Genomic DNA, 57,306 nt, shown 5'->3' on the forward strand with positions numbered 1-57,306 from the left:
CTGGGCAATGGCCTCCAGCACCGCAGTGATGGCGTTGTGCTGGTAATAGCGTGGCTGCCACTTGCCGCCGCCGGTTTCGAACGGCACCGCGCCAAACCGCTCACGCCAGTCGTTGCCTTCGGGAAAACAGCGCAACCACAGTTCTTCCGGTGTCGGGAACGGCAGCGCCATGTCGCCTTCAGCGCCGGTATGCATGTCGATGGCGTACCAGCCGATGCCATTGCTGGAATAGCCGAAACGCGCCTTCAGCAGGCCGGCATATTGCTTGGCCTGGCCCACCCCGGCAGTGTGGCCCAGGCCGGCGCGCTTGGCTTCCAGCACCGCCAGCTGGCGGCCACGGTAGGACAGCACATAGTCGGCCGACAGCGCAGCCATGCGCTGGCCGGCGCCCAGAATTCTGCCGGGGGCGATGGTCAGTTCCCGCGCGATATGCGAACCGGGCACCACGCCCCAGCCCGCTTCACGCAGCACCGGGTCAATACGATTGGCGCGGGTGTCGGCTTCCGTTTCCGTCATATGTGTGAACGCAGTCGCAGATGAACCGATGGTCGCCGGTTGCCGGGGCTTATGCAATGCAACCGGCAAGGGAGCTCTAGAATCACGGCCAACATGACCCCCGCCTCTTGGTTCCTCGGAACTTACGCGGGGGTTCTTATTGTCTGTCTGGCATCACCAAGGCAGACTTGCCCACAAGTGGGTTGGGAGATCCCGGCCGGCGTCAGGGCTTCGGTGCGTTCACCGGGGCCTTTCGCTTTTCTGACCGCCTGATGCCGGTTCACCGCGCTTCCCCGCATTGCGCCTGGCGCAATAGAGTTGCATCAAGCGCGATTCCACCTGTAGAATCGCGGCCAACATGGCCCCTGCCTCTTGGTTCCTCGGAACTTACGCGGGGGTTCTTATTGTCCGCGTTCCGGCAGCCACCATGTTTCCCAACCATCCGGGACGCCCATGGCCGCGATGGATTGCTTGCGCTGGGAGGCCTGGACCGGAAAGGCCTGCAAGTGGTCGGCCAGGCGGTTGCGCCACTGACTACCGGGGCAAATCACATCCACCATGTGCCGCACGATGGCCAGATAGACGAATGGCTTGGCCAACAAGTCCGGTTTGCCTGCAAACGCGGCACACCATACTGGTGCCCCTGAAGCCGGCATCTTCGGCTCGGACACCATGTTGCGGTTCCACACCCGGCTGAGGTGCGCCACCAGGTTGCGCAGGTAGCTGAGCGCACGCACCCAGCTGGTAAACGCCTTCCAGTCAGCAACGCCGTAACGGGCAGCAATGGCCTGCTGGTCGGGCACTTTCATCATCGACAGCAGCTGAGACACCGCGCCGAAATCCCAGACTTCGATGGCTACCCAGATCGGCATGTCCGGACCATGCTTTTCCCGGTAATGCTTGACGAAATCCTCTTTCGAGCGCTGCACCAGCCCCTGATGCTTCTGCTGCCAAGCCGCAAACACGCTCGTGCCGGAACGGGCATCACGCCGCTCGCGGAACGTCGGGTGGAAGCTGTCCTCGTGCAGGTGGGCAAACGTGTCGATCCTGCCCAGCCGGTAGGCCACTTCCACCCGCAGCGAGACTTCGATGCGTTCCAAGGCATCGGCCAGCAGCACGCGCAACTTGCGGTCGAACAGATACAGATCGACCGCATCGGAAAACGTGGTGCCCGCCACGAAATCATCGGTACGCACCGAATGCAATGCGCCGGTGGCCGCATCCTGTTCAAGGCGGAACACCCGGAACGGGTACCAGTAGGCACTGAGCCGGTAATAGCCCACGCGCTGCAACCAGGCCTCTGCCCAAACCTCATCGGGCACGCTCATGCCACGTGCCTTCAGCAGCTCCAACTGCTCCTCAAATGCCTTCCACGGCCGTCCATAGCGGTTGGTGTCATTCATTGCGCGGTGATAGTCAGGTCAATTGGCCGGAGAAGGCTTTCTGCAGCAGGGATTGGCGGAGGTTGGCGAGGTCGGTGAGTTTGCTCTTGTAGAGTGACTCCAGGCAACCAACTTTCCTCTCCAAAGCAATCAAATCTTCGACAATTCGCTCCTGATCTTTCTCGGGAAAGTTGGGTATCAGTAATCCTTGGAGCTTTCCGATCGTGAGGGTATCCACTGTCGCTCCATTTCCTCGCTCAAGCTGGTCGTAGAATGATGACGACCTTATCCACAACTTCACATAGGCGCTCAAAACTTCTGAAGTTCGCCGCATCCACAGGACACTGGCATCCTTGAAGTAGAAACGATCACCTTCTTGGACGATATAGGCATTCCCGATAGTACCAATGGCCGTAATGAGGATATCGCCCGGACTGGGAACACCTGTTTTGGCAGCCAGTTCGTCATAGTGCGATTCCGAAATAAACAGCTCATTGTCTACACGACCTTCCTGTGCCAATCGCGTGACCTCGCGTCCACGATAGAAAGGAACTCCGGAATCTTTCCACTCAGACTTCAGAACCCGCTTGCTCGAACCCACCTCGAATAATTCGTCAATGCGGCACTCTTTGCTGGCAAAGCTCTTGAAAGTCGAGTCGAGCTTAATTTTGAACAAAGCTCGCGCATCCGCCAGATTGGCCTCGGCAAGGGCGCGGGCGCGATCGAGGGCGGCGAAGGCCTGATCGAGGATCGCGACGATGCGTTTTTGCTCGTCCAGTGGGGGGAGTGGCACCGGGACGTTGCCTAGATTTTTTCTGCTGATCCGTCGCCTTGTCGTTCCTGAGCAAAGATCATCAACGGCGCGCAGATATTCTTGAGTCTGTGAGTAATAGACAAAGAACTTTGGATCGATTGAGGCCTGTTGAACGCGCACGATTGAACAATCGACGGCGGTGATCATTTTCTGCGCCGTATCGGGGACGATGCAGGCTCGCCCGACTGGATCAGGAAGGCGGGATATAAGAAGGTCACCAGGAATGACTTCAAAGCACTTAAGTCGCGAAAAAGTTGCTTCGTCAATGAAACGTGCCTTTTCGGATCGATCCTTGAATTGACCGATGCCCACGTTTCCGGTTTGGATCAGGCGGACGCCTGAGTCAGCCTGATCCTTCGATTCGATCCAATCTCCGTCAGTAAAAACCTCTGCAATCTTCGCAAGCGGCTGCGCTTTCCATGCGCCCAGGGGGAATTGGGAGGCGAACGCTTCGTTCTTCACAACATCCCCCGAATCTCTTCCAAAATTTCCGCCGTTTCCACATCCCGCGCCAGCATGTCGGCAATGATCTGCTCGGGGCTGCGCAGGGCTTCGGCTTCTGGCGCATTCGGGTTCTTGACCGACAGATCCCAGGTGGCCGGGTCGATGTTCTCCACGCCCAGCGTCCAGCTGTTGCCGGTATCGGGCTTGTCCGCCTGCAGGGCGATGAACTCGGCCAGGTCGGCATCATTGAGTGGGTTGGTCTTGCCGAGGTTGCGGCCGGGGTCGAGCTGGTAGTACCAGACCTTGCGGGTGGGCGCGCCTTTGTCGAAGAACAGCACCACGGTTTTCACCCCGGCGCCCTGGAAGGTGCCGGACGGGCAATCAAGCACGGTGTGCAGGTTGCAGCTGGTGAGCAGCTCCTTGCGCAGTTCGACGCTGGCATTGTCGGTGTTGGACAGGAAGGTGTTCTTGATGACCACCGCGCCGCGGCCGCCGGCCTTGAGCTTGCGGATGAAGTGCTGCAGGAACAGGTAGGCAGTTTCGCCGGATTTGATTGGGAAGTTCTGCTGCACTTCCTTGCGCTCGCCGCCACCGAACGGCGGGTTGGCCAGCACGATGTCGTGGCGGTCGGCCTGCTGGATGTCCATCAGGTTTTCGGCCAGCGTATTGGTGTGGCGGATGTTGGGCGCATCCACGCCGTGCAGGATCAGGTTCATCACGCCCAGCACATAGGCCAGCGACTTCTTCTCCTGGCCGTAGAAGGTGCGGGTCTGCAGTGTGTCCCACTGGGTGGCGGAAAGATCATCACGGCGCAGGTAGTCGAAGGCTTCGCAGAGGAAGCCGGCCGAGCCACAGGCACCGTCGTAAATGGTTTCGCCGATGACCGGCTGGACCACCTGGATCATGGCGCGGATCAACGGGCGCGGGGTGTAGTACTCGCCACCGTTGCGGCCGGCGTTGCCCATGCGCTTGATGCGGGTTTCATACAGGTCCGACAGCTCGTGCTTGGCCTGGGTGCTACCGAAGTTGAGGGTGTCGACGATCTCCAGCACATCGCGCAGGGTGTAACCGGAGCGGAAGCGGTTGCTGATTTCGGTAAAGATCTGGCCGATCTTGTATTCCAGCGAATCGGCGTTGTCACTGCTGTCGCGGAACGAGGTGAGGTAGGGGAACAGCTCGCCGTTGACGAACTCGATCAGGTCCTTGCCGGTGCGGGCGTTGGGGTCAAACTGGCCGTCGGCGGTTTTCGGTGCGGCCCAGGTTCCCCAGCGGTACGGTTCATCGAGCAGTGGAGTGTAGTCATCGCCCCGGAGCACGGCTTCGTCGGCCCACTCCTGCTCCATGTCGTCCAGGTACTTGAGGAACAGCAGCCATGAAGTCTGCTCGGCATAGTCCAGCTCGGAGGCCAGCCCTTCGTCGTTGCGCATGGCGCGGTCGATGTTGTTGAAGGCGTTTTCAAACATTCCTTTCATTCCTTTCCGGACTGGCCCAGCGATGCTTGGAGCCGTTCAAATGGCGCTCGCCGGCGACCCAGCAAGCCTGATTTCTTTGGGGAGACGTTGACCGATACAACAGCCATGTCCCGAACCGGATCATCTTAGGCGCCACCTTTAGATTGAGCCATGGCACTACTGGGCTGATGCAGGCTTTGCTCTTCTGGCAATGCTTGGCATTCCCCCACTCCCGTAATACTGCCCCCCCGCTGCATAGGCGCCTCGATTCAAGTACTCAATTCTTAGCGCAAGCCGCGATGGCAACGCACCGAAACAGGCGGCACCGAAGTGTCGTCCCCGGGCTTACAGGAGCTCATGTCCCGCCGAACTGCAGGCGTCGAGCCAAGCCGCTCCAGCGCGCGGCTTGGCGGGCCAGCGCCAGTTCCAGGACCTGGGCACTCGCAGCCAGATGCAGGCTGCGGCGGGCGCGGGTGAGGCCGGTGTAGATCAGTTCGCGGCTGAGCACGCGGGCGTCGCGGGTGGGCAGCTGCAGCCACACCTCGTCGAACTCGCTGCCCTGGGCCTTGTGCACGGTCATGGCGAAGGCGCTTTCGTGCGCGGGCAGTGCGGCCGGGTGGAAGCCACGCACCTGGCCATCGCCGTCGCCCTCGAACCACGCCACCAGCGCGCCCTGCGCATCACGAAGGCAGATACCGACATCGCCGTTGAACAGGCCGTGGCGGTAGCTGTTCTCGGTGATCAGCAGCAGGCGCCCGTGGAACCACGGTGATGCGGTGCCGAGGCGGCGTGCGCCGGCGCCGGTGTCGGCCAGCAGTTGTTCGATACGCGCGTTGAGCCCGCGCGCGCCCTGCGGGCCGGCACGCACCGCGGTGAGCAGGCGCAGGCGGCCGGCATCGCGCAGTGCGTTGGCCGGGTCGTCGGCGGCGGCCAGAGCGCGCCAGTGCGCGAGCAGCGCGTCGCGGCGGGCCTGCAGTGGATCGTCGATGCCCTCGTGGAAATGCACGCCGGGCAGTTCGCCGCCGCGCAGCAGCGCCAGCGTGTGTTCGACATCGCCGGTGCGTACCGCATCGGCCAGCGGCGCGAGCGCGAAGCCTTCGGCCTGGCGGTAGCCGCGCAGCAGGTGCACGCGATGACCGACCAGGCCACCGGCGGCAGCATCGGCACGCGGCGCCTGGCCCAGCAGCGGCTGCAGTGCCTGTGCGTCGGCCGGCTGCAGGGCAGCGCCGTCGCCGGCGGCCTGCAGGATCGCGGCAAGCACGTCGCCGGCCTCGACCGAAGGCAGCTGGTCGGCATCGCCCAGCAGGATCAGCTGGGTGCCGTCGGCGACGGCCTCGACCAGCTTGCACATCAGCGGCAGGTCGACCATCGAGGCTTCGTCGACCACGATCAGGTCGTGCGCGAGCGGGTTATCGGCGTCGTGGCGGAAGCGTGGCTGGTCGGGGATGACCCCGAGCAGGCGATGCAGGGTGCTGGCACCGGCCGGCAGGGCTTCGGCCAGCACCGGATCGATGCCGTCTGCGACAGCCCGGGCCACGGCCGCGCGCAGGCTTTCGGCCATGCGTTCGGCGGCGCGGCCGGTGGGCGCGGCCAGCGCGATGCGGGGCGTTGGGCGGTCCGCCAGCCGGGCCTGGGAGATGCGCAGCAGCAGCAGGCGGGCAATGGTGGTGGTCTTGCCGGTGCCGGGGCCGCCGGTGACCAGCAGCAGCGCGCGGCGCAGTGCCAGCGCGGCGGCCTGGGCCTGGCGGTCCTCACCACTGGCGGCGTTGGGGAACAGCCGGGCGAACAGCGGCGCCAGCGCGGTGACGTCGAGCTCGGGCAGCGGCTGGCCGGCAATGCGGCGCAGGCCCAGCGCCAGCCGGCGTTCGTATTCGCGGTAGCGGCGCAGGTAGAGCAGGCCATTCTCCAGCACCAGCGGACGGTCGCCGGCCGAGGGCTGTTCCGGCGTGGGCTGATCGACCCATTGCGAGGCGGCCAGCGCGCGTTGCCAGTCCCCGGCATCGGGCAGCGGCGGCAGCGGGCCGTCGCGGTTTTCCAGCAGCACGCCGGCACGCGCGGGATCGAGCGCGGCATGGCCGCTGCTCACCGCCAGCGAGGCCAGCGCGGCGCCGGCCAGGGTCTGCGCGTCCGTGTCCGGCGCCAGCCGTTGCAGGGTCTGCGCAAGCGCGGCGTCGAGCGTACGCAGGGCGCCGGAGCGTTGCAGGGCGTCGAACAGATTCATGCGGCCACCTCCGGCAGCGCGCGGCCAGCGAACAGTGCATCCACGCCGTCCACCAGCGCCGGATCGAAGCGCCACGCATGCACGCCGGGCGAGGGATCGCGCGTGGCATCCAGGCCACGGCAGAACAGGTAGCGCACGCCGCCGAAGTCGCGTGCGTAGTCGTAGGCCTCGCCGAGGCGGAAGCGCAGCCAGCGGTGCAGGGCGACGGTGTAGATCAGCGCCTGCAGTTCGTACTCGCTGTGCGCCATCGCCCGCGCCAGCGCGTCGGCGTCGTAGCTGGGCAGGCGGTTGGACTTGTAGTCGAGCACGTACCAGCGGCCATCGTGGAGGTAGGTGAGATCGATCAGGCCGGTCATCAGGCCTTCCAGACGCTGGCGTGCACCGAAGGCCTGGCGTTCGCTGACCACGCCATGGCGATGCAGCAGGTCCAGCAGCGCCTCGACCCGGGTCGGGCGCATGGCGAAGTGGAATTCCATTTCGTTGCGGCGGTCATGGCCGGGCACGGCGGCCAGGCAGGTCTGCTCGGGCAGGCGCACGGTCAGGGTGTGGCCGACCAGCGCGGTGAGCATGCTGATGCCGTCGGCCAGTTCGTCCTCGGCATAACCCCCGCGCTGCAGCGCCTCGAGGATCGCGGCGCCCTGCCCTTCCGGCGCCGGCTGGCCGGGTTGCCAGTGGCGCCATGCGTTGAAGTCGCAGCGCTCGAACACGTCGTGCATCACCACGCCGAAACGGTTGCCGGCAAAACGCGGATCGAACGGCTGCGTCTCGCCGACGACGGTGGCGACCTCGCTGCTGGCCGGTTCATCGCTGCCGCCGCCACTTTCGACGGTGGCGCTGGCCAGGGTGTCGTGGGCCACGCGGGCATCGGCATTGGCCAGCTGGGTGAAGCTGTACACCCACCATTCCGGCACCACGCGGCGCTGCGGTGTCCGTGCGGGCGGCACCGTGCCCTCGTCGACCAGCGGCAGGCGCGCGATATGCGCCGGCGGCGGCGTGTCGTCGATGACGATCTGGCCCGACGCGCGTGCCTGCAGTTCGCCGGGTTTGCCGACCATCGCTGCCAGCGCGGTGCGCTCGTGCTGGTGGAAGGCGCCGGTGGCGATCCACAGCGCGTGTTCGGCGCGGGTCAGGCCGACGTAGAGCAGGCGCGCATCCTCGGCGCGCTGCTCCTGTTTCCATGCCGCTTCGGCCTGGCGCCAGCCCGCGTCTTCCTTGTCCACGCGCCACTGCAGGCAGCGCCCGCTGTCCGGGTCGTGGGCGACGCAATGACGGCCGGCACCGTTGTCGTTGCGGCCGATGCCGACGTAGGGCAGGAACACCAGCGGGTATTCCAGGCCCTTGGACTTGTGCAGGGTGACGATCTGCACGCGGCGTGCGTCCGATTCCAGCCGCAGCAGCTGCGCCTCGTCGCTGCTGTCGGCGGCGGCGATGCGCCGCGCCAGCCAGTCGACCAGGCCATGCGGGCCAAGCGCGCGGGCGTCGGCTTCCTGCAGCAGCTCGGCCAGCTGCAGGTAGTTGCTGAGCCGGCGTTCGCCATCGACCAGGGCAAGCAGGCGCTGGCCGTTGGCCGCGGCCAGTTCGCCGACCAGGGCAAGCGGGCCACCGCGCTGCCAGCGCTCGCGCCAGTCCAGCGCATGCTGCTGCCACTGCCGGTGGCGCTCGCCTTCAGTGGCCAACGCGGCGATGGCGGCGGCGTCCTGGCCGATCAGCACCGTGGCCAGCGCGGCGCGCAGGCGGCTGTCATCGCCCGGATCGAGCAGGGCCTGCAGCAATGCGAGCAGTTCCTGCGCCTCGGCGGTGGCGAACAGGCTCTGCTTGCCTGCGGCCACAGCCGGGATGCCGACCGCCGCCAGCGCCTGCTGCATGCGCGTGGCCTCGCCGTGGCTGCGCACCAGCACGGCGATGTCGCCGGCCTGCAGCGGACGGCCGCATACGCTGGCGGTGCCGGCGCGGCCGGCGGCCAGCCAGTCGCGGATCGCGGCGACACAGGCAGCGGTGCACATCTCGCGCGCACGGCCGGCGCTCCACGGCTTGTGCTTGCCCTTGTCCGACGGCGGCGCAGGCGGCGCCTGCCAAAGCGTCAGGGCCGGCGCGGGCGCGCCGTCGCGCTGCAGGTCGTCATCGCTGCGCTGGGTGCCCGGCTGCACCGGATGGAAGGCGATGCCATCGGTGAGGAAGGCGCTGTCGTAGCCGGCCTGGGCGTACAGCGCATCGATCGCGCCGAGCACGCCCGGCCGCGAACGGAAGTTGTGCGCCAGCGGTGGCGCGCCCTCGGCGGTACCGGCCGCGGCCAGGTAGGTGCGCACGTCGCCGCCGCGGAAGCCGTAGATCGCCTGCTTGGGATCACCGATCAGGAACAGCGCCGGTTGCAGTCCGTTGTCGCGCGCCAGTTCGCCCTGGCCGAACACGCTGGAGAAGATCGCCCACTGGCGGTCGTCGGTGTCCTGGAACTCGTCGACCAGGGCAATGGCGTACTGCTGGCGCAGCCGTTTCGCCAGCACGCCGGCCTGCGGGCCGCGCAACGCGCGGGCGACGCCATCGACCAGGTCGTCGTAGGTCTGCACGCGGCGCTGGCGCTTGAGCAGGGCCAGCCGCGCGATGGCGTCATCGCGCAGGTCGTGCAGCAGCTGCATGCGCAGTTCGCTGCGCCACTGCGCGACGTTGGCAAAGGCGGCGAGATAGCCATCGACCTCGTGGCTCATCGGCGAGGCCGGCGTGCGCCCGGAAAAATCCTTCTTGGTGCCGGCGGCCAGGTCGGCGCTGGTGAGCTTGACCAGCTTGGGATGCGGCACCGGCAGGCGCGAAGGATTGGCGGCGAACTGCTGCAGCCAATCCCACAACGCCACCACCCAGTCGGGCTTGTAGCTGTTGCGGTTCATCACCCCGGCCTCGATGGCCGCCAGCAGGTCGCTGCGGAACTGGTTGCCGTGCGTGTTGACGGCGTCGGCCAGCGCATAGGCAGCCTTGCGCAGTGCCTGCAGCAGGTCCTCGCCATCATCGCGGTCGACCGGCCGGGGCGGGTGCAGCACCTCGTGGCGCACCAGCTCTCGCAGGTCGTCGGCCAGCGCCTCGGGGCCGGCCGACCACAGCGTGACCAGGTCCTGGGCGATGGCTGGATCGGCGGCGCGCACGCGCCACAGGTCGGCGGCGACTTCGGCCAGCAGCTCGCGGTCGTTGGCCAGCAGCTCGGGCGCGGCGAAGGCCTGGCCGCTTTCCAGCGCGTGCTCGCGCAGCACCCGCGCGCAGAAGCCGTGGATGGTGAAGATCGCCGACAGGTCGATTTCCTCCACTGCCTGCTGCAGGCGGCGGCGCAGGCTGGCGACGGATTCGCCACTGGCCTGCAGGTGCTCGCGCAGCACGGTGGCGGTGAGGCGTGCATCGGGCGCCTCGGAGGCGGCGGCGACGTTGCCGTCGGCATCGGGCAGCAGGGTTACTGCCAGGGCCAGGCGCTCGCGGATGCGGCGGCGCAGTTCCTGGGTGGCCGCTTCGGTAAAGGTCACCGCCAGGATCTGGCCGATGCGCAGGCCGCGCTCGACCACCAGCCGGGTGAACAGCGTGGCCAGGGTGAAGGTCTTGCCGGTGCCGGCGCTGGCCTCGATCAGGCGCACGCCTTCCAGCGGCAGGACGAGATAGGGATCGGTCGGCGCCGTGTCGGTCATGTCGTTCATTCGGCGTCCTCCTGCTCGCCGCGTAGATGGCGCCAGCTGTCGGCCAGCATCTGCTGGTCGAGTTCGGCTTCGCTGCCGGTTTCCAGCAGGCTGTAGAGGCGATGGCTGGTGGTGGCGAACTCGATGAAGCGCGCCTCGCTGGCGAACGGATCGGCGCCGCGATGCACCAGCTGCAGCTCCGGTGCGTTGGACTCGCCCCAGCCAAAGCCGCCCTGCCACTGCCCCGCGGCGTCCTTGATCGCCTTGTCCAGTTCGCCACCATTCGCGGCGGCGTGGAACTTCCAGCTGCTGTAGGGCGCAAACACCAGTGGGGCCTGCAGGCCCTGGCGATACAGCTGCAGCAGCGACGACAGTGCCGCGCACGCCTGCTGCTGCGACAGCCGCGTCGCGTCCATCGGATGCGGACCAATGCCGTCCTCGTGGTCGAAGAAACGCACGTAGGGCACCTCGCTGCCGGAGGCACGCAGCAGCAGCCACTCCAGGCCGTGGCGGATCGCGGCACGACCGCCGATCGCGCCGACCTGCACGCGACCGACACCGGCCGCATACCACTCGTGCAGGCGGCCATGCACCGGCACGCCGTCGATCTCGACCTGCAGGCGCTCTGAGGTCGGCGTCGAGTCACCGCGCCAGCGCCGGAATGCCTGCGCGTACGGCTGCACCGCCGCGTACAGCTCCTCGAGCTGGGCGCGGCCCAGCGGCCCGGACGGCAGCAGCGCGCGTGCGCGCAGCCGCTCGTACAGGCGCACGGTGTCGTCGGCCAGCGCGGCCTCGAACACCTGCTGCTGCAGGGCGTGCTTGTCCAGCCCGTGGCCCGGGCTGAGCAGCGGCTCCAGGTCGCTGTCCTGGCCGGCAGGCTCGGGCAGGCGCATGCCCAGGCGATGGCGCAGGAACTGCCCCGCCGGATCGGTGAACAGCCGGCGCAGGTCGTCGATCGAGACCGCTTCCGGCACCCGTGCATCGTCGTCCGGCAGCTCACCGGCGATCCACGGAGCCAGCGTCTGCCGTTGTCCGGCCAGGCTGTCCACCGCCGGCCGCCACTGGCGGCGATAGCTGAAGCGGCGAGGATCCGGCCCGCCCTCGCCTACCGCGCCGAACGCGGCGGCGGCGAAGGGCTGCAGCGGATGGCGCACCACCAGCTTGCCGGCGGCCTTGGGATCGGCGTGGTAGGCCGCGGCGGTGGCCAGCAGCTCGCTGACCAGTACCGAGGGCTCGCGCACGCTGCCATCGCGCGCATCGGCGCCGAGCCAGCTCAGGTAGAGCACTTCCTGGGCGGAGGCGAACAGCTGCAGGAACAGGAAACGGTCGTCCTCGCGGGTGGAGCGGTCGCCGTGGCGGCGGCGCTCGGTGCCGAGTTCGGCGGTCAGCCGGTTCAGGCCGGCGGCCGGATCGCGACGCGGGAAGTCGCCATCGTTCATGCCCAGCAGGCAGATCACCCGGAACGGCAGCAGGCGCATCGGCACCATGCGGCCGAAGCTGATGCCACCGGTGAGCAGCGGCGCGCGGGTGTCGGCCTCGCCCAGCACCGCGGCAAAGTGCGCGCGCACCACCTCGGCCGGTACCGGCTGCTGGAATTCGGCGCGTTCGGCATCGCGGGCGAACTGGTCGATCAGGCTGCGCAGCCGGTCCAGCGCGCGTTGCGAGCGTGGCGCGGACGGCGCCGTGGGAATCAGTGCCTCGAGCAGGGCGAGCAGGCGCTCGCGCCACGCGGCTGGCGGCAGTGCCTCGGACAGCGCGGCCTGGCTGCGCTGCAGGGCGCGCAGCAGGCGCAGCAGTGTGTCGAGCGCGGCCAGCGCGCTGCCTTCCAGCTGCGGCCACGGCGCGACGCCGGCGATGTCCTCGTCGCTGCCGCTGGCATGGCCGAGCAGCAGGCGGTCGATCGCAAAGCGCCAGGTATAGGCGTCATCCAGTGGCGCCTGGTGCTGGCCGCGATGCTGCGCATCCAGGCCCCAGCGCGCGCCGGCGGCATGCAGCCAGCTGCGCAGGCGTTCCAGTGCGGCCTCGTCCAGGCCGGCGGCCTCGGCGATCGGTGCGCTGGCCAGCAGGTCCAGCACCTCGTGCAGGCCGAAGCGCGAGACCGGCAGCTCCAGCAGTTTCAGGAAAACCTCGGCCAGCGGCTCGCTGGCCAGCGGGCTGGTATCGGCCAGCGCGTACGGCAGGCCGTCCTCGCCGCCATGGCTGCCGAACACCGCGTCCAGGTAGGGCACGTAGGGATCGATGTCCGGCGACAGCACCGCAATCTCGCGCGGCTGCAGCGGCGGATCGAAGCGCGGGTCTTCCAGCAGCGCGCGCAGCTGGTCGTGCAGTACCTGCAGCTCGCGCAGGCGGGTGTGGCAGGCGTGCAGCTGCAGGCTGGGATCGTGCAGGTCCGGCACGGCCAGCACGGCTATGGGCGCGCGGCGGTTGAACAGGTCGCCCTGCATGCGCCGCAGCAGGCTGTCGCCCAGCCCGCACTCGGCCAGCGGCTTGCGCCCGGCGTCCAGCGGGTCGGCGTAGACGTTGATCTCCGCGGCCGGGTGCACCACCTCGTGGTCGCCGAGCAGGGCCATGAAATCGCGGCCGGCCGCGCCCCAGGCCTGCAGCAAAGGGTTTTCCTGCACCTCGTCGGCAAACAGCCCCACCGCCTCGCCCTGCTGGCGGCGCTGCCACAGCGTCTGCAGGTCGCCCCAGTAACCGCGCGTCGGCGTGGGCAGGTAGAAGTGCAGCGTGCCGACCCGCGCCTGGGTGGCGAGCACGCGCAGCACGTCCGGGGAGATGTTGAGGATGGCGAAGGCGAACAGGCGCCTGGGCAGGCCCTGCGGCAGCGGGCCATCGGCACGCGCGAAGCGGTCCAGGTACTGGCCGATGCGACGGGCGCGGTATTGTCGGCCCTCGCCAATGCGGCGCCACAGCCGCGCCTGTGGATCGTTCTCGTCGGCGCCGGCTTCCCAGCGCAGCAGCCAGTCGCGGCGCCAGGCCTGGTACTTCTCGAACACGTTGCCCAGCTCGCCAGCCAGCGCCCACGGCTTGAGCGCATCGCCATCGGCCAGGTAACCGGCCAGCGATGCCAGCGCCGGGTCGTCGCCCAGTTCCTCGCGCAGGGCCGCGTACAGCCGCCACTGGGTGGTGGCCATGTCCAGGTCGTCCTTCGCCGGACCCAGGTTGGCGAGCAGCGCGCGGGCGACGAACTCGCCGGGCGTGAGGAATTCCAGGTTCGCGGCCACGCCGTGTTCGGCGGCCAGGGTGGACTGCAGCCAGCGCCGCATCGCCACCTGCGGGATCAGCACCACTTCCGGTTCGAGCAGGGGTTGTCCGGGGACCGGTTTGCGCAGTTCCTCGGCCAGCAGGGCGGCGAGGACATCCAGCGCGTTGGAGGGGTACAGGCGGAAGTCGGGGGTGGCGTGGTCTGGCATCGCCCGCATTGTGCCGGAGCGCCGGGCAATCACCGAGTCCCCGAAGGACGGACCGTTGCGGTGTGCATGTTCCCGCCGCGGGAAGCGAATGCGACCATCTGCACGCGCCGGGTTCGGCTTTATTCAGCCGCCCCCTACAATGCTAGCCCGTTGGTTTTCCGTTAAAGGTCGCCATGCCCGCTTCCCAGTCCCATCTGGTACAGTTGTCGGACGTCCGCATCGAACGTGGCGGCCGGACGATCCTGCGCGACGTTTCGCTGAACGTTCCGCGCGGCAGCATCACCGCGGTGCTGGGCCCCTCGGGCAGCGGCAAGTCGACGCTGCTGGCGGCGCTGACCGGTGAACTGCGGCCGGTGGCCGGCAGCGTGCGCCTGTTCGGCAACGACATCCCGCACGGCAGCCGCGCGCTGCTGGAGATGCGCAAGAGCGTGGGCGTGCTGCTGCAGGGCAATGGCCTGCTCACCGACCTCACCGTGGCCGAGAACGTCGGCCTGCCGCTGCGCACCCACACCCGCCTCCCGGCCCCGCTGCTGCGGCGGCTGGTGGAGATGAAGCTCAATGCGGTCGGCCTGCTGGCCGCGGCCGATGCCTGGCCACGCGAGCTGTCCGGCGGCATGGCACGGCGCGTGGCGCTGGCCCGTGCGCTGGCCCTCGATCCGCCGCTGATGATCTACGACGAGCCGCTGACCGGGCTGGACCCGATCGCCTCGGGCGTGATCATGAGCCTGATCCAGCGCCTGAACCACAGCCTGGGACTGACCAGCATCATCGTCAGCCACCACGTCCACGAGACCCTGCCGATCTGCGACCAGGCGATCGTCATTGCAAATGGCGGCATCGTCTTCGCCGGCACCCCGGCGCAGCTGCAGGCCAGCGCCGATCCGCTGGTTCGCCAGTTCCTCGAAGGCCAGCCCGATGGCCCGATCCCGTTCGATGCCGCGCCGCGCGCGAGGGTTGCCTGATGCCGTTCGTCCAAGCTACCCGATCGCTGGGCCGCGCCGGCCTGTTCTCGCTGACCGTGCTGCGTGGCTCGGTGCCCACGCGTGATTTCCTCACCGAGCTGGTCCGCGAGATCTACAAGGTCGGCGCGCGCTCGCTGCCGATCATTGCCGTGGGCGGTGCCTTCGTCGGCCTGGTGCTGACCCTGCAGGGCTACCGCACGCTCACCACCTATGGTGCGGCCGATGCGCTGTCCACCCTGCTCGGCCTGTCGCTGTACCGCGAGCTGGCGCCGGTGCTGACCGCGCTGCTGTTCATCGGCCGCGCCGGCAGTTCGATCGCCGCCGAGCTGGGCCTGATGCGCGCCACCGACCAGATCAAGGCGCTGGAGCTGATGGCCATCGACCCGGTAGCCAAGGCGGTCGCGCCGCGCTTCTGGGCGGCGGTGCTGACCGTGCCGCTGCTGACCGGCATCTTCTGCTCGCTGGCCATCACCGGTGGCTACTTCGAAGCCGTGCACATCCTCGGCCAGGACAACGGCACGTTCTGGTCCGGGCTGCGCAGCAGCGTCGACTTCTGGGACGACTTCGGCGTCGCCCTGCTCAAGTCGGCGGTGTTCGGCGGTACCGCGGCACTGGTCGCCGCCCATGTCGGCTTCCACGCCGAACCCACCATCGAGGGCACCTCGGTGGCCACCACGCGCGCGGTGGTCAATGCCTCGCTGCTGGTGCTGATGTTCAACTTCGTGCTGTCGGCACTGATGTTCCAGTGACCCACGGTTTGCTTTTCCTCCAGCCGCGCCTGCGCGGCTTCCATGAATCGATCAGGTAGACACACCATGGCCATCCGCGGACCACGACTCGAATTTGCCGTAGGCGCCTTCCTCCTGCTGGCCCTGGCCTCGCTGCTGGTGCTGGCGGTGGCCTCGACCAACCAGCGCTTCGGCATGGGCGGCGGCGACTACGTGCTCAAGGCACGTTTCTCCCAGATCGGGCAGCTGCGCCCGCAGGCACCGGTGAAGATCGGTGGCGTGGTGATCGGGCAAGTGGCTGATATTCAGCTGGACCCGGTTAAATACGACTCGGTCGTGACGCTCACGCTGGATGGCAAATTCAAGGACCTGCCGGCCGACACTTCCGCCGGCATCTTCACCAGCGGCCTGCTGGGCGAAAGCTACATCGGCCTGCAGCCGGGCGGTGATCCGGACGTACTGAATTCCGGCGACGAGATCGTCTTCACCCAGCCCGCCGTGGACCTGATCCAGCTGGTTGGCAAATACATGTTCAGCGGTGGCGGCAACGCCGGCGCTGGCAACGACGCACCGGGCGCGGAAGTGCCCTCTACGGAACCGCAACCATGAAAATGAAACTGCTTCCCGCCGTACTGGCCTCGCTGCTGCTGGCCACCGCCCCGTCGATGGCCCTGGCCCAGACCCCGGCCCGCCCGGCTGCCGCCACCTCGCAGAGCGCCGCCGGCAAGACCGTGCTGGATTCCAGCAGCCGCGTGCTGACCACGCTGGAACAGCGTCGCGCCGAGTTCCGCCGCAATCCGGCTGCGCTGCGCGCGTTCATCGACAGCGAGCTCAACAAGGGCTTCGACCGCGACTACGCCGCGCGCCTGGTGCTGGGCGTGCATGGCCGCGGCGCCAGCGATGCCGACATCAAGCTGTTTGCCGATGCGATGGCCGACAACCTGATGCAGCGTTACGGTTCGGCCCTGCTTGAGATCGAAGGCAAGCCCAGCTTCCGCCTGCGCGGCGAGTCGCCGCTGCCGGGCAACCGCGGCGTCAAGGTGTCCACCGAGCTGGTGCGCGCCGGCAACGAGCCGACCCCGGTGGAGTACCTGATGCGCCAGGTCGACGGCCAGTGGAAGATCTTCGACGTGATGATCGAGGGCATCTCCTACGTGCAGACCTTCAAGAACCAGTTCGACGCGCCGCTGCGGCAGAAGTCCATTGCCCAGGTTGCCGCCGACCTGCGCAACGGCACCATGCAGGCTGGCCAGGCGCCTCGTGGCAAGTAATGCCGCCACGCTGCGCCGCGAGGGCGACACGCTGGTGATTGCCGGCGTGATCGACCGCGCCGCGGCGATCGCGCTGTGGCCCCCGGCACGTCAACAGCTCGCTGGCGCGCGCTCGCTGGACCTGTCCGCCGTCACCGGCCTGGACAGTGCCGGCCTGGCGCTGCTGGCCGAGCTTGCCGCCCAGCTGCCCGAAGCGACGCCCAGCGGCTCACCGCCGGGGCTGGCTGAGCTCTGCGCCGCCTATCGTCTCTCCCCTGCCCTGCGCTTTTCCGCGTCTCCTGCCCGCGAGCTGACATGAACGTCGTACGCATCCTCCCACTGCTGGCCCTGGCCTCTGCGCTTTCCGCCTGTGCCGGCCAGCCCGCGCGCGACTCCTCGCAGGCCAGCCTGCCGGTTGAACCTGCGCAGGGCGAGGCCACGCCCGCAGTAGACATGGCGGCGCCGGCCGCCGTGGCCGAAGTCCCGGCCGTCAGCGATGCCGGCGACAGCGCGCTTGAAGGCGAGCTTCCGGTCCTCGGCACCCCCGCACCGACCGAGGCCGAAGACGACTTCGCCGCGCTCTACGGTGGCCCGGCTCCGGCAGAGACCGGCAACGGCGGCGAGGCGGCCCCCAGGGCCTACGATCCGTGGGAGCCGTACAACCGCAAGGTGCACCGCTTCAACGACGTCGTCGACCGGGCGGTGGCACGTCCACTGGCACGCGCGTACGTGAACGTGGTGCCGCGCGTGGCGCGCACCGGCGTGAGCAATTTCTTCGCCAACCTGCGTTCGCCGCTGACCCTGACCAACCAGCTGCTGCAGGGCCGCCCCGGCGATGCCTGGGACACGCTGGGCCGGTTCCTGATGAACTCGACGCTGGGTATTGGTGGCCTGTTCGATCCGGCCAGCAAGGCGATGGTGCCCAAGCGCAGCGAGGATTTCGGCCAGACCCTCGGTGCCTGGGGCTGGCGTCGCTCGCGCTACGTCGAGCTGCCATTCTTCGGCCCGCGCACCGTGCGTGACGTATTCGGCCTGGCTGGCGACGCGCCGCTGTCGCCGATCCGCAGCATCGAGTCGGACAAGGTGCGCATCGGCCTGCAGGGCCTGCAGCTGGTCGACACACGCATGCAGCTGATGGCGCTGGACGACATCCGCGACAACGCCGTGGACGAGTACGCACTGACCCGCGACGCGTGGCTGCAGCGCCGCAGCTACCAGATCGAACGCGACCTGCGCGGCGGTCGCCATCGCGACCAGGAAGAACAGCCGACCGTCCCGGTCGACGCAATGCCGATGCCTGACTGGGGCAACTGACCGCTGGTTCCAGCGCTAGAAATAAGAAAGCCCGGGCATTGCCCGGGCTTTCCGTTTCAACCACCTGGTTGCTATCAGGCTGCCAGTGCAGCGTCGATCGCAGCCAGCAGCGCTTCGTTGTCGGCGGCGGTATCCGGCGAGAAGCGGCCGATCACGCTGCCGTCCTTGCCGACCAGGAACTTCTCGAAGTTCCACAGCACGGCGGGCGGCTCGTTGGGGGCGATGCCGAAGCCCACGAGCTTTTCGCGCATCGGACCTTCGCCGGTGGCCTGCGGCTGGGCCGCGGTCAGCGCCTGGTACAGCGGATGGATGTCCTCGCCGGCGACGCTGATCTTGGAGAACATCGGGAAGCTGACGTCGAAGTTCAGGCTGCAGAACTGCTTGATCTCGTCCTCGCTGCCCGGCTCCTGGCCGTTGAAGTTGTTGGCCGGGAAGCCCAGCACCACCAGGCCGGCGTCCTTCCTGTCGCGGTAGAGCTTCTCCAGCCCTTCGTACTGCGGGGTCAGGCCGCACTTGGAGGCGACGTTGACCACCAGCAGCACCTTGCCGCGGTAATCGGCCAGCGAGGTGGCGGCGCCGTCGATGGTGGTCAGCGGGATGTCGTAAACGGATGCGGTCATCGGGATTCCAGGTCAAGGCGAACAGGGGTGGCCAGCATAAACCGCCGCCGGCTCAGTCCTGCGGTTCGTTGCCGTTGTCAGCGGAGTCCTCGTCCTCGCCACCGATGTCGCCCAGCAGCGCCTGGCTCTGGTCGTTGTCCAGGGTTTCCACGCCACGCAGCTTGCGCTCGATGGCGCGGGTGCGCACGCCGGCGGCCTTGATGCTGTTCTGCACCGTGCCCAGCTGCGAGGTGGCCTTCTCCAGCACGTTGGCGAACTTGCCGAACTCGCCCTTGACCGCGCCCAGCAGCTGCCAGACCTCGGATGAACGCTTCTCGATGGCCAGGGTGCGGAAGCCCATCTGCAGGCTGTTGAGCAGGGCGCTGATCGTGGTCGGTCCGGCAACGACGATGCGGTGGTCGCGCTGCAGCACGTCGGTCAGCCCGGGACGCCGGATCACCTCGGCGTACAGGCCCTCGGTGGGCAGGAACATCACCGCGAAGTCGGTGGTGTGCGGCGGCACGACGTATTTTTCGCAGATCGATCTGGCCTGGATGCGGATCGCGCGTTCCAGCTGCGCGCCGGTGCTGCGCACCAGCTCCACGTCGGCCTGTTCCTGCGCCTCGAGCAGGCGCTCGTAGTCCTCGCGCGGGAACTTGCAGTCGATCGGCAGCCACAGCGGTGCGTCATCGGCGCTTCGGCCGGGCAGGCGCACGGCAAAGTCGACCATCTCGGCGCTGTCCGGGCGCACGCGCACGCCGCGCGCGTACTGCTCGGCGGTGAGGGTCTGCTCGAGCAGGTTGTCCAGCTGCACTTCGCCCCAGGTACCGCGGGTCTTGACGTTGGTCAGCACGCGCTTGAGGTCGCCAACGCCGGTGGCCAGTTGCTGCATCTCGCCCAGCCCGCGCTGCACCTGTTCCAGTCGCTCGGAGACCAGCTTGAACGAGGAATCCAGGCGCGAGGTCAGCGTGCTCTGCAGCTTCTCGTCCACCGTCTCGCGCATCTTCTCCAGCTTGGCGGCGTTGTCCTGCTGCAGCGCGCGCAACTGCTGTTCCAGCGTGGTGCGCATCTCGCCGATGCGCTGTTCGTTGCGCTGGGTCAGTTCGGCCAGGCGCTGGTTCAGTCCCTCGGCAAAACGCTGCTGCGACTCGCCGCTTTCCTGGCGGGTCTTGCGGGTTTCCTCGGCCAGGCCTTCGCGCAGCGCGGCCATGTGCTGGTCGGTGCGCGTGACCAGTTCGGTCAGCTGCTGGCCGAAGCCGTGGATGCGCGCCTCCTGCTGCTGGCCAAACGCCTCGAGCTGGGCGCGTACCTCATGCAGGCGCTGGGCCAGCAGTTCGCCATTGCGCTGCTGGGCCAGGCCGGCTTCCTCGCGCGCCTTGCGCGCGTCCTCGCCCAGTGCGTCGCGCAGCAGGTCCAGACGCTGGTCGGTGCGGGTGGAAAGATCGGTCAGCGCACGCGCGAAGCTTTCCAGGCGCGCGTCCTGCTGGCGGCCCAGGGCCTCGAGCAGTTCGCGCAGTTCGGCGCGGCCTTCGCGCTGTTCGGCGCGCACCGCCTGCTCAAGCGCGGCCCCGGGACGGCGCAGCAGCAGCATGAGCAGAAGCACGACGGAGGCGGCGACGCCGGCAAGCAGGGCGTAGATCAGGGACAGGGAGGCGATATTCATGCCGCAAGTCTATCGACAGGCGTCCCGCGGGGTGAGACTGCAGGCGATCGCAGTTGTGCATCCGATCGCCCGGCGCATGACCATTGGCACCCACGCATGTCGTACGGCGCCGATACCCTGCAGGCGCATTCGCCCTGGAGGATTCCGCATGGCCCCAAAGCTGCTGCGCCTGATCCTGTCGGCCGGAGTGTGGCATTGCCGCCGGCGATGGCGCAGACACCCCCAAGCGAGGATTACGCCAAAGCGCGCGCCGTGGTCGAGGACCTGATGCGCATCCCCGCGCCCGAGGGCGTGCAGGAAACCTACAAGGCCCGCATCGGCGGCATCGATCAGTGGATCAGCGTGCGCGGCCAGGACCGCACCAACCCGGTCATCCTGTTCATCCATGGCGGCCCGGCCACGCCGCAGATCCCCAGCCTGTGGCAGTTCCAGCGGCCGCTGGAGGAGTACTTCACGATGGTCAACTACGACCAGCGTGGTGCCGGCAGGACCTACGGGGAAAATCCGCCGGACCAGGTGGCCGGCACGCTGCAGATCCAGACCTACGTGGACGATGCGATCGACATTGCCGAACACATCCGTGAAAAGCTCGGCAAGCGGAAGGTGGTGCTGATGGCGCACAGCTGGGGCACGATCATCGGCATGCGCGCCGCGCTGCAGCGACCGGACCTGTTCCACGCCTACGTCGGCATCGGCCAGGTGATCAACACCATGGAGAACGAGCAACTGAGCGTGGCCTATGGGCTGGAGCAGGCGCGCCGCCACGGCAACAAGGAGGCGGTGGCCGAGATCGAGTCGATATCCCCGTACCCGGGGGATACGCCGCTGACCCGCGAGCGCATCGTCATCGCGCGCAAGTGGCCGCAGCATTACGGCGGGCTCAGCGCGTTCCGTGACGGCTCCAATGTTTACCACTTTGGTGCGGCCCGTCTTTCGCCGGACTACAGCCCGGCCGAGCGCGGCTTCATCAACGATGGGAGCCTGTTCACCCTTGGCCGGGTGATCGACGAGTTCCTCGCCGTGGATTTCAACGACGTGCGCGAATTCCCGATCCCGGTGGTTATGTTCATGGGCCGCCACGACTACACCACGCCCTCGGCGCCGACCGCACGCTGGCTGGACAAGGTGCAGGCACCGTCCAAGCAGGGCGTGTGGTTCGAGCACTCGGCGCACATGATGCCGTGGGAGGAACCGGGCAAGACCCTGGTCAGCCTGCTCAGCCACGTGCGGCCCCTGGCCGACGACCGTACGCCGGCAGCGCGCTAACGTACGTAGCCGCCGGCGGTTGTGGGCGGCGCGGCCAAGGCGGATGCGGGCCATCGCCTGTGCTGGCAATGTTGCGCCGCGTTCGGCGACACTCGGCGGCTTGTCTTTTCCAGTCATCCACGAGGTCCGCATGCAGTCCTGGCTCCGGCGCAAATCCATCGACCAGCTCACCGTGCATGAGGAAGGCCGGCGACTGGTCCCGTCGCTGGGCTGGCCGCACCTGGTCGCACTGGGCATCGGCGCCATCGTCGGCACCGGCATCTACACCCTGATCGGCGTGGGCGCGGAGAAGGCCGGCCCAGCCGTGCTGCTGTCGTTCCTGATCGCCGGCGTGGTCTGCGCCTGCGCCGCGCTGGCCTACGCCGAGCTGTCGACGATGATGCCGGCCGCCGGTAGTGCCTATACCTACAGCTACAGCGCGCTGGGCGAGACGATTGCCTGGGTGGTGGGCTGGAGCCTGATCCTGGAGTACTCGCTGGTGGTCAGCACCGTGGCGGTGGGCTGGTCGGGCTACTTCGTCGGCTTCCTGGAATGGGTGCAGAACCAGACCGGCTGGGCGGTGACATTGCCGGCGACGCTGGCTGCCGGCCCGCACGTGGAAGGCGGGCTGATCAACCTGCCGGCGATCGTGATCACCTTCGCCGTGGCCGGCATGCTGATCGCCGGTACCCGCGAGAGCGCGACGATCAATGCGGTGCTGGTGGTGTTCAAGCTGATCGCGCTGGCGATCTTCATCGCGGTGGCGCTGCCGGCGTTCGATCCGGCCAACCTGCAGCCGTTCATGCCGTACGGCTTCTCCAAGAGCGTGGATGCCGCCGGCGTCGAACGCGGGGTGATGGCGGCGGCGGCGATCATCTTCTTCGCCTTTTACGGCTTCGATGCCATCTCCACCGCGGCCGAGGAAACCAAGGACCCGGGCCGCAACCTGTCGATCGGCATCGTCGGTTCGATGATCGGCTGCACCCTGATCTACGTGCTGGTGGCGCTGGCCGCGGTCGGCGCGATGAGCTACACGGTGTTCGGCAAGAGCGCCGAGCCGCTGGCGCTGATCATGCGCGAGATGGGCCATGGCACCGCGGCGCTGGCGATCGGCGTGGTCGCCATCGTCGCCCTGCCGACCGTGCTGCTGGCGTTCTTCTACGGCCAGAGCCGGATTTTCTTCGTGATGTCGCGCGATGGCCTGCTGCCGCGCAGCCTGTCGCTGGTCAGCAAGCGCACCGGCACCCCGGTCACCATCACCGTGTTCACCGCGGTGCTGGTGGCGGCGATGGCCGGCGTGGCCCGGCTGGACGAGATCGCCGCGCTGGCCAATGCCGGCACCCTGGCCGCGTTCACCGCGGTCGGCGTGTGCCTGCTGGTGCTGCGCAAGCGCGAGCCCAACCGCCCGCGCCTGTTCCGCACGCCGATGGCGTGGCTGGTCGGGCCGCTGGCCATCGGCGGCTGCCTGTACCTGTTCTTCAGCCTGCCCACCCGCACCCAGCTGTGGTTCCTGGCCTGGAACGTGTTCGGCCTGGCGGTCTACGTGCTGTACAGCCGCCGCAACGCGGTGCTGGCGCGACAGGGCTGAGCCCCACGCCTGGGCACCAAAGAGAAGGCGGGCCATTGGCCCGCTTTTTTTTAGGTGTGGCTGGCGGCCTTCTGCGATCATTGCGGCCCGTAACCCCGTCCCGGCACCCCGCCGCGACCGCCCGCGCCCTGCCCCCATGCCTTTCCTTGGAATATCCGACCTGTGGCTGTTTGCCGCCACAGTCACCGTCTTCGTGCTGCTGCCCGGCCCGGGCATGCTGAGCCTGCTCACTGCCAGCGCGCGCGGCGGCTGGCGTGCCGGCTGGGCGACCTGGCTGGGCTTGGTCAGCGGCGAGCAGCTGTTCATTGCCGCCGCGGCCGTGGGCGTGGCTGCGGTGCTGGCCGCCCATCCGCTACTGTTCTCCACCCTGCAATGGGCCGGCGTGGCCTACCTGGCGTGGATCGGCATCGGCCTGCTGCGCGCGCCGGCCGTGGCCACTACCCAAGCCCCGCGCCGTCGCCAGGGGGATTTCGCCAACGGCGTGGCGGTGACCATGCTCAATCCCAAGGCGATTGGCTTCTACGTCGCCTTCTTCCCGCTGTTCATCGACCCGGCACGGCAGCGTGGCGCGCTGACCTTCCTGGCGATGGACGGGGTGATCCTGCTGATCAGCCTGGTGTTCAGTGCACTGTTCATTGCCGCCGGGCACTGGGGCGCGCGCCGGGTGGCGACGCGGCCGCAGTTGGGTGCGTGGCTGCGCCGCGGTGCCGGGGTATGCCTGCTCGGCTTTGCCGCCCGGCTGGCGCTGACCGCGCCCTAGGTGTGATCTCTCAGTAGGTTGTTCATCCGGGGTGATCCCGGAAGACTGGAGGTGCGAATCAGCCACCCCTCCAGGAGCCCCGGATGAACCTGCATAAACATGCCCGTCTTACGCCTCGCGGTCGAGCCTTGCTTGTGGAGCGAGTGATCAACCATGGCCTGCGGGTCGAGGAGGCAGCGCATGCCGCGGGCGTGAGCGTCAGAACCGCTTACAAGTGGCTGCGCCGCTTTCGCGAGGAAGGCTGGGCAGGCCTGGATGACCGGTCATCGCGCCCGCACCGCTGTCCGCATGCCACCCCACCATCGGTGGCCGCCGAGGTGACCGCGCTGCGCCGTCAACGCCAGACCTACCGCCAGATCGCATTGGCCCTGCCGGTCGGCCTGAGCACCATTGCCCGACTGATGCGCCGTGCCGGGCTGCACCGGTTGGCCGAGCTGGATCCTGCGCCCCCGGACAATCGCTACGAGTATCACCAGGCCGGGGACCTGCTGCATCTTGATATCAAGATGCTGGGTCGCTTCTGGCGCCCTGGCCATCGGGTCACGGGCGATCGCCAGGGCGCCTCCGATGGCGCAGGCTGGGAGTTCGTCCACCTCGCCATCGACGATCACTCACGAGTCGCCTTCGGCACCATCGAAGATGATGAGCGCGGATCCAGCGCCTGCCGCGCACTGCTTCAAGCCCTGCGCTACTACCGCGGCCTGGGCGTCACCTTCACCCGGGTGATGACCGACAACGGTGCCTGCTACAAGTCCCGGCGCTTCCGCCGGCTCCTGCGCCGCTTGGGCCTGCGCCATCTGCGCACGCGACCCTACACCCCGCGTACCAACGGCAAGGCCGAACGCCTGGTCCAGACCGCTTTGCGCGAATGGGCCTATGCCCGCTCCTACGACAGCTCGGAGCAGCGTCGGCACGCTCTTCCTCGCTGGCTGCACCAGTACAACTGGCACCGGCCGCACGCCAGCCTTGGCTACCAACCCCCGATCAGCCGCATCCAGCTTCCACTGAACAACGTCCTGGGTTTACACATCTAGGCACACGCATCGCGACGCAGCAGCTTGCCGACGGTGCCGCGCTGGGCCTGGCATTCGGCACGGGCCCTGGCCGCGTCCTGGGCCGCCTGCTCGCGCTGCTTGCGCTGGGCCTCGGCCAGCCGCTGCTGCTGCAGTTGCGCCAGCCTGGCGCGGATCTGCGGCATCGCCGCCATGGCCGCCTTTTCGCCCTCGAGGATCGCGCGGCCGCGCTGCTCGAAGTCGGCCGCGCCGATGTCCAGCACCTGCGGGCGGATCACGATATCGGCGCGCGACAGCTCCTGCGCGCCCAGCTTCTGGCCCATGATCGTGATCGACTGGTTGACCGCGCCGAGCATGCCACTGGGGCGCTGGCCGCTGGCCTTGCTGGAGATGTCCACCGCGATCACGAACTCGGCACCGAGCTGGCGCGCGGCGTCCACCGGCACCGGGCTGACCACGCCGCCATCGACATAGGTCTTGCCGCCGATGGTGACCGGCTCGAATACGCCCGGGATCGAGCTGGAAGCGCGCACCGCCTGGCCGACGTTGCCGCGCACGAACACCGCGCGGTCGCCGGTTTCCAGCTGGGTGGCCACCGCGGCGAACGGCTTCTTCAGCCGCTCGGCCGGCAGGTTCTTCACCTGGGTGTTGACGTAGTCCTGCAGCTTCTGGCCCTGGATCAATCCGCCGGAGAACAGGCGCAGGTCGCGGATGCTGGCTTCATCCAGCGCCACCGCCTTCTGCTGCATCTCGAAGGCATCCATGCCGCTGGCATAGAGCGCGCCGACCACGCTGCCGGCGCTGGTGCCCGACACCACCACCGGCTCCAGGCCGTTGGCCTCGAGCATCTTGATCACGCCGATGTGGGCAAAGCCCTTGGCCGCGCCACCCCCCAGGGCGACACCGATCTTCACCGGCGGCAGCTTCGGTGCCACTGCCTGGCTGGCAACCGGCGTTTCCGGCCTGGTGTTTTCGCCACCACAGGCAGCCAGCAGACCGAGCAGGGCAAGGGACAGCAGCGAACGGACGGAACGCGGTTTCATGATGAACAGGCAGGCGGGGAAAGCGCGCAGCATAGCGCCGATATCCCCAACGCCAGCATGCTGGACACGGGCCCGGCCTTCGCAGCGGATGCGATGGCGATGGGCGATCCTTGGCCTGGATCAGCCGCGAGGAACGAGCAATGGGCAGCAGCGACAGGCATACCGGGACAGACGACCACGATTCGCTGAAGCGCTTCGTGCAGGCCCAGGCCGACAGCTACCCGCAGGCGCTGGCCGAGCTGCGGCAGGGCCGCAAGCGCACCCACTGGATCTGGTACGTGCTGCCGCAGCTGCGCGGGCCGGGCCGCAGCCCGATGGCCGACCACTACGGCATTGCCGGACGCACCGAGGCGCTGGCGTATCTCGCCCATCCGCTGCTGGGGCCGCGTCTGCGCGAATGCGTGGAAGCGGTACTGCAGCACGCCGGCAAGGACGCGGTCGCGATCGTCGGGTCGGTCGATGCGCTGAAGTTCCGCTCCTGCCTGACCCTGTTTGCCGCGGTGGCGCCACAGGAGCCGGTGTTTGCCAGGGCGCTGGAGGTTTTCTACGCGGGAGCGGCTGACGAGGCCACGCTGCGCCTGCTGGAGGCAGGCGGCTGACGCAATGGGTGCCTGACTGGGCATCCCGCGACCGTGGCGCGGGCAGCGCCGCGCCACGGCGGCAGGGATCAGAACCGGTTGTCGCCGTCGAGCAGGCGGCCGAGGCCGCCGAGCACCGAGCCCTCGCCGCGGCTCTGGCCGCCGGCCTGCGGGGCGGCGGCGAACATGCGTCCAGCCAGGCGCGAGAACGGCAGCGACTGCAGCCACACCTTGCCCGGGCCGGTGAGCGTGGCCAGGAACACGCCTTCGCCGCCGAAGAACATGCTCCGGATCCCGGCCACGCGGCGCACGTCCATGTCCACGCTGGCGTGGTAGGCGACCACGCAGCCGGTATCCACGTCCACGCGCTCACCGGCCGCCAGCTCGCGTTCGACCACGCAGCCACCGGCATGCACGAACACCCAGCCGTCGCCCTCGAGCTTCTGCATGACGAAGCCCTCGCCGCCGAACAGGCCGGTCATCACCTTGCGCTGGAAGTGCACGCCGACCTGCACGCCACGCGCGCCGGCCAGGAAGCTGTCCTTCTGGCAGATCAGCCTGCCGCCGTGCTGGTCGAGCCTGATCGGCAGCACCGTGCCCGGATACGGCGCGGCGAAGGCGACCTTGGCCTTGCCCTGTCCGGTCTGGGTGTAGAGCGTGGCGAACAGGCTTTCGCCGGTGATCACGCGCTTGCCGGCCGACAGCAGCTTGTCCATGAAGCCGCCACCGGCGCCGGAGTGCGAGCCGTCGCCGAACACCGTGTCCATCTGCACGCTCGCGTCCTTGAACATAAGTGCGCCGGCCTCGGCAATCGCGCTCTCGCCCGGGTCCAGTTCGATCTCCACGAACTGCATCTCGTGGCCGACGATACGGAAGTCGATGTCGTCCGCGCGCTGGCGGCCGCCGGGCAGCGGAGGCGGTGCAATGCCGGGCGCCGGGCCTCTGCCACGCAGCTCCTCGATCTGGGCCACCGGCTTCCACTCGCTCATGCCTTCGCGCCAGGCCATTGCCTGCGGGGTGGACTGCGCCTGGCGAAGCGCGGCGGCCTCATCCAGTGGACCGATGCGGTCGGCCTGGCCGGGAACATGGAAGTACCACTGGGTCATGACGGCGGCTCCTTTTGTGGAAGGCGCAAGTCTAGGCCTGGACCGGGCCGGCGGCGAACTGGCGCGCAGACAACAGAAGGGCGCGGATGACCGCGCCCTTCCTGCGTGCATGACCGCCGCGCTCAGCGCGCTTCGGACAGCCCGGTGGCCAGCACCTTCGCCTCGGCCTCGCAGTCGCGCGGCGGTGCCAGCCCCAGCGTGCGGGCGTAGGCCAGCTCGATGCGGGCCTTGGCCAGGTCGGCCATGAACTCCGGGTTGCCGTGCAGGCGTGCCACCGCGGCGGCGCCCATGAACTGGCCCTGCTGCACGTCGCTGTACCAGTGCACGTTGCACACCAGGCGGCTGTGGCCGTAGTTGCGGCCGCGCTCGACCAGCGCGTCGGCATGCTCCGGATCGATCTCGGCCAGGATCAGGCCCCAGGCCCAGCCAATGGCGGTGTGGCCGGACGGGTACGAACCGCTGTTGCGCAGCGCTTCCTCGTCGGCCGGAGTGCAGGTCGGCTGGCCGTTGGCCATGAACGGGCGCGGCCGCTGGTAGCGGTTCTTGGCGTCCTTGGTCGCGGCGCTGGCATCGATGCGGCTGCGTTCCAGCAGCCGGTACAGGGTCGGGGTGTGTCCGGCATCCACCGTCACGCCCAGCGCACAGCTGAACTGTTCGGCGCCGACCGGGAAACGCAGCTCGGCATCCACGCGTGCCTGCTCGAAGCGCGCGCTGCCACGCAGTGCCAGTGCCTGCGCGGCCACGGCCTCGTCCAGCGCGGCGGCGGCCGAACCCGGGGCCGGCGGTGGCGGGCTGAGCAGGAGGCTGTCGGGCAGTTCGTGGGCCTGCAGGTAGCCGCGGGCCTTGCCGACCGGGGCCGCGGCGGCGTCGACCTGGGCCGGGGCCGGGGCCGGGGCCGGGGCGGAGGGAGCAGTGGTGCAGGCGGCCAGCAGGGCCAGGCCCAGGGCATAGCTGCCCAGGCGGATCGAAGAAAGTGCGGACATCGGAGGAGGGGATGGGTAATGCGGGCGGGCATGATCTCACGCACCCCGGCCGGGTCGCCCGTCGCGGACGCCCTGCGTACGGTGGAGTTGTGACCGCGCCACCAGTGCGGGGGCGGTGGCTGGACCAGAATCGTCCGGTCAGCCGCTCACGCCACGACGCGTCGGGCGGCCACCAACGCCAGCCCGGGTTGGTTGCATCTCTTGAATCAGGGGGACCACTGGCAAGGGAGATGTTCCATGTTGAGCAAAGGGAAGGGGATCCGGGCCGCGCTCGGGTTGGCAGTGATGCTGGCGGCCACGGAGGTACTGGCCGCCGATGTGACCGGTGTGGCCTTCGTGCACGGCACCGGCAAGCAGACCGATGCACTGAACAACTACTGGGAAGCGGCGATCGTCAACACCGTGCGTGGAGGCCTGCCCAACAGCGCCAACTACACGGTCGTCAACTGTGATTTCGACAAGTACATGTGGACCAACGAGGCCGCCGGTTGCCTCGCCGGCCAGCTGACCAGCTTCATCAATGCCCGCGGCATCACCCGCCTGGTGGTGATCACCCACTCCAACGGCGGCAACGTGATGCGCTGGATCCTGTCCAATCCCACCTACGACAGCCGCTACCCCAACATCATCAACAAGGTGCGCAAGGTCAACGCGCTGGCGCCTTCCTCGGCCGGCACGCCGCTGGCCGATGCGGTGATGAACGGCAATACGTTCGAACAGTCGCTGGGCTGGCTGCTGGGCTACAAGAGCGATGCAGTGCGCATGCAGCAGGTCAGCTGGATGGCCAGCTACAACGCCAGCAACCTGTACGGCACGAGCGGTCGCCCGGCATTGCCCAGGCCGTTCCGCGCGGTGGTCGGCACCGACGTGGAGTCCTCGCCGTTCGACAGCGACAGCTACTGCGGTGGCTATGCTGCCAACGTCGGGCTGGAGGCCACGCAGAACTGGCTGGCCTCGTGTTCGGATGGCTTCCTCAACTGCACCAGCCAGTCCGCCGCCGGCACGGTGTGGTTCCGCGACACCACCCGCACCCGCGATGCCGAACCGCTCAGCCACGGCCAGAGCCGCCGCAACTGCTTCAACCTCGACGCGATCCTGCGCGCCGACGTGAACCTGTGAGGAGCCGCCATGAACAAGACACTGACGATCGCCCTCCTCCTCGCCGCCGGCAGCCACGCCGCCTTCGCCGCGCGGGCTTCGCTCGCCACGCCGGCCGTTCCCGACCGCATCACCGCCAGCGTGGTCGCCGCGCCACTGCCGGCCGGCAACATCGAACAGGCACCGGTGCAGTTCGCCTGGCCCCTGGACCCCGGCCGGATGGTCACCGCCACCACTCCCGAGGCAATGGAAAGCCGCAGCTTCTGGCGCACGCTGGAGGCGGCCGAGCTCCAAGCGGGCGTCGAGCTGACCCTGTCCGCACCGGGGGCGGTGATCCAGCTCAGTCCGGCTGCGGGCGCCCGCCCGGTGCCGGTGGAAGCAATGAAGGTACTGTCCGGCGGCAAGCCGCTGCCGGCCCGCCGCTTCGAAACCGCCACGCTCAGGGATGCCGGCATGGCGGTGGCCCCGGGCACGGCCATGCTCAAGCTGCAGGACGGCAACGTCGGCAGCTACCGCCTGCAGGCCGAAGGCGTGAGCGGCCGTTACGTGCTGCAGGTGCTGGAGCCGGCCAGTCCGGTGGTGCTGCGTGCGCGTACCGACCGCAACGTCGTGCTGGCCGGGCAGTCGGTGGGCGTGCAGGTCCACCTCGACGGCGCCGCCGCGGCCGCGCCGGACCTGGCCGCGCGCCTGGTGCGTGCGCCGCTGCTGGCCGAAGGCCTGCTGGTCGCGCCTGATGGCCGCACCTGGCCGGTGCCGCTGCGCAGCGACCGCAGCGGCGGACTGGCTGCCAGCGTGCCGGTGCCCGCCCAGGGCAGTGACGTGCCCGGGCTGTGGGAGCTGCAGGTGTTCGGCGAGCAGGCCAGCATCGCCCGCGACACCCGCGTGGCCTTTGCCGTGGCCCGGCCCACCGCGCGGCTGGCCGGCGAGGCGCAGGCGGCGAACCCGGCCGACATCCGCTTCCCGCTGCAGGTGGGCGCGGCCGGGCGCTACGAGGTCCGCGCCACGCTGTTTGCCACCGGCGCCGATGGCCAGCTGCGGCCGGTCGCGCAGGGCCACAGCGCGGCGTGGTTCAACCGTGCCGGAGGCGGCGAGCTGGGCCTGTCGTTCGCCGGCGTCGAGCTGCCGGCCGGCTACGGCGCGCCGTACGAGCTGCGCGAGGTGGAACTGCACGACCAGACGCGCCTGGCACCGATCGAGTACCGGGCCCGCGCGCTGCGCTTCTGATGCGGACAGGGCAGGGCCGGTTTGCCGGTCCTGCCCCAACCCGATGGCTCAGGCCGGACGCACCTGCGCGTGCAGGCGGCCGTTGAGCTCACTGACCTCGATCGCGCCGCCGAACACGTCCGACAGCAGGGCCGAGCGCAGCACCTCCGCGCGCGGGCCATCCGCCTGGATGCGACCGCCACGCAGCAGCACCACGCGTTCGATCTCCGGGATCACTTCCTCGATATGGTGGGTCACCAGCACCAGGGTGATGCCCTGGCGCGCCAGTTCGCGCAGGCCATCGATCATCTGCTGGCGCGCGACCAGGTCCAGCCCGGTGGAGGGCTCATCCAGCAGCAGCGCCCGTGGCCGGTTCACCAGCGCGCGGGCGATCAGCACCCGGCGGGTCTCGCCGGCCGACAGCTCGGCATAGCTGCGTGGCAGCAGCGGCAGCGCGTTGACCATGGCCAGCGCCTCGCGGGCGCGTTCGTGCATTTCGTCGGTGACCTCGCGGTGCGGCGGCACCACCCAGCTGGCGAAGAAGCCGGTCAGCACCGCTTCCTCCACGCTCAGGCCCGGCATCCCGGCCAGGTTGCCGCTGAGGTCGGCGCTGACGATGCCCAGCTGGGTGCGCAGCCGGTCCACCTGCCAGCGGCTCTGCCCCAGCACCTTCACGGGCACCCGGCCATCGCCCTGCGCCAGCGGGTACAGCTCGCGCGTGATCAGCTTGATGAAGGACGACTTGCCGCAGCCGTTGGGTCCGAGGATGGCGGTGTGCTGGCCCTGGTCGATGCGCAGGCTCAGCTCGTGCAGCACCCGGACCTGGCCACGGACCACGCAGGCGCGGTCCAGTTCGATCAACGGCGCCTCGGCGTTGGCGGGGGCGGCCGGCGTGAAGGTTTCCAGCATGGAGGAGAGCTAAGCTGCGGCGGGGATGGGGCCAGCTGAACGACATACGCCGGCGGTGGGTGAAGTTTGCGCCTGCCGGACCCATGATGTCTGCCTCGGCGGCGCGTTTTTCCTACAGCTGCCACATCCCGATTGGAGCAATGCGATGTCTGAGACCCTCCTCGAATTCCTGACCGGAGGCATCGTCGGCCTGGGCTGGTGGGGAATGCTGGTCGTCCTGCTGGTGGTCACCCAGATCACCATCTTCGCCGTCACCCTGTACCTGCACCGCAGCCAGGCCCACCGTGGCGTGGACTTCCACCCGGTCATCGCCCACTTCTTCCGCTTCTGGGTGTGGCTGACCACCTCGATGATCACCAAGGAGTGGGTGGCCATCCACCGCAAGCACCACGCCAAGGTGGAAACCGAGGAAGACCCGCACAGTCCGGTGACCAAGGGCATCGGCCGCGTGTTCTGGACCGGCGTGGAGCTGTACCGCGAAGCCCGCGGTCTGCGTGCGGACATCGAGCAGTACGGCCGCGGCGCGCCGGATGACTGGATCGAGCGCCACCTCTACACCCCGCACGCCAACCTCGGCCCGGTGCTGCTGTTCGCCGTCAACGCCGCCCTGTTCGGCCTGCCGGGCATCGCACTGTGGGCGATCCAGATGGCGTGGATCCCGTTCTGGGCGGCCGGCGTGGTCAATGGTCTCGGCCACTGGTGGGGCTACCGCAACTTCGAATCGGCCGACACCTCGACCAACCTGACGCCGTGGGCGTTCTGGATCGGCGGCGAGGAACTGCACAACAACCACCATGCCTTCCCGAGCTCGGCGCGCTTCTCGATGCGGCGCTGGGAGTTCGACATCGGCTGGCAGGCGATCCGCCTGCTGCAGGCACTGCGCCTGGCCAGGGTGCTGCGCGTGGCACCGAGCCTGGACGTGCGTCCGAACATCGCCGTGCCCGACGCCGACACGCTCAGGGCGCTGCTCTCGCACCGCTTCCAGGCCATGACCGACTACCAGCGCAACGTGTTTACCCCGGCGTTGAAGGAGGAGGCGGCCGCCGCCGGCGCGCGCCTGCGCAAGCTGCTGCCGCGCCGCCTGCGCCGCGGCCTGGTCAACGACGGCCGCTGGCTGCCGCCGGAAAGCCGCGCGCATCTGCAGCAGTGGGTCGAGCAGCGCCCCCGCATCCGCACCCTGGTCGAGTACCGCGCGCGGTTGTCGGCCCTGCTCGAAGCGCGCAGCCACGATGCCGGCGAACGCCTCAAGCAACTGCAGCAGTGGTGCCAGGAAGCCGAGGCCAGCGGCATCCGCGCGCTGCAGGACTATGCCGCGCGGCTGAAGGGCTACGCCCTGACCACCGCATGAGCCGGCGCGTGGTCCGTCATCCGGCGCTGTTCCAGCGTGCCAGCGGCGTTCTGCTGGCTGCCTGCTGCATTGCGCCGGTCGCGGCGCAGGTGCAGGACACCAGCCAGTACCTGCAGCGCATGGACGCCAACGGCGATGGCCGCATCGACGTGGATGAGTACGTGGGCTGGATGATGTACGCCTTCGATCGCATGGACGCCGATGGCGACGGCGTGCTCAGCGCCGCCGAACAACCCGGGGGCCGCGGCAAGCCGATCACCCGTGAACAGCAGCGCCGTACCCTGGTCGAACGCTTCGCAAAACAGGATGCCAACCGCGACGGCTTCCTCAGTGCCGGCGAACTGGCTGCACCTCCCCGCTGATCCCCGTTCCATCCGATGCCCGAACTTCCCGAAGTAGAAACCACCCGTCGCGGCCTGGCGCCGCACCTGGAAGGGCGCCGCGTGCATGGCGTCATCCTGCGCCGGCCGGACCTGCGCTGGCCGATCCCGCCGGAGATCGAGCGCGAACTGCCTGGGCAGCGCATCGAGGCGGTGCGCCGCCGCGCCAAGTACCTGCTGCTGGATACCGCCGCCGGCAGCGCGGTGCTGCACCTGGGCATGTCCGGCAGCCTGCGCGTGCTACCGGGAGACACGCCGCTGCGCGCGCATGACCATGTCGACATCAGCCTGGACAACGGCCGCCTGCTGCGCTTCAACGACCCGCGCCGCTTCGGCTGCCTGCTGTGGCAGCCGGCCGGGCACACGCATGAACTGCTGGCCGACCTCGGTCCCGAGCCGCTGGATGACGCCTTCGATGGTGACTACCTGTTTGCGCGCAGCCGCGGCCGCAGTGCGCCGGTCAAGACCTTCCTGATGGACCAGCGCATCGTGGTCGGCGTGGGCAACATCTACGCCGCCGAAAGCCTGTTCCTGGCCGGCATCAATCCACTGCGCGAGGCCGGCAAGGTCTCGCGGGAACGCTACCAGCGCCTGGGCGACGCGGTGAAGCAGGTGCTGGGCCACGCGATCAACCGCGGCGGCACCACGCTGCGCGACTTCATCAGCCCGGATGGTGCACCGGGTTACTTCGAGCAGGAATTGCTGGTCTACGGCCGCGAGGGCGAGCCATGCAAGCAGTGCGGGCGCGTGCTGCGCCACGCCAACATCGGCCAGCGGGCCAGTGTCTGGTGCGGGCACTGCCAGCGCTGACTGGCCGCCGGCTTTCACGGTACCCGTTTGCCGCGCGCTATAGTCCGCGCACATACGCCCTGGCGGTGGAGTGCGAGATGGACAATGCACCCGATATCACCCTGTGGCTCGATTCGGCGCGCAGCGGCGATCGCCAAGCGCTGGACCGTGTCCTTGGCACGCTCTACCAGGAACTGCACACGATGGCGCGTCGGCAGCTGGCCGGCCAGCAGGGCCGCACGCTCGATGCCACCTCGCTGGTGCACGAGTCCTACCTGAAGCTGCTTGGCACCCGTGGCGGCGCCCGCTTCGAGGACCGCGCGCACTTCTTCGCCTATGCCGCCTCGGCCATGCGCAGCGTGGTCGTGGACTACGCGCGCAACCGGCTGGCGCGCAAGCGCGGCGGTGACCTCAAGCGCGTGGCCGAGATTCCCGAGGACAGTGCCAGCGGCGTGCGCCTGGACGAGGACCTGCTGGCGCTGGATGTCGCGCTCAGGCGCCTGCACGACGTCGATCCACACCTGGCCAAGGTGGTGGAACTTCGCTATTTCGCCGGGCTTTCGGAACTGGAGATCGCCGAACTGTGCGGGCGCTCGGAGCGCAGCATCCGCCGTGACTGGCAGAAGGCACGCATGTTCCTGCTCGCCGCGGTACGCGAGGACTAGGGCAGCACGGCACGCCGTTGGGGGACGGCGACGACACACGTACGGGGAAATGGCAGATGGACCAGGCCCGCTGGAAACTCCTCTCGCCCTTGCTGGACCAGTTGCTGGAAATGGATGGGCCAGCGCGCAGGCGCCGCCTGCAGCACCTGCAGGCCACCGATCCCGCGCTTGCCGACGAACTGCAGCGGCTGCTTGCCCATGGGCGCGACAGCGATGACTTCCTCGCCGAGCCGCTATGGTCGCCGCCACCGGCTGATCCACGCCACGACACCCTGGTCGGCCCGTACCGGCTGGTGCGCCTGCTGGGCGAGGGCGGCATGGGCCAGGTGTGGCTGGCCGAGCGCGCCGATGGCCTGTACCGGCGACCGGTCGCGCTGAAGCTGCTGCGCGCCGGCTACGCCGATCCCAACCTGCGCCTGCGCTTCAGCCGCGAGCGCGACATCCTCACCCGGCTCGAGCATCCCAATCTTGCCCAGCTGCTAGATGCCGGGGTGGACACCCACGGCCAGCCGTTCCTTGCCCTGGCCTATGTCGAAGGCGAACCGATCACCGACTACTGCCAGCGCCTGCAGTTGCCGGTCGAAGCACGGGTGAAGCTGATCCTGCAGGTCTGCCGCGCGGTCAGCCACGCGCACGCCAACCTGGTGGTGCATCGCGACCTCAAGCCATCCAACATCCTGGTCGCCGCCGACGGGCAGGTGCGGCTGCTGGACTTCGGCATCGCCAAGCTGCTCGACAGCGCGGACGGAATGGCGGTGCATCCGCCCACCGAGGCGCGTGCCTTCACCCTGCACTACGCCGCGCCCGAGCAGGTGCGCGGCGAACCGATCACCACCCAGGCCGATGTCTATTCGCTGGGCGTGGTGCTGTACGAGGTGTTGACCGACCAGAAACCCTACCGCCTGCGCCGCCAGAGCGATGCCGAATGGGAGACGGCGATCCTCGACGTCGATCCGCCACGGCCCTCGCAGGCGGTGCTGCGCGCGGCCGAGGCCGGACTGCGTGACGGGGCCTCGGCGCGGCGGCTGGCACGTCGCCTGCGCGGTGACCTGGACAACATCGTGCTCAAGGCGCTGCACAAGCCGCTGGCGCAGCGCTACGCCTCGGTCGAGGCGCTGGCCGGCGACCTGCTCCGGCACCTGCAGGGCCGCCCGGTGCAGGCGCGTCCCCAGCACCTGGGCTACCGCATGCAGAAGTATGTGCGCCGGCACCGCTGGGGGCTGGGCGTGGGCAGCGCCGCGCTGCTGGCGCTGGGCGTGGTGTCGGCCACGGCGGTGTGGCAGAAGCACCAGGCGCGGCAGGAAACCGCCCGTGCGCAGGCCATGCAGGACTTCGTGGTCGGCCTGTTCGACCAGGCCGGCAACGCGCGCCAGGGCAGCTTCGACGTGCGTCGCCTGCTCGAGGTAGGTGAGCGCCGCGGTGCCACCGAGCTGGCCCAGCAGCCGCTGGCGCGGGCCGAGCTGGAGGGGGTGATTGCCCGCCTGCGCATCGGCCTGGGTGATTACGACCATGCACGGGGACTGCTCGAACACCAGCGCCAGGTGCTCGATACGCTGGACGACGTGCCGGCCAGCCTGCGGCTGGAATCGGCGACCCAGCACGGCCGCGTGCTGGCGCTGCTGGGCCAGGCCGGCCATTGCGTGGCGGTGATGCAGCCAATGAGCGGTCATGCCGGCATGCAGCAGTCGGCACTGCCGCAGCTCGCGGCCGCCTTCCATTCCCAGTTGGGCCGCTGCCAGCGCATGGTTGGCGACCTGCAGGCGGCGCGGCGCTGGTTCGAGAAGGCGCTGGCGCTGCGCCGCGGCGTGCTGCGCGACCGCATCGGCGAGGTCGAGAACCTGACCGACCTGGCCATGCTCGAGGCCGATGCCGGCAACACCGCACGGGCGATTGCCGGCTACGAGGCCGCGCTGGCGCAGCTGCAGGGCGAGGGTGGGGGCAGTCATCCGCAGCTGGTCCAGCTGCGTCGAAACCTGGGCATCGCTTATCGCGAGCTGGGCGACGTCGATCGCGCCGGCCGCGAACTGCACCAGGCCCGCATCGTGGCCGAGCGCCTGTACGGGCCGCAGCATCCCGAGACGCTGGACGTGCGGCGGCTGCAGGCCGGGCTCAGGGTCGGGCAGGGACAGCTGGCTGCCGCCGCGGCCGAACTGCGCGACGTGCACGCCCAGACCCTGGCCGCGCTCGGCAGCGAGCATCGCCAGACCGGCTGGAGCTGGCATGCACTGGGCCTGCTGGCGCTGAAGCAGGGCGACGCCGCGCGGGCAGTCGAGGACATGGCCCAGGCCGTGAGCATCTGGCGCATGCCCGACAGTGCGCGCCTGCTGCCGCTGGGCCTGTACGGCCTGGCCCTTGCCCAGCAGCAGGCCGGGGCGCCGGAGCAGGCCCGGCGCGCGCTGGAAGAAGCGCGCCAGTTGCGCGTGGCCCAGCTCGGCGAGAACGACGTGGCGGTGGCCGACATCGACCACCGCATCGCGCAGGTGCTGGCCGCGCAGGGCCAGGCGCGGCAGGCCGGCGAGCTGCTGGCCGATGCGCTTGCGCTGGCCCGCCGCAGCCGCGGCGAAAGCCATCCGCAGCTGCTGGCGATGCGCCTGTCGTGGGGGCGGAACCTGGGGCAGCTGGGGCAGCGCGTGGAGGCGCTGCGCGAGCTCGATGCACTGGCCATGGCCGGCAACCAGGCGCTGCTGGAAGGCCGGCGCCTGCGCTGGCAGGCACGCGCCTATGCGGCCGAGATCCGCTGCCATGGCGAACCGGCGCGGGCACGGCGCGAGTTGGCCGGGCTGCAGGCCGAACTGCGCACGGCCCTGCCCGAAGGCGGCGCAGTGCCACGCGAAGTGCAGCAGTTGCTGCAGGACTGCGGGACCGCCCGGGTAGCGACGCGTTAACGCCGCGCTGCCTATCATGCGCGCTCATTCCAGAAACGCCGCCCGCATGGATCGACGCGATTTCCTCCGCAATGCTTCCGCAGCGCTGGCTGCGCTGGGCCTGCCGGCCTTCGACGCGCTCGCACAGGCGCCGCGCCAGCTTGGCCTGCGTCGCCTGGGCCAGCCGCAACCGTTCGATTACGCCTGGCTCAAGGGCCATGCCCGCGCGTTGTCGCAGCAGCCCTACCAGTCGCACAGGCGCACGCTGCCAGCGGCGGTGGAAGCCCTGGACTGGGACCAGTACCAGTCCATCCGCTATCGCCAGGACCACGCGCTGTGGGGCGATGGCGAAGGGAAGTTCCAGGCCAGGTTCTTCCACCTCGGCCTGTACTTCCATTCGCCGGTGCGCATGTACGACGTGGTCGACGGCAAGGCGCAGGAACTGGCCTATGACCCGGCGGCGTTCGACTACGGCCGTAGCGGGCTGAAGGGCCAGAAGCTGCCCGCCGACCTCGGTTTTGCCGGTTTCCGGCTCAACACGCGCAAGGACACCGAGCGCGACTTCGCCGCTTTCCTTGGCGCCAGCTACTTCCGTGCGGTCGGCAAGGAAGGCCAGTACGGCCAGTCGGCCCGTGGCCTGGCGATCGATACCGGCATGGGCCGGCCGGAGGAGTTCCCCGACTTCATCGCCTACTGGCTGGAACGGCCGGCCCCGGAATCGGACACCATCGTGGTCCATGCGCTGCTGGATTCGCCCAGCGTGGCCGGTGCCTACCGCTTTGCCATCACCAATGGCGACGTGCTGCTGATGGACATCGACAGCGCGCTGTATCCGCGCCAGCAGATCGAACGGCTCGGCATCGCGCCGTGCACCAGCATGTACCAGGTCGGCGAGAACGACCGCCGCATGGGCTGGGACTGGCGCCCGGAAATCCACGACACCGATGGCCTGTCGATGTGGACCGGCAGCGGCGAGTGGATCTGGCGGCCGCTGTGCAACCCGCCGCGGCTGCGCTTCAACATGTTCGTGGACAACAACCCGCGCGGCTTCGGCCTGCTGCAACGCGACCGCAACTTCGACCATTACCAGGACGACGGCGTGTTCTACGAGAAGCGCCCCTGCCTGTGGGTGGAACCCAAAAGCGACTGGGGCGAGGGCTCGGTGCAGCTGGTGGAGATCCCCACCGTGGACGAGACCTTCGACAACATCGTCGCGTTCTGGAACCCGCGCGAAAAGCCGCAGCCCGGCCAGGAACTGCTCATCGGCTACCGCCTGTACTGGGGCGCGCAGCCGCCGGCGCGGCCGCCACTGGCGCACTGCGTGGACAGCCGCACCGGCCTGGGCGGGGTGATCGGCAAGAAGCGCGAGTATTTCTCCTGGCGCTTTGCGGTCGACTTCCAAGGTGGCGAGCTGGCCTCGCTGATCGACAGGGCCGAGGTCGAGGCGGTGGTCAGCGCCAGCCGCGGGCGCGTGGAAATCGTCTCGGCGCGACCGCTGCGCGAAATCAACGGCTACCGCGCGATGTTCGACATCGTGCCGCCCGACGACGGTACCGAACAGATCGACATCCGCCTGTTCCTGCGCAGCGGTGGCCGCACCCTCACCGAAACCTGGCTGTACCAGTACACGCCGCCGCCGGCGAGCGAGCGCACGCTGTACTGAGCCCGACAGGGACACCGCCACAAACTTTCGTTGACAGCGTTATCAGGCGGCACTACAACGTCGTGCCGCCCTGACCGGCGGCTTCGACATGCAGCCGGCGCTGTGGGTCCGGCGGGCGCCGGAACACGGCCCCTCCAACCCGCAACGAGAAACCCATGAAACAAACAACCCGCTGGTCGCAGTTCGGCGTGCTGGTCACGGTGTTCTTCTTCTGGGGCTTCGTCGCCGCCAGCAACGGCATCCTGATCCCGGTGTTCAAGAAGGCCTTCGCGCTGACCCAGGCGCAGAGCATGTACGTGGCCATGGCGTTCTACGTCGCCTACACCGTCGGTTCGCTGATCTACGCCGGCATCTCGCGGGCGATGGGCCAGGACCTGCTCAACAAGGTCGGCTACAAGGACGGCATCTGCATCGGCCTGCTGGTCTCGGCCGTCGGCGCACTGCTGTTCTATCCGGCGGCCAACATGGCCTCCTTCAGCCTGATGCTGGCGGGCCTGTTCATCGTCGGCCTGGGCTTTTCGCTGCAGCAGATCGCCGCCAATACCCTGGCCGTGGTGATGGGCGATCCGTCCAACGGTTCGCAGCGGCTGACCCTGGCCGGTGGCATCAACAACTTCGGCACCACCGTCGGCCCGCTGCTGGTGAGCATCGCGATCTTCGGCAGCGTCTCGGCCGGCAACACCGAGGCCAGCATCGAAAGCGTCAAGACGCCCTACCTGGTACTGGGCGCGGCCTTCGTCGTGGTGGCGTTGTTCCTCAAGCTGTCCTCGGTGCCCAACCACATCGACCTGGAAGCACTCAGCCAGCAGGAAGCCACCGACAGCCGCCGCCTGGTGCAGCAGAAGTCGGCGCTGGCCTATCCGCAGCTGGTGCTGGGCATGATCGGCATCTTCCTGTACGTCGGCGTGGAGGTGTCCACCATCGACAACCTGCCGGCCTACCTCGAGCTGGAAGTGGACAAGGGCGGGCTGGGCATCGACACCTCGCTGATCGCGCCGTTCGTGTCGCTGTACTGGGCCAGCCTGATGATCGGGCGCTGGGGCGGAGCCGCCGGTGCGTTCGACGTCAGCGCCGGGGCCAAGAAGCTGCTGATGCTGGTGCTGCCGTTCCTGGCCTTTGGCGTGTACCTGGCGGTCAACGCCATCTCCGGCCACGACGCCTCGCAGTTCTACCTGTACGCACCGCTGATCCTGGTGATGATCGCCGCCACCCTGGCCAGCCGCGGCAACCCGGCGCGCATGCTGCTGTACTTCGCCGTGTGCGGCGCGATCGCCCAGCTGGTGGGCATGTTCACCACCGGCATGACCAGCGTGATCGCCTTCATCAGCGTCGGCCTGTTCTGCAGCACGATGTGGCCGTGCATCTTCTCGCTGGCCATCACCGGCCTGGGCAATGCCACCAACCAGGGCAGCAGCCTGCTGATCATGATGATCATGGGTGGCGGCATCGTCAGCCTTGCCCAGGGTGCGCTGGCCGATGCGGTCGGCATCCATTACAGCTTCATCGTCGGCGTCGCGTGTTTCGCCTACCTGGCCTTCTACGCCATTGCCGCGACGCGCTCGCTGCGCAAGCAGGGCATCGACCTGGATCGACTGGCGGCCGGCGGCCACTGAACGACGTGTGCCGCCAGGCTCCGCGCGCCGCGGAGCCTGGCGATGGCGGGTCAGCGTCTGACCGGCCCGGTGGAGCGTCGCAACTGCAGCGCGTAACCCACCTCGACCACGCCGCCGGTGCCGCGCTCGCGGATTTCCTTGAGCAGTTCCAGCGTGGCCAGCCGTCCCATCTCGCGTGAGGGCTGGCGCACCGTGGTCAGTGCCGGGTAGATCTGCCGGCTGATCGGGGTGTCGTCGAAACCGCATACCGAGATGTCAGCCGGCACCGACAGCCCGCGTTCGCAGATCGCGCAGATCGCACCGGCGGCCATGTCGTCGTTGGCGGCGAAGATCGCCGTCGGCGGTTCGGGCAGCGCCAGCAGGCGTACCGTCGCCGCGTAGCCCGAGTCGTACGAGAAGGCTCCCTCGACCACCAGCGCCGGGTCGGCGGCCAGCCCGCCGCGCTGCAGGCCCTGCTGGTAGCCGGCCATGCGCCAGCTGCTGCCCCCGTGGGCCGGATGGCCCTGGATGTGGGCGATGCGGGTGTGGCCCAGCGCCACCAGGTGGTCGACGATCTCGCTGGCGGCCTGCACCTCGTCCACCACCACGCCGATGCGGCGGTTGGGCTCGCGCGCGGAGATGCCCGCGTGCGGGAGGTCCAGCTCGCGCAGCCGCTGCAGCAGCGCGGCGTCGTCGGTCAGCGGCGGGGTCAGCACCAGGCCGTCGACCTGGGACTGCGCCACCAGCGCCTCGACCTTGGCCACGATATCGGCCGCGTCGTACTCCAGCGGCGCCAGCATCAGGTTGTAGTGCCGCGCCTGGCAGGCATCGAGCACGCCCATCTCGATCTCCATCAGGTAGTTCGAGGACGGGTTGTCGAACAGCATCGCCACCAGGTAGGAGCGGTTCCCGGCCAGCATCCGCGCCGACGGCAGTGGCCGGTAGCGCAGTTCCTGCACCGCCGCCTCGACCCGGAGCCGCACCGGCTCGGAGACATTGGGCTCTTGGTTGAGCACGCGCGAGACGGTCTTCATCGACACCCCCGCCTGCGCCGCCACGTCCTGGATGCGTACGCGCCCGGCGGAGCGTGCGGCATCGGGGGCATGCGGGCCATTGCGCCGGTCGCCGCTCATCGATTCCCCGTGGTCATGCGTATGCCTGCCGGCCTGTGACGGATCGCCCACTCTAGCCCCAGCGCGGCCGTGGCCGCCATGCGGCCTTGGTGGAACCGGTGGGGCCGCGTTACAGGGGCAGCGGTGCCTGCATCGGCTCGATCCGGCCCTGGCCGCGGGTGATCTTCTTGAACTCGGCGCGGCTGACCGACACGTAGCGATCGTTGCCGCCGATCTCCACCTGCGGACCGTCCTGCACCGCGTGGCCCTGCTCGTCCACGCGCACGGTCATCGTCGCCTTCTTGCCGGAATGGCAGATGGTCTTGATCTCCTGCATCTCGTCGGCCCAGGCCAGCAGGTACTGGCTGCCCTCGAACAGCTCGCCGCGGAAGTCGGTGCGCAGGCCGTAGCACAGCACCGGGATGCGCAGCTCGTCGACCACCTCGCTCAGCTGCCAGACCTGCGCGCGTGACAGGAACTGCGCCTCGTCCACCAGCACGCAGCCCAGCCTGCCGCGCTCGGCGATGTCGTGTTCGATCAACCGTTGCAGGTCGGTGTCGCGGTCGAATGCCACCGCCTCGGCCTGCAGCCCGATCCGCGAGGCGACCACGCCGGTGCCGGCGCGATGGTCCAGCCGCGGCGTCAGGATCGCCACGCGCATGCCGCGCTCTCGGTAGTTGTGCGCGCTCTGCAGCAGGGTGGTGGTCTTTCCGGCGTTCATCGCCGAGTAGTAGAAGTAGAGCTTGGCCATGGCGCGATTTTAGCGCGCCATGAGCCTCGTCCCGCTTGCGTCAGGGACGTACCGGGCCCAGCGGACCGACGGTGGTCGCGCCTTCGCGCACTTCGGTCACGCCCACGCGCCAGGTCCGGTCCTGGTGCTTGAAGTACATCTCCGGCCGCCAGTAGAGCGGGTCGTAATACTTGTCACCGGTGATGGCGACCAGCGGTGCCTGCTGGTCGCCCTCGAAGTCCGCGCTGGCGTTCGCGCGCTTGACCGTGACCGCACCCGGCTGCATGGCCAGGATCGTCGTCGCCCTGCGCCCACGCCGGTCTGCTTGGCCGCCTGGCGGCGCAACTGGTGGCCCAGCCGCGGGCGGGCGACGTCATCGCCGTAGCGTGCGTACAGTTCCTGGCCCTCGGCCAGCGCGCGTTCGCGTTCCTGCGGGTCCAATGCAGCCCAGTAGGCCTCGCGCTGCCGCAGCAGCTCCGGATAACCACGCTCGGCGGCCAGGTCCATCCACGCGTAGGCGGCGGCACGGTCCTGCTGCTGGCCGTGCGAGCCCTGCCAGAGGATCTCGGCCATCAGTGCCTGGGCGGGCTTGTCGGCGTACTCGGCGGCGCGCCGGAGATAGCGGATCCCCCGGTGCGGGCGGCCCTCGGCCAGCGCCTGCAGGGCGATGCGGCGGAAGTACAGATCGTTGTGGTTGCTGGCCAGCCCCGCCATCAGCAACTCCGGCTCCATCAGGATCGACGGTTCCGCGGCAGTGGGCTGGGCATGGGCCGGCGCGGTGGCCGATAGGGCGAGGCAGGCCGCGAACACGGCAACGGCCGAACGCAGGGCAGTCGTGGCGAACTCGTTGTCTGGTCCATGTGGGCCAATGGAATCTAGCACCAGGGTGGGTCTGCGCGTGCATCCGCCCCTCGGGGACCCATACAGCCTGCGACCGGGCCGGCTGGCTAGAATGGCCACCTGTCTGTGGAACCCCCGATGCTGGACAAGCTCAATCCCCCCCAACGCGCCGCCGTGCTGCACAGCCAGGGCCCGCTGCTGGTGCTGGCCGGTGCCGGCAGCGGCAAGACCCGCGTGATCGTGGAGAAGATCGCCTACCTGATCGACAGCGGCCGCTACCCGGCCCGCCGGATCGCGGCGATCACCTTCACCAACAAGTCGGCCAGGGAAATGCGCGAGCGTGTGGCCAAGCGCCTGCGCCCGGACATCGCCGAGGAGGTGACGATCTCCACCTTCCACGCGCTGGGGCTGAAGTTCCTGCAGATCGAGCACGCCGCGGTGGGGCTCAAGCGCGGCTTCTCGATCTTCGACGCCGACGATGCCACCGCCCAGGTCAAGGATCTGCTGGGCGGCAGCAATGCCAAGCCCGACGACATCGAGGACGTGAAGAACCTGATCTCGCGCGCCAAAAACGCCGGGCTCTCGCCCGAGCAGGCCGCGCGGGCGGCCCGTTCCAGCCGCGAGAAGAACGCGGCCATGGTCTACGAGCTCTACCAGGCGCGGCTGACCGCGTTCAACGCGGTCGACTTCGACGACCTGATCCGGCTGCCGGTGCAGGTGCTGGAGGAGAACCCGGACATCGCGCTGGCCTGGCGCGAGCGCATCGGCTACCTGCTGGTGGACGAATGCCAGGACACCAACGATGCCCAGTACCGGTTGCTCAAGCAGCTGGCCGGGCCGGCCGGCAACTTCACCTGCGTGGGTGACGACGACCAGTCGATCTACGCCTGGCGCGGCGCCAACCCCGAGAACCTGCAGGCCATGGGCGTGGAATACCCCAACCTGCAGATCATCAAGCTCGAGCAGAACTACCGCTGCTCCAACCGCGTGCTGCGCGCGGCCAATGCGTTGATCGCGCACAACCCGCACGAGCACCTGAAGACGCTGTGGTCCGACCAGGCCGACGGCGAGCGCATCCGCGTGTGGGAATGCCGCAACTCCGAACACGAGGCCGAGAAGGTCGCCGCCGAGATCCAGTTCATCGCCACCAGCCGGCGCGTGCCGTGGAGCGATTTCTGCATCCTGTTCCGCGGCAACTTCCAGAGCCGGCCGCTGGAAAAGGCGCTGCAGATGGTCGGCGTGCCCTACCACCTCAACGGCGGCACCGTGTTCCTGGAGCGGCAGGAGGTCAAGGACACCCTGGCCTGGCTGCGGCTGCTGGTGAACCCCGATGACGACACCGCGTTCATGCGCGCGGTGCAGTCGCCCAGGCGCGAGGTCGGCGCCGGCACCCTGGCCAGGCTCGCCGAGCTGGCGATGGAGAAGGACATGCCGATGGCGATGGCGGCCGAGTCGATGGGCGCGCTGGCGCAGCTGCCGCCGCGCGCGGCCAACAGCCTGAGCAAGTTCACCGACATCGTGCGCGCGCTGCGCATGGACCTGCGCACGCTCACCTCCGGCGAGCTGGTGCGCAAGCTCGCCAAGGAGTCCGGCCTGCTGTCCGAACTGCGCCACCAGGCCAAGGACACCGCCAGCTACGAGCGTCGCGCCAACAACCTGGAAGAACTCGCGCAGTGGTTCGAGAACGGCCCGCGCGGGGCCAGTGCCGGCGACATGGCCGCGCAGCTGGCACTGCTGTCGCGCAACGACAAGGACGACGGCGGCAACCAGGTGCGGATGATGACCCTGCACGCCTCCAAGGGCCTGGAATTCCCGTACGTGTTCATCGTCGGCTGCGAGGACGGCGTGCTGCCGCACCAGGTCGCACTGGAGGAAGGCGCGCTGCAGGAGGAGCGGCGCCTGCTGTACGTGGGCATCACCCGCGCCAAGGTGCAGCTGTGGATGAGCTACAGCAAGCTGACCCGCAAGTTCGGCGAGCACATCCGGCTCAAGCCCAGCCGCTTCTTCGACGAGCTCCCGGCCGCGGAGATCCAGCGCGACGGCGCCGACCCGGTGGCCGACGCCGCGCACAAGCAGGAACGCGCCAAGGCCGGGCTGGCCGCGATCGAGGCGCTGTTCGACTGATCCGGCGCGGGCCGGCGCACAATGGCCGGCCGTCCTTGCCGCTTCACGCATGACCGTCATCGTCCAGACCGAACGCCTGCAGCTGCGCCGCATCGATCCGGAGCAGGACGCGATGCAGATGCTGGCCCTGCTCAACGAGCCGGGCTACCTGCGCAACATCGCCGACCGCGGGGTGCGCAACCGCGCGCAGGCGCGTGCCTTCATCGTCGAGCGCGTGCTCGCCAGCTATGAACGGCATGGCTTCGGCATGTACGCCATCATCCGTCGCGCCGATGGCGTCTGGCTGGGCAATGCCGGCCTGGTGCGCCGCGACGGCCTGCCCGGGCCGGATATCGGCTACGCGCTGCTGGGTCGCCACGAAGGCTGCGGCTATGCACTGGAAGCCGCGCGCGGCGTGCTCGATCACGCGCGAAGGGAGCTGGGCCACCGCGACCTGTACGGCATTGTCTCCCCGCACAACCAGCGCTCGGCCGCGCTGCTGCTGAAACTGGGGATGGAACAGCGCGGGCCGGTGCAGCTGCCGGCACCGCTGACCGAGCCGGTGCTGCTGTTCGCCACGCCCGGCGCGCCGATGCCCTGAGCTTCAGCCGCCCAGTCGTTCCTGCAGTTGCGCCAGTTGCTGCTGCAGCTCCGCGACCTGCGCTTCCAGCTGCTGCACGCGCTGCTCCAGTGCGGACGATCCGCCGGCGGGCGCGTCCGGCTGTACGCGCTGGGCCAGCGCCGCTACATCGACTTCGCCGCCCAGCAGGTGCACGAAACGGTCCTCGCGCTGCCCGGGCGCACGCGGCAACTGCAGCACCAGGGCCGGCTGGCGCTGGATGAGGCGCTCGAGCTGGTGGCGCACTTCCTCGGCATCGGCGAAACGGTGCAACCGCTCGCTGCGCGCGTACAGCTCGCCCACCGTCTGCGGCCCTCGCAGCAGCAACAGCCCGAGCAGGGCCACCTGCTGCCGGGTCAGGTCCAGTGCGGTGGCGATGCGGTGCTCATAGCGCTCGGCGCGCGAGGAGAACTGCTGGCGGGCCAGTCCCAGGGATTCGAGCTGGCGCAGGGCGTGGTGCACGTCGCCGGTGGACAGCGCCATCACCGGATCGCGCGCGGTCCTCTGGTTGGCCGCGACCTGCGCGGCGTTGACCGTCAGCGGATAGGTTTCCGGCGTGGTCGCTTCCTTCTCCACCAGGCAGCCCAGCACGCGGGCCTGGGCGGCATCCAGTACGGGGAGGGAAGGGCTCTGGTCCACTGCGGTCATCGTTCGGTCCACGGCTGGGCGCGCAAGGATAGCCCAGCGCCGGGAACCGCCTGCCAGTCGCAAGCCGCTAAAATGCGGCGATTACGAGCTGCCGGTGGTGTCCATGTCCCGAATTCCCGCCCTTTCCCTGATGACCGCCACGGTGCTGGCGCTGTCGGCCTGCGTTTCCACCGGCCCGGCGGCACGCGAGGTTGCGGCACCGGTGCCGGTCGTTGCTGCCGATGACAACCTCAACGCCGTGCTGTGGGTGCAGACCGCACAGGAATACCGTGCGCTGACCATGCAGGCCTGGAAGATGGCCGCGGCCAACCTGGACCGCGCGCTGGCCGACCCGACCTGGACAGCGCTGCTGCCGGGCGAAGGCGCCGAGCTGCAGAAGCCGGACCTGCCGCCGGCGGTCGTCGTGGACATCGACGAGACCATGCTCGACAACTCGGCCTACCAGGCCCGGCTGGTGCTCGACGGCGCCAGCTTCAGCGATGCCGGCTGGGCCGCCTGGGTAGCCGAGCGCAAGGCGCGTCCGGTGCCGGGCGCACTGGAGTTCGCCAGGGCGGCAGCGGCCAAGGGGGTGAGCATCGTCTACATTTCCAACCGCACCCACGACATGGCCGCCGACACCATCGCCAACCTGCGTGCGTATGGCTTCCCGGTGGATGAGTCCAACTACTACGGGCTGGGTTACGAGGTCCCCGGCTGCACCGCGCACGGCAGCGAGAAGGGGTGCCGTCGCATCGCCGCGGCCGGCAAGTACCGCGTGCTGATGCAGGTCGGCGACCAGATCACCGACTTCGCCCAGCTGACCGCCAACACCCGCGAGCAGCGCGATGCCCTGCTGGCCAACCATGGCCAGTGGATCGGCGAGCGCTGGTACATGCTGCCGGGCCCGACCTACGGCGGTTACGAGCCGGCGGCGTTCGGCAACAACTGGAAGCTGCCGGCCGGGGAACGCCGCAAGGCCAAGCACGCCGCGCTGGAGCCGGCGCGATGAGCCGCGGCCCGCTGCCGCTGGCCGCGCACGAGCGGCTGATCTTCGCCCTCGACGTGCCCGGCAGGGCGCAGGCCATCGAATGGGTGGAGCGCCTTGGCGATGCGGTGTCCTTCTACAAGATCGGCATGGAGCTGCTGGCCTCCGGCGAGTATTTCGATGTGCTCGAGGAGCTGGCCCGCCGCGACAAGCGCGTGTTCGTCGACCTGAAGTTCTTCGACATTCCGGCCACCGTGGCCGGGGTGATCAGGCGCCTGTCGCAGTGGCCGGTGGACTACTGCACGATCCACGGCTGGCACCCGGCGATGATGGAAGCCGCGGCCAGCGCCAACACCTCGGACATGCGCCTGCTGGCGGTGACCGTGCTGACCTCGATGGGCCGCCCGGACCTGGCGCAGATGGGCATCGACCGCGAGCCGGTGGAGGTGGTGGTCGAGCGCGCGCTGGCCGCCCAGGCCGCGGGCATCGACGGCGTCATCGCCTCCGGCCAGGAGGCTGCGCCGATCCGTGCGGCCACCGGCGCCGGCTTCTCCATCGTCTGCCCCGGCATCCGCCCCGGTGGTCCGGCCGGCGATGACCAGCAGCGCACCGTCGGCGTGGCCCAGGCCTTCGCCAACGGCGCCGACGCCATCGTGGTCGGACGGCCGATCCGGCTGGCCCCCGACCCGCAGGCTGCCGCCCGCGCCATGCAGGTGGAGATCTCTGAGGTTTTCAATAAGAAACAATAACTTGAAAAAAAATTGTCACGTATTGCTTCAACAAACGGGGGCCGGTAGGATGGCGATGCCCGGTCACTGACCGGCTGTTCCACCATGTCCACCGGCCCGTCCGGTTTGAGGAGGTCCGCCATCATCCGATGCGGCCTCTTTTTTTTGCCCCGCGTCCGGGCCGGTGGCGGCCGCAGCGTGACGGCCGTGCTTGCCGCGGCCACGGCGCAACCCCAAGATGCGGCGACACCGGGGGAGTCTTCACGCAATGCGACCAACGCAAACGACACCGCGCCTGTTCGCCGCCGCGCTGTGCGTGGGGATGCTTCTGGGCGGCTGCCGGGGCAAGGAGGAACTGCCCGGCGCGGCCACCGAACCGGCCGCCGCCGTGCGCCAGCTGGTCCAGCACCTCCATGACGACGACCTGGTCGGCTACGCCCGCGCGGCGGTGCCGCCGGAGCAGTACGTGCAGCTGGAACAGGCCTGGGCCGAGGGCCACAGCCGCTGGCCGCTGACCCAGCTGCCGCTGGACGAGCGACTCGCGCCGCTGCTGGCCACGCTGTCCGCGCCCGCTGCCGAAAAGGACCTGCAGCGTGCGTTCCGCGCCCAGATCGCCGGGCAGGCCGCCGGCGTGCGCCAGGCCGCGCAGTCGCTGGGGCTGTTCGGCGTGCAGTACCTGAGCAACAAGCCTGACTACAGCCCGGCCCAGCGCGAGCACTACGTGCAGCTGGTGCAGGCACTCAGCGAGTGGGCCATGGCTGCGCCGTTGACCGATCCGCAGCTGGCCAGGGGCAGCATCGAACGGCTGGCCAGGGCCGCGCGCGAGGCGGGCGTGGCCAGCGACGAGGACCTGGGCCGCGTGGGCATGACCGCCAGTCTGGAACGGCTGGGTCCGTTCCTGCGCGCACTCAAGCAGACCCTGGCCGCCTACGGGCTGTCGCTGGACGACACCGCCGCCGGTGTGCGCGTGGGCCTGGTCGAGCAGAATGGCGACCAGGCCACGGTGCGGGTGCAGTACCCGCTCGGCGCCCGGGAACTGGATATCGAGGTGGCGCTGCAGCGCCGCGACGGCCACTGGTACGTGGCGCGCACCCTGCAGAAGGTCGACGAGGTGCTGCAGGTGGCCGCTCAAGCCCGCGCCCGCGAGGCCGCCGCCGCGCTGCCGCCGACCCCGCAGGACGACCCCGGCGCACCGGCTAAGCCATAATGGCGCCGATGCCGAAACAAGATCCCTTGCCATTCCCGGGCCAGGAGCCCGCGCCGCCGGCCGAGGCCACCCCCGTTGCTTCCCGGCCCGGTCCGGGTGGATTCCGCGTGGGCAAGCGCCCGCTGTGGTCGCGCATACTCGGCCGCCTGGTCGAGCCATGGCTGTCGCTCAAGATCGAGCCCGAGCCGGCCGAGCCCTACGACGGCAACCGGCCGCTGGTGTACGTGCTGGAAGACTACGGCCTGTCCAACGCGCTGATCCTGGACAAGGCCTGCCGCGAGGCCGGCCTGCCCTCGCCGCTGGTGCCGCTGCCCGGTGACCCGACCGGGCGCCGCCGGGCCTACGTCGCGCTGTCGCGCCGCTCCAGCAGCAGCGCGCTGATCCCCGAGCAGCGCGGCGCCAAGACCCATTCCGACTCGCTGGCGCGCTTGCTGCAGGCCCACCGCCGCGACGAGGCCCTGGACGTGCAACTGGTGCCGGTGTCGATCTTCGTCGGCCGCGCCCCGGACAAGCAGACCGGCTGGTTCGCGGTGCTGTTCTCGGAAAACTGGGCGCTGGTCGGCCGCTTCCGGCGCCTGCTGGCGGTGCTGCTCAACGGCCGCAGCACGATCGTGCGCTTTGCCCCGGCCCTGTCCCTGCGCGAGACCGTGGACGAGGGCCTGGAGCCGGAGCGCACCGTGCGCAAGCTGCAGCGCGTGCTGCGCTCGCACTTCCGCCGCATCCGCGAGTCGGTGATCGGCCCGGACCTGTCCACCCGCCGCCTGCTGGTGGACAAGGTGCTGGAGGCCGAGCCGGTGCGCGAGGCCATCGCCGCCCAGGCCAAGCGTGACAACACCAAGCCGGCCGAGGCCTGGAAGAAGGCCCACGCCTACGCCTGGGAGATCGCCGCCGACTACTCCAGCCCGGTGGTGCGTTCGGCCAGCTTCATGCTCTCCCACGTGTGGAACCGCATCTACGCCGGCGTGCTGGTGCACCACCTGGACAAGTTCAAGGCCGCCGCGCCCGGGCACGAGGTCGTCTACGTGCCCAGCCACCGCAGCCACATGGACTACCTGCTGCTGAGCTACCTGCTGTACGACCGCGGCATCGTGCCGCCGCACATCGTGGCCGGCATCAACCTCAACCTGCCGGTGGTCGGCACCCTGTTGCGCAAGGGCGGCGCGTTCTTCATCCGCCGCAGCATCCGCGGCAACGCGCTGTACTCGGCGGTGCTCAGCGAATACGTGGCGCAGCTGGTCGCCGGCGGCTACTCGATCGAGTACTTCGTCGAGGGCGGGCGCTCGCGTACCGGCCGCCTGCTGCAGCCCAAGGGCGGCATGATCGCCATGACCCTGCGCGCGTTCCTGCGCCAGCCGCGCAAGCCGGTGCTGTTCCAGCCGGTCTACATCGGCTACGAGAAGCTGATGGAAGGCGGCAGCTACCTGGACGAGCTGTCCGGGCGGCCCAAGGAGAAGGAATCGATCTGGCAGCTGCTGTGGGGCATCCCCAAGGTGCTCAAGCAGAACTTCGGCCAGGTGGTGGTCAATTTCGGCGAGCCGATCGCGCTCAACGAGGTGCTGGCCGAGCGAGCGCCCGACTGGGACGGACAGCCGGTGCCCGACGACGAGAAGCCGGCGTGGCTGGCCGGCACCGTCGATGCGCTGGCCCAGCAGATCCAGGTGCGCATCAACGGCGCCGCCGACGTCAACCCGATCAACCTGCTGGCGCTGGCGCTGCTGTCCACGCCCAAGCACGCGATGGGCGAGGCCGACCTGATCGCGCAGATCGAGCTGTGCAAGACGCTGCTGGTCGACCTGCCGTATTCGGACCGGGTCACCGTCACCCCGCATTCGCCGGAGCGGATCATCGCCCACGCCGAGGAGATCAACGTCCTCAGCCGGATCAAGCATCCGCTGGGCGACGTACTCAGCGTATCCGGCGACACCGCGGTGCTGCTGAGCTACTTCCGCAACAACGTGCTGCACCTGTTCACCGCCGCCTCGTGGGTGGCGTGCTGCTTCCAGAACAACCGCCGCATGAGCCGTGCCGGCCTGGTGCGGCTGGGCCGCACGGTCTATCCGTTCCTGCAGGCCGAGCTGTTCCTGCCGTGGAGCGAGGACGAGTTCGCCGCACGCATCGAGCGCACCATCGAGGTGTTCGTGCGCGAGGGCCTGCTGCAGCACGTCGGCGGCGAGGAAGGCGACATGCTGGCGCGCAATACCGGGCAGACCGACGAGGTGTTCCGCCTGCGTGCGATCGGCCATTCGCTGCAACAGGCGTTCGAGCGCTATTACATCGCCATCTCGGTGCTGGTGAAGAACGGCCCCGGCACGCTGGGCGCCGCCGAGCTGGAGAGCCTGTGCCAGCAGGCGGCACAGCGCCTGAGCCTGCTGTACGCACCGGCGGCGCCGGAGTTCTTCGACAAGGCGCTGTTCCGCGGCTTCATCCAGAAGCTGCGCGAGATGAAGCTGGTGTGGCCGGACGAGAACAGCAAGCTGCTGTTCGACGAACGCCTGGATGCGTGGGCCAAGGATGCCAAGTTCATCCTCGGCCGCGAGCTGCGCCACACCATTGAGCGCGTCAGCCCGGAAGCCGCCAGGGAAGAACAGCCGCCGGCGCAGGACTGACCAAGCCGGCGGCTGGCGGGGCGGTCACGCCGCCGCGTTCAGGCCGGCTCGTTCGGGATCAGCATGCTTTCCAGCTTCGTGATGCAGTCGCGGAGCTGGAGCTTGCGCTTCTTCAGGCGCTTGGCCTCCAGCTCGTCCTCCGGATTGGAGGCAAGCTGGCAGATGCGTTCGTCCAGCGCGCGATGCTCCAGACGGAGTTCGGCGATGCGCTGGCTGATGCTGGCGGGCGTGAGGTCTTCCACGTGCCCGAGCATACACAGCCCGCGTGCGGGCGGCATCGACGTCCGCGGCGCGGTGGCGGCAGCCGGTAGAATGGGCGCCGATGAGCGCCGTCATACCCCTTCCCGATCCCGCCCCGCGCACCGCGCGCGATCCCCACGTGGCTGAACGCGAACACCACAAGCTGGCCAAGCGCCTGCGCCGCCAGGTCGGCCAGGCCATTGCCGACTACGGCATGATCGAGGCCGGCGACAAGGTGATGGTGTGCCTGTCCGGCGGCAAGGACAGCTACACGTTGCTGGACATCCTGCTGCAGCTGCAGAAGAAGGCACCGGTACCTTTCGAGCTGATCGCGGTGAACCTGGACCAGAAGCAACCCGGCTTCCCCGAACACGTGCTGCCCGAATACCTCACCAGCATCGGCGTGCCGTTCCACATCATCGAGCAGGACACCTATTCGGTGGTCAGCCGGGTGATTCCCGAAGGCAAGACCATGTGCTCGCTGTGCTCGCGCATGCGACGCGGCTCGCTGTACAGCTGGGCCGAGGCCAACGGCATCACCAAGATCGCGCTCGGCCACCACCGCGACGACATGGTGGCCACGTTCTTCATGAACCTGTTCCACCATTCCAAGATCTCCGGCATGCCGCCCAAGCTGCGCAGCGACGATGGCAAGCACGTGGTGATCCGCCCGCTGGCCTACGTGCGCGAGAGCGACATCATCGAGTACGCGCAGGCCAGACAGTTCCCGATCATCCCGTGCAACCTGTGCGGCAGCCAGGAGAACCTGCAGCGCAAGCAGGTCGGGCTGATGATGAAGCAGTGGGAGAAGGAGCATCCGGGACGGATCGAGCAGATCTCCCGCGCGATGGCCGACATCCGTCCCTCGCAGATGGCCGACCGCAGCCTGTTCGACTTCATGGCGCTGGGCCGCCGCGACGACGCGCCGCTGCCCGATGCCCACGCCTGGTTGGCCGGCAGCAGCGACGCAGCCGGTGAGACGCCGGCCGCCTAACCTGGCGGGCCGGCCGGTCCGCTACCGCATTCCAATCCTGGTATTCCATGTTTTTCAAGAACCTGACGTTTTTCCGTTTCCCCACCTCGGTGGATTTTTCCGAAGTCGACACCCTGCTGCCGCACGCGCTGCTCAAGCCGGTCGGCGCGCTGGAAATGAGCTCGCGTGGCTTCATCTCGCCGTTCGGCCGCGAGGAGAAGGAAGTGTTCTCGCACCGCATCGGTGACTCGCTGTGGCTGACCGTCGGTGGCGAGGAGAAGATCCTGCCCGGCGCGGTGGTCAACGACCTGCTGGAACGCCGGCTCGAGGAGATCGAGGAGAAGGAAGGACGCCGTCCCGGTGGCCGCGAGCGCAAGCGCCTGAAGGACGACCTGCTGCACGAGCTGCTGCCGCGTGCCTTCGTGAAGACCTCGCGCGTGGATGCGTTCTTCGACCTCGCCCATGGCTATGTCGTGGTCAATGGCTCCAGCCAGAAGACCGCCGAGAACGTGATGAGTGATGTCCGCGGCCTGCTCGGCAGCTTCCCGGCAATGCCGCTCAATGCCGAAGTCGCGCCGCGCTCGATCCTCACTGGCTGGATCGCCGGCGAGCCCCTGCCCACCGGCCTGAGCCTGGGCGAGGAATGCGAGATGAAGGATCCGGTCGAGGGTGGCGCGGTGGTCAAGTGCCAGCACCAGGAACTGCGCTGCGACGAGATCGACAAGCACCTGGACGCCGGCAAGCAGGTCACCAAGCTGGCGCTGGTGTTCGAGGACAACCTGTCCTTCGTGCTGGGCGATGACCTGATCGTGCGCAAGCTCAAGTTCCTGGATGGCGCGCTGGACCAGCTCGAGCATTCGGACGAGGACGGTCGCCGCGCCGAACTGGACGCGCGTTTCGCGCTGCAGAGCGGCGAGATCCGCCGCCTCTTCCTGCTGCTGGAAGAAGCCTTCAAGCTGAGCAAGGCCGACAACTGAGCCAGCCCTGGCCGTGCACCTGCCCCGGCGGTGCAAGGACTATGCTGTGGCCATGCCCCGCCTTCTCCGCCGCCTGATCGCGCCTGCCGCGCCGGTGATCCAGCGCGACACCGTGCGCCTGCGCCTGGAGGAAGCCGAGATCGACGTGCTGCGCGTGCGCGATCCGCGCGCGAGGCGGCTCAAGCTCAGCGTCGACGAGCGCGGCGTGCGCCTGACCCTGCCGTTGCGGGCCAGCCTGGTGGCCGGCGAGCGCTTCATGCAGGCCAACCGCCAGTGGCTGAGCGAACAGCTGGCGCGTTGCCGCCGCGATGACGTGCTGCCGGCGCTGCGCATCGGTGAGCCCGGCCAGCTTCCGCTGCGCGGGCAGCTTCTGCCGGTGCGCTGGCAGTCCGGCCGCTTCACCCGCATCGAACAGGACGAGCAGGGCATCTGCATCCACCTGGCCGCCCGTGCCGGTGATGCCGCGCTGCGCCGCGCGCTGCGCGAGTTCTACGAGGTGCAGACCCGCGCCGACGTCGGCCGTTGGCTGCCCGGCTACCTGGCCGGGTTGCCGCGTGCGCCGGCGCGCATCCGCATCAAGGTGATGTCCTCGCAGTGGGGCTCGCTGGCACCTGATGGCTCGATGGCGCTGGACCTGGCGCTGGTACTGGGCCGGCCGTCAGCGTTCGAGTACGTGCTGGTCCATGAGTTGTGCCACCTGCTGCAGGCCAACCACTCGCCGGCGTTCTGGGCCGAGGTGGAGGCGCGTTTCCCGGCCTGGCGCGACGAGCGCGCCTATTTCCATGCCGAAGGCCGCCGCCTGAAGGCGATGCTGCGACAGTTGCTTGCCCCGGCCGCCGCCTGAGGTGATGGCCGCTGGCCGGTCAGGCGGCGGCGCGGCCGGCTTCCACTGCCCGACGCAGGACGCGGATCGCCCCCACCGTGTGCTGGGTGGCCTCGTGGAAATCATGTTGCAGCAGCTGGTTGGCGCGCGAGTCTGGCCGCGCTGGTGCGAGCGCACCATCTCACCGGCCAGGCAGTGGAAGCGCGCATGTTCCAGGCGCAGCGCCTCGAACCCGGGCAGGGCTGCCACGCGCTGGCCCTTGCCATGGATCACTGGCCCATTGCGCAGACGTTGTCCTTGCCGGTGGTGGCCGCGTCCGGCGATTCACCTGCCCGTGCAGGAAGTTCTTCAGCCCCGGCTCACGGAGTGATCCGCCTCGATCATCGCGTCGAACTAGGCGATGTCGGCGGCGGCTCCCGGACGCTGGTGCACGGCATGGCTCGCGGCCGGGCGCGGCGCGCCACTGCGGCGGAACACCGAGACCGATTCGATCAGCTGGCGGGCCTGGTCTTCCATGACGCGCGCGGCGGCCGTGGCTTCCTCCACCAGCGCCGCGTTCTGCTGGGTGCTCTCGTCCATCTGGTTGACGGTGTGGTTGACCTGCTCGATGCCGGCGCTCTGTTCCTGCGAGGCGGCGGAGATCTCGGCCATGATCCCGGTCACGCGCTGCACGCTGGAGACGATCTCGTCCATGGTGCTGCCGGCCTGGGTCACCAGCGTCGAGCCTTCGGACACCTTGTCCACCGAATCGTCGATCAGGGTCTTGATCTCCTTGGCCGCACTGGCCGAGCGCTGCGCCAGGGTGCGCACTTCCGAGGCGACCACGGCAAAACCGCGGCCCTGCTCGCCGGCACGCGCCGCTTCCACCGCCGCATTGAGCGCCAGGATGTTGGTCTGGAAGGCAATGCCGTCGATCACCGAGATGATGTCGGCAATCTTCTTTGACGAGGCCTCGATCGCGCCCATGGTGGTGACCACCTGGCCGACCACCTCGCCGCCCTGCGAGGCCACGCCATGCGCGCCGATGGCGAGCTGGTTGGCCTGGCGGGCGTGTTCGGCGTTCTGGCGGACGGTGGAGGTCAGTTCCTCCATCGAGGCGGCGGCCTGCTGCAGGCTGGCGGCCTGCTGCTCGGTACGGTGCGACAGGTCGGCATTGCCATTGGCGATCTCGCCGGCGGCCAGGTGCATGCGGTCGGCGGCGGCCTGGATCCGGCCGACCATTTCGTCGAGCTGCTCGGCGGTGCGGTTGGCATCGTCCTTCATCGCCGCGAAATCGCCGGCGTAGTCGCCGACGATGCGGCGGTCCAGCTCGCCGCGAGCCAGCGCAGAAAGCATTTGCCGGATTTCGCCGGTGGCGCCGCTCAGGGTGTCGAGCAGCTGGTTGATGCCGTTGCCGAGGATGTGCATGAAGCCGGCTTCCTCCACCACCGGCAGGCGCCGGGCGAGATCGCCGCGGCTGGCGGCCTCGACGATGCCGGCGATGCTGCTTTCCAGCTGCAGTTCCTGGGTGCGGTCGTACCACTCGA

47 protein-coding genes and 1 pseudogene (2 of these 48 running past the window's edge) are annotated in these 57,306 nt (G+C 68.9%); 29 read left to right on the forward strand and 19 right to left on the reverse strand.

Going from position 1 to position 57,306, the window contains the following annotated elements; genetic code table 11:
• The 7 genes and pseudogenes from LG380_RS12885 to recC form a co-directional block, all read right to left on the reverse strand.
• A protein-coding gene (locus tag LG380_RS12885) for a type I restriction endonuclease subunit R (RefSeq protein WP_225765626.1) crosses the window boundary here: on the reverse strand, positions 1–585 show its beginning. 1,818 nt of this gene lie to the left of the window's left edge; 585 of the gene's 2,403 nt are visible here — the first part of the coding sequence; it begins with the start codon at positions 583–585; the stop codon falls past the left edge of the window.
• A gap of 311 nt (positions 586–896) precedes the next feature.
• The gene (locus LG380_RS12890; RefSeq protein ID WP_225765628.1) at positions 897–1,898 is read right to left on the reverse strand and encodes an Abi family protein; all 1,002 of its coding nucleotides are present in this window, start codon (positions 1,896–1,898) and stop codon (positions 897–899) included.
• A 13-nt stretch (positions 1,899–1,911) separates the two neighbouring features.
• Positions 1,912–3,153, reverse strand: coding sequence for a restriction endonuclease subunit S (locus tag LG380_RS12895; RefSeq protein ID WP_225765630.1), 1,242 nt, complete (start codon positions 3,151–3,153; stop codon positions 1,912–1,914).
• Positions 3,150–4,598 carry an N-6 DNA methylase gene (locus LG380_RS12900; RefSeq protein WP_225765631.1) on the reverse strand — a complete coding sequence of 483 codons (1,449 nt, stop codon included), beginning with the start codon at positions 4,596–4,598 and terminating at the stop codon, positions 3,150–3,152. The genes LG380_RS12895 and LG380_RS12900 overlap by 4 nt, the downstream gene beginning before the upstream one ends.
• Before the next feature lie 361 nt (positions 4,599–4,959).
• Positions 4,960–6,807: pseudogene (gene recD, locus LG380_RS12905) on the reverse strand (exodeoxyribonuclease V subunit alpha); the annotation flags it as partial.
• Positions 6,804–10,466 (reverse strand): exodeoxyribonuclease V subunit beta, encoded by a 3,663-nt coding sequence (gene recB / locus LG380_RS12910; RefSeq protein WP_225766617.1) that lies wholly within the window; start codon positions 10,464–10,466, stop codon positions 6,804–6,806. The gene recB and the pseudogene recD, both read right to left, overlap by 4 nt.
• Positions 10,467–10,471: 5 nt before the next feature.
• The gene (gene recC / locus LG380_RS12915; protein ID WP_225765633.1) at positions 10,472–13,867 is read right to left on the reverse strand and encodes an exodeoxyribonuclease V subunit gamma; all 3,396 of its coding nucleotides are present in this window, start codon (positions 13,865–13,867) and stop codon (positions 10,472–10,474) included.
• A 173-nt stretch (positions 13,868–14,040) separates the two neighbouring features.
• On the opposite strand from recC, the gene LG380_RS12920 reads away from it, so the two are divergent.
• From LG380_RS12920 to LG380_RS12945, 6 genes are all read left to right on the forward strand, one after another.
• Positions 14,041–14,829 carry an ABC transporter ATP-binding protein gene (locus LG380_RS12920; protein WP_225765634.1) on the forward strand — a complete coding sequence of 263 codons (789 nt, stop codon included), beginning with the start codon at positions 14,041–14,043 and terminating at the stop codon, positions 14,827–14,829.
• Positions 14,829–15,578, forward strand: coding sequence for an MlaE family lipid ABC transporter permease subunit (locus LG380_RS12925; RefSeq protein WP_225765635.1), 750 nt, complete (start codon positions 14,829–14,831; stop codon positions 15,576–15,578). Before LG380_RS12920 ends, LG380_RS12925 begins: the two co-directional genes overlap by 1 nt.
• Positions 15,579–15,644: 66 nt before the next feature.
• On the forward strand, positions 15,645–16,166 hold the full coding sequence (mlaD, locus tag LG380_RS12930; RefSeq protein WP_225765636.1) for an outer membrane lipid asymmetry maintenance protein MlaD: 522 nt from the start codon (positions 15,645–15,647) through the stop codon (positions 16,164–16,166).
• Positions 16,163–16,828, forward strand: a complete 666-nt coding sequence (locus LG380_RS12935; protein ID WP_225765637.1) for an ABC transporter substrate-binding protein — start codon at positions 16,163–16,165, stop codon at positions 16,826–16,828. The genes mlaD and LG380_RS12935 overlap by 4 nt, the downstream gene beginning before the upstream one ends.
• Entirely contained in the window at positions 16,818–17,126 is a 309-nt protein-coding gene (locus LG380_RS12940) for an STAS domain-containing protein (RefSeq protein ID WP_225765638.1), read from the forward strand. The genes LG380_RS12935 and LG380_RS12940 overlap by 11 nt, the downstream gene beginning before the upstream one ends.
• The gene (locus LG380_RS12945) at positions 17,123–18,121 is read left to right on the forward strand and encodes a VacJ family lipoprotein (protein WP_225765639.1); all 999 of its coding nucleotides are present in this window, start codon (positions 17,123–17,125) and stop codon (positions 18,119–18,121) included. The genes LG380_RS12940 and LG380_RS12945 overlap by 4 nt, the downstream gene beginning before the upstream one ends.
• A gap of 74 nt (positions 18,122–18,195) precedes the next feature.
• Here the strand turns inward: LG380_RS12945 and LG380_RS12950 are convergent, their stop codons facing one another.
• A complete protein-coding gene (locus tag LG380_RS12950) occupies positions 18,196–18,741 on the reverse strand; it encodes a glutathione peroxidase (RefSeq protein ID WP_225765640.1) in 546 nt (181 codons plus the stop codon).
• 52 nt (positions 18,742–18,793) lie between these two features.
• On the reverse strand, positions 18,794–20,323 hold the full coding sequence (gene rmuC / locus LG380_RS12955; RefSeq protein ID WP_225766619.1) for a DNA recombination protein RmuC: 1,530 nt from the start codon (positions 20,321–20,323) through the stop codon (positions 18,794–18,796).
• 267 nt (positions 20,324–20,590) lie between these two features.
• On the opposite strand from rmuC, the gene LG380_RS12960 reads away from it, so the two are divergent.
• The 4 genes from LG380_RS12960 (at position 20,591) to LG380_RS12975 (ending at position 25,010) form a co-directional block, all read left to right on the forward strand.
• On the forward strand, positions 20,591–21,649 hold the full coding sequence (locus LG380_RS12960) for an alpha/beta hydrolase (protein WP_225765642.1): 1,059 nt from the start codon (positions 20,591–20,593) through the stop codon (positions 21,647–21,649).
• 130 nt (positions 21,650–21,779) lie between these two features.
• Complete coding sequence (locus LG380_RS12965) at positions 21,780–23,216, forward strand: amino acid permease (protein WP_225765644.1); 1,437 nt, start codon at positions 21,780–21,782, stop codon at positions 23,214–23,216.
• A 136-nt stretch (positions 23,217–23,352) separates the two neighbouring features.
• Positions 23,353–23,976 (forward strand): LysE family translocator, encoded by a 624-nt coding sequence (locus LG380_RS12970; RefSeq protein ID WP_225765646.1) that lies wholly within the window; start codon positions 23,353–23,355, stop codon positions 23,974–23,976.
• 83 nt (positions 23,977–24,059) lie between these two features.
• Entirely contained in the window at positions 24,060–25,010 is a 951-nt protein-coding gene (locus tag LG380_RS12975; protein WP_225765648.1) for an IS481 family transposase, read from the forward strand.
• Here LG380_RS12975 and LG380_RS12980 read toward each other — a convergent pair.
• Positions 25,007–26,032 carry a patatin-like phospholipase family protein gene (locus LG380_RS12980; protein ID WP_225765650.1) on the reverse strand — a complete coding sequence of 342 codons (1,026 nt, stop codon included), beginning with the start codon at positions 26,030–26,032 and terminating at the stop codon, positions 25,007–25,009. The two genes, LG380_RS12975 and LG380_RS12980, sit on opposite strands and share 4 nt — an antisense overlap.
• A 140-nt stretch (positions 26,033–26,172) precedes the next feature.
• Between LG380_RS12980 and LG380_RS12985 the strand changes: the two genes are divergently transcribed.
• On the forward strand, positions 26,173–26,631 hold the full coding sequence (locus LG380_RS12985) for a DUF1810 domain-containing protein (RefSeq protein ID WP_225765651.1): 459 nt from the start codon (positions 26,173–26,175) through the stop codon (positions 26,629–26,631).
• Positions 26,632–26,699: 68 nt separating this feature from the next.
• On the opposite strand, the gene LG380_RS12990 is transcribed toward LG380_RS12985, so the two are convergent.
• Positions 26,700–27,716, reverse strand: a complete 1,017-nt coding sequence (locus LG380_RS12990; RefSeq protein ID WP_225765652.1) for a TIGR00266 family protein — start codon at positions 27,714–27,716, stop codon at positions 26,700–26,702.
• Between the two features lie 122 nt (positions 27,717–27,838).
• Positions 27,839–28,699, reverse strand: a complete 861-nt coding sequence (locus LG380_RS12995) for a phosphatase PAP2 family protein (RefSeq protein ID WP_318780085.1) — start codon at positions 28,697–28,699, stop codon at positions 27,839–27,841.
• A gap of 285 nt (positions 28,700–28,984) precedes the next feature.
• On the opposite strand from LG380_RS12995, the gene LG380_RS13000 reads away from it, so the two are divergent.
• Positions 28,985–29,818, forward strand: coding sequence for a hypothetical protein (locus LG380_RS13000; protein WP_225766621.1), 834 nt, complete (start codon positions 28,985–28,987; stop codon positions 29,816–29,818).
• A gap of 9 nt (positions 29,819–29,827) precedes the next feature.
• A complete protein-coding gene (locus LG380_RS13005) occupies positions 29,828–31,021 on the forward strand; it encodes a DUF4785 family protein (protein WP_225765653.1) in 1,194 nt (397 codons plus the stop codon).
• Positions 31,022–31,069: 48 nt separating this feature from the next.
• Here LG380_RS13005 and LG380_RS13010 read toward each other — a convergent pair whose 3' ends face one another.
• A complete protein-coding gene (locus LG380_RS13010; RefSeq protein ID WP_225765654.1) occupies positions 31,070–31,909 on the reverse strand; it encodes an ATP-binding cassette domain-containing protein in 840 nt (279 codons plus the stop codon).
• Between the two features lie 145 nt (positions 31,910–32,054).
• Here LG380_RS13010 and LG380_RS13015 point away from each other — a divergent pair, with 145 nt between their 5' ends.
• From LG380_RS13015 to LG380_RS13045, 7 genes are all read left to right on the forward strand, one after another.
• Positions 32,055–33,257 (forward strand): fatty acid desaturase, encoded by a 1,203-nt coding sequence (locus LG380_RS13015; RefSeq protein WP_225765655.1) that lies wholly within the window; start codon positions 32,055–32,057, stop codon positions 33,255–33,257.
• Positions 33,254–33,619, forward strand: a complete 366-nt coding sequence (locus tag LG380_RS13020; RefSeq protein WP_225765656.1) for a hypothetical protein — start codon at positions 33,254–33,256, stop codon at positions 33,617–33,619. Before LG380_RS13015 ends, LG380_RS13020 begins: the two co-directional genes overlap by 4 nt.
• Before the next feature lie 15 nt (positions 33,620–33,634).
• Positions 33,635–34,447, forward strand: coding sequence for a bifunctional DNA-formamidopyrimidine glycosylase/DNA-(apurinic or apyrimidinic site) lyase (gene mutM / locus LG380_RS13025; protein WP_225765657.1), 813 nt, complete (start codon positions 33,635–33,637; stop codon positions 34,445–34,447).
• Between the two features lie 77 nt (positions 34,448–34,524).
• The gene (locus tag LG380_RS13030; protein WP_225765658.1) at positions 34,525–35,091 is read left to right on the forward strand and encodes an ECF-type sigma factor; all 567 of its coding nucleotides are present in this window, start codon (positions 34,525–34,527) and stop codon (positions 35,089–35,091) included.
• A 56-nt stretch (positions 35,092–35,147) separates the two neighbouring features.
• Positions 35,148–37,976, forward strand: coding sequence for a serine/threonine-protein kinase (locus tag LG380_RS13035; protein WP_225765659.1), 2,829 nt, complete (start codon positions 35,148–35,150; stop codon positions 37,974–37,976).
• Between the two features lie 46 nt (positions 37,977–38,022).
• Positions 38,023–39,618, forward strand: coding sequence for a glucan biosynthesis protein D (locus tag LG380_RS13040; protein WP_225765660.1), 1,596 nt, complete (start codon positions 38,023–38,025; stop codon positions 39,616–39,618).
• Positions 39,619–39,773: 155 nt separating this feature from the next.
• Positions 39,774–41,231: an MFS transporter gene (locus tag LG380_RS13045; protein WP_225765661.1), complete on the forward strand. Its 1,458-nt coding sequence runs from the start codon at positions 39,774–39,776 to the stop codon at positions 41,229–41,231.
• A 50-nt stretch (positions 41,232–41,281) separates the two neighbouring features.
• Here LG380_RS13045 and LG380_RS13050 read toward each other — a convergent pair whose 3' ends face one another.
• The 3 genes from LG380_RS13050 to LG380_RS13060 form a co-directional block, all read right to left on the reverse strand.
• Entirely contained in the window at positions 41,282–42,343 is a 1,062-nt protein-coding gene (locus LG380_RS13050) for a LacI family DNA-binding transcriptional regulator (protein ID WP_225765662.1), read from the reverse strand.
• Positions 42,344–42,452: 109 nt separating this feature from the next.
• Positions 42,453–43,073: a thymidine kinase gene (locus LG380_RS13055; protein WP_225765663.1), complete on the reverse strand. Its 621-nt coding sequence runs from the start codon at positions 43,071–43,073 to the stop codon at positions 42,453–42,455.
• A gap of 96 nt (positions 43,074–43,169) precedes the next feature.
• Positions 43,170–43,934, reverse strand: coding sequence for a hypothetical protein (locus LG380_RS13060; protein WP_225765664.1), 765 nt, complete (start codon positions 43,932–43,934; stop codon positions 43,170–43,172).
• A 99-nt stretch (positions 43,935–44,033) separates the two neighbouring features.
• On the opposite strand from LG380_RS13060, the gene LG380_RS13065 reads away from it, so the two are divergent.
• Both LG380_RS13065 and LG380_RS13070 read left to right on the forward strand, forming a co-directional pair.
• Positions 44,034–46,016 carry a UvrD-helicase domain-containing protein gene (locus LG380_RS13065; protein WP_225766624.1) on the forward strand — a complete coding sequence of 661 codons (1,983 nt, stop codon included), beginning with the start codon at positions 44,034–44,036 and terminating at the stop codon, positions 46,014–46,016.
• Between the two features lie 49 nt (positions 46,017–46,065).
• Positions 46,066–46,596 (forward strand): GNAT family N-acetyltransferase, encoded by a 531-nt coding sequence (locus LG380_RS13070; RefSeq protein WP_225765665.1) that lies wholly within the window; start codon positions 46,066–46,068, stop codon positions 46,594–46,596.
• A 3-nt stretch (positions 46,597–46,599) separates the two neighbouring features.
• Here the strand turns inward: LG380_RS13070 and LG380_RS13075 are convergent, their stop codons facing one another.
• A complete protein-coding gene (locus LG380_RS13075) occupies positions 46,600–47,262 on the reverse strand; it encodes a DUF480 domain-containing protein (RefSeq protein ID WP_225765666.1) in 663 nt (220 codons plus the stop codon).
• 103 nt (positions 47,263–47,365) lie between these two features.
• Here LG380_RS13075 and LG380_RS13080 point away from each other — a divergent pair, with 103 nt between their 5' ends.
• The 4 genes from LG380_RS13080 to plsB all read left to right on the forward strand — a co-directional run bounded on the left by LG380_RS13080 (position 47,366) and on the right by plsB (position 52,767).
• Positions 47,366–48,250, forward strand: a complete 885-nt coding sequence (locus tag LG380_RS13080) for an HAD family acid phosphatase (protein WP_225765667.1) — start codon at positions 47,366–47,368, stop codon at positions 48,248–48,250.
• Positions 48,247–48,975, forward strand: a complete 729-nt coding sequence (pyrF, locus tag LG380_RS13085; RefSeq protein WP_225765669.1) for an orotidine-5'-phosphate decarboxylase — start codon at positions 48,247–48,249, stop codon at positions 48,973–48,975. The genes LG380_RS13080 and pyrF overlap by 4 nt, the downstream gene beginning before the upstream one ends.
• Before the next feature lie 247 nt (positions 48,976–49,222).
• Positions 49,223–50,161: a hypothetical protein gene (locus LG380_RS13090; RefSeq protein WP_225765671.1), complete on the forward strand. Its 939-nt coding sequence runs from the start codon at positions 49,223–49,225 to the stop codon at positions 50,159–50,161.
• Positions 50,161–52,767: a glycerol-3-phosphate 1-O-acyltransferase PlsB gene (gene plsB / locus LG380_RS13095; RefSeq protein ID WP_225765672.1), complete on the forward strand. Its 2,607-nt coding sequence runs from the start codon at positions 50,161–50,163 to the stop codon at positions 52,765–52,767. The genes LG380_RS13090 and plsB overlap by 1 nt, the downstream gene beginning before the upstream one ends.
• Positions 52,768–52,805: 38 nt before the next feature.
• Here the strand turns inward: plsB and LG380_RS13100 are convergent, their stop codons facing one another.
• Complete coding sequence (locus LG380_RS13100) at positions 52,806–53,009, reverse strand: YdcH family protein (RefSeq protein WP_225765674.1); 204 nt, start codon at positions 53,007–53,009, stop codon at positions 52,806–52,808.
• An 80-nt stretch (positions 53,010–53,089) separates the two neighbouring features.
• Between LG380_RS13100 and ttcA the strand changes: the two genes are divergently transcribed.
• Genes ttcA through LG380_RS13115 form a run of 3 tightly spaced genes read left to right on the forward strand, consistent with a single transcriptional unit; the run spans position 53,090 to position 55,801 of the window.
• On the forward strand, positions 53,090–54,001 hold the full coding sequence (ttcA, locus tag LG380_RS13105) for a tRNA 2-thiocytidine(32) synthetase TtcA (RefSeq protein ID WP_225765676.1): 912 nt from the start codon (positions 53,090–53,092) through the stop codon (positions 53,999–54,001).
• Positions 54,002–54,048: 47 nt separating this feature from the next.
• The gene (locus LG380_RS13110) at positions 54,049–54,957 is read left to right on the forward strand and encodes a recombination-associated protein RdgC (protein WP_225765677.1); all 909 of its coding nucleotides are present in this window, start codon (positions 54,049–54,051) and stop codon (positions 54,955–54,957) included.
• Between the two features lie 52 nt (positions 54,958–55,009).
• Positions 55,010–55,801 carry a SprT family zinc-dependent metalloprotease gene (locus tag LG380_RS13115; protein WP_225765678.1) on the forward strand — a complete coding sequence of 264 codons (792 nt, stop codon included), beginning with the start codon at positions 55,010–55,012 and terminating at the stop codon, positions 55,799–55,801.
• A gap of 372 nt (positions 55,802–56,173) precedes the next feature.
• Here the strand turns inward: LG380_RS13115 and LG380_RS13120 are convergent, their stop codons facing one another.
• Positions 56,174–57,306 carry the 3' portion of a methyl-accepting chemotaxis protein gene (locus tag LG380_RS13120; protein ID WP_225765679.1) on the reverse strand. 1,054 nt of this gene lie beyond the right edge of the window, so the window shows 1,133 of its 2,187 coding nt (coding positions 1,055–2,187); its start codon lies beyond the right edge, outside the window; the stop codon is at positions 56,174–56,176.

It is taken from the genome of Stenotrophomonas sp. Marseille-Q4652 (genome assembly GCF_916618915.1).
Taxonomy (GTDB): domain Bacteria; phylum Pseudomonadota; class Gammaproteobacteria; order Xanthomonadales; family Xanthomonadaceae; genus Stenotrophomonas.

Coding starts and splice junctions, on each gene's coding strand:
- pyrF (WP_225765669.1), top strand. CDS start 48,247: ATGAGCCGCGGCCCGCTGCCGCTGGCCGCGCACGAGCGGCTGATCTTC.
- LG380_RS12965 (WP_225765644.1), top strand. CDS start 21,780: ATGCAGTCCTGGCTCCGGCGCAAATCCATCGACCAGCTCACCGTGCAT.
- LG380_RS13040 (WP_225765660.1), top strand. CDS start 38,023: ATGGATCGACGCGATTTCCTCCGCAATGCTTCCGCAGCGCTGGCTGCG.
- LG380_RS12990 (WP_225765652.1), bottom strand. CDS start 27,716: ATGACCCAGTGGTACTTCCATGTTCCCGGCCAGGCCGACCGCATCGGT.
- LG380_RS12890 (WP_225765628.1), bottom strand. CDS start 1,898: ATGAATGACACCAACCGCTATGGACGGCCGTGGAAGGCATTTGAGGAG.
- LG380_RS13015 (WP_225765655.1), top strand. CDS start 32,055: ATGTCTGAGACCCTCCTCGAATTCCTGACCGGAGGCATCGTCGGCCTG.
- mutM (WP_225765657.1), top strand. CDS start 33,635: ATGCCCGAACTTCCCGAAGTAGAAACCACCCGTCGCGGCCTGGCGCCG.
- mlaD (WP_225765636.1), top strand. CDS start 15,645: ATGGCCATCCGCGGACCACGACTCGAATTTGCCGTAGGCGCCTTCCTC.
- LG380_RS12945 (WP_225765639.1), top strand. CDS start 17,123: ATGAACGTCGTACGCATCCTCCCACTGCTGGCCCTGGCCTCTGCGCTT.
- LG380_RS13110 (WP_225765677.1), top strand. CDS start 54,049: ATGTTTTTCAAGAACCTGACGTTTTTCCGTTTCCCCACCTCGGTGGAT.
- LG380_RS12995 (WP_318780085.1), bottom strand. CDS start 28,699: ATGTCCGCACTTTCTTCGATCCGCCTGGGCAGCTATGCCCTGGGCCTG.
- LG380_RS13000 (WP_225766621.1), top strand. CDS start 28,985: ATGCTGGCGGCCACGGAGGTACTGGCCGCCGATGTGACCGGTGTGGCC.
- LG380_RS13030 (WP_225765658.1), top strand. CDS start 34,525: ATGGACAATGCACCCGATATCACCCTGTGGCTCGATTCGGCGCGCAGC.
- LG380_RS13005 (WP_225765653.1), top strand. CDS start 29,828: ATGAACAAGACACTGACGATCGCCCTCCTCCTCGCCGCCGGCAGCCAC.
- LG380_RS12970 (WP_225765646.1), top strand. CDS start 23,353: ATGCCTTTCCTTGGAATATCCGACCTGTGGCTGTTTGCCGCCACAGTC.
- LG380_RS12925 (WP_225765635.1), top strand. CDS start 14,829: ATGCCGTTCGTCCAAGCTACCCGATCGCTGGGCCGCGCCGGCCTGTTC.
- LG380_RS12975 (WP_225765648.1), top strand. CDS start 24,060: ATGAACCTGCATAAACATGCCCGTCTTACGCCTCGCGGTCGAGCCTTG.
- LG380_RS13045 (WP_225765661.1), top strand. CDS start 39,774: ATGAAACAAACAACCCGCTGGTCGCAGTTCGGCGTGCTGGTCACGGTG.
- LG380_RS12960 (WP_225765642.1), top strand. CDS start 20,591: ATGGCGCAGACACCCCCAAGCGAGGATTACGCCAAAGCGCGCGCCGTG.
- LG380_RS13010 (WP_225765654.1), bottom strand. CDS start 31,909: ATGCTGGAAACCTTCACGCCGGCCGCCCCCGCCAACGCCGAGGCGCCG.
- LG380_RS13080 (WP_225765667.1), top strand. CDS start 47,366: ATGTCCCGAATTCCCGCCCTTTCCCTGATGACCGCCACGGTGCTGGCG.
- LG380_RS13090 (WP_225765671.1), top strand. CDS start 49,223: ATGCGACCAACGCAAACGACACCGCGCCTGTTCGCCGCCGCGCTGTGC.
- plsB (WP_225765672.1), top strand. CDS start 50,161: ATGGCGCCGATGCCGAAACAAGATCCCTTGCCATTCCCGGGCCAGGAG.
- LG380_RS13115 (WP_225765678.1), top strand. CDS start 55,010: ATGCCCCGCCTTCTCCGCCGCCTGATCGCGCCTGCCGCGCCGGTGATC.
- LG380_RS13035 (WP_225765659.1), top strand. CDS start 35,148: ATGGACCAGGCCCGCTGGAAACTCCTCTCGCCCTTGCTGGACCAGTTG.
- LG380_RS13020 (WP_225765656.1), top strand. CDS start 33,254: ATGAGCCGGCGCGTGGTCCGTCATCCGGCGCTGTTCCAGCGTGCCAGC.
- ttcA (WP_225765676.1), top strand. CDS start 53,090: ATGAGCGCCGTCATACCCCTTCCCGATCCCGCCCCGCGCACCGCGCGC.
- LG380_RS12935 (WP_225765637.1), top strand. CDS start 16,163: ATGAAAATGAAACTGCTTCCCGCCGTACTGGCCTCGCTGCTGCTGGCC.
- LG380_RS13055 (WP_225765663.1), bottom strand. CDS start 43,073: ATGGCCAAGCTCTACTTCTACTACTCGGCGATGAACGCCGGAAAGACC.
- recB (WP_225766617.1), bottom strand. CDS start 10,466: ATGACCGACACGGCGCCGACCGATCCCTATCTCGTCCTGCCGCTGGAA.
- LG380_RS12920 (WP_225765634.1), top strand. CDS start 14,041: ATGCCCGCTTCCCAGTCCCATCTGGTACAGTTGTCGGACGTCCGCATC.
- LG380_RS13070 (WP_225765665.1), top strand. CDS start 46,066: ATGACCGTCATCGTCCAGACCGAACGCCTGCAGCTGCGCCGCATCGAT.
- LG380_RS13050 (WP_225765662.1), bottom strand. CDS start 42,343: ATGAGCGGCGACCGGCGCAATGGCCCGCATGCCCCCGATGCCGCACGC.
- LG380_RS12980 (WP_225765650.1), bottom strand. CDS start 26,032: ATGAAACCGCGTTCCGTCCGTTCGCTGCTGTCCCTTGCCCTGCTCGGT.
- LG380_RS12985 (WP_225765651.1), top strand. CDS start 26,173: ATGGGCAGCAGCGACAGGCATACCGGGACAGACGACCACGATTCGCTG.
- LG380_RS12900 (WP_225765631.1), bottom strand. CDS start 4,598: ATGTTTGAAAACGCCTTCAACAACATCGACCGCGCCATGCGCAACGAC.
- recC (WP_225765633.1), bottom strand. CDS start 13,867: ATGCCAGACCACGCCACCCCCGACTTCCGCCTGTACCCCTCCAACGCG.
- LG380_RS13075 (WP_225765666.1), bottom strand. CDS start 47,262: ATGACCGCAGTGGACCAGAGCCCTTCCCTCCCCGTACTGGATGCCGCC.
- LG380_RS12950 (WP_225765640.1), bottom strand. CDS start 18,741: ATGACCGCATCCGTTTACGACATCCCGCTGACCACCATCGACGGCGCC.